59 protein-coding genes and 1 other annotated feature (2 of these 60 running past the window's edge) are annotated in these 57,671 nt (G+C 37.0%); of the genes, 21 read left to right on the top strand and 38 right to left on the bottom strand.

Annotated elements, in window-relative coordinates:
• Positions 1-182: the 3' end of a hypothetical protein gene (locus C8K15_RS03050; RefSeq protein ID WP_199224051.1), read on the top strand. 328 nt of this gene lie to the left of the window's left edge; only the last 182 of its 510 coding nucleotides appear in the window; the start codon falls outside the window, past its left edge; the stop codon is at positions 180-182.
• Here the strand turns inward: C8K15_RS03050 and C8K15_RS03045 are convergent.
• A complete protein-coding gene (locus tag C8K15_RS03045; RefSeq protein WP_108584953.1) occupies positions 171-866 on the bottom strand; it encodes a class I SAM-dependent methyltransferase in 696 nt (231 codons plus the stop codon). The two genes, C8K15_RS03050 and C8K15_RS03045, sit on opposite strands and share 12 nt — an antisense overlap.
• A gap of 144 nt (positions 867-1,010) precedes the next feature.
• Between C8K15_RS03045 and C8K15_RS03040 the strand changes: the two genes are divergently transcribed.
• From C8K15_RS03040 to C8K15_RS03015, 6 genes are all read left to right on the top strand, one after another.
• Positions 1,011-1,997, top strand: coding sequence for an aldo/keto reductase (locus tag C8K15_RS03040; protein ID WP_108584952.1), 987 nt, complete (start codon positions 1,011-1,013; stop codon positions 1,995-1,997).
• 231 nt (positions 1,998-2,228) lie between these two features.
• Positions 2,229-3,569 carry a sigma 54-interacting transcriptional regulator gene (locus tag C8K15_RS03035; RefSeq protein WP_108584951.1) on the top strand — a complete coding sequence of 447 codons (1,341 nt, stop codon included), beginning with the start codon at positions 2,229-2,231 and terminating at the stop codon, positions 3,567-3,569.
• 215 nt (positions 3,570-3,784) lie between these two features.
• Positions 3,785-4,780: an ABC transporter substrate-binding protein gene (locus C8K15_RS03030; protein WP_108584950.1), complete on the top strand. Its 996-nt coding sequence runs from the start codon at positions 3,785-3,787 to the stop codon at positions 4,778-4,780.
• 132 nt (positions 4,781-4,912) lie between these two features.
• Positions 4,913-5,710, top strand: a complete 798-nt coding sequence (locus tag C8K15_RS03025) for an ABC transporter permease (RefSeq protein WP_108584949.1) — start codon at positions 4,913-4,915, stop codon at positions 5,708-5,710.
• 1 nt (position 5,711) lies between these two features.
• Entirely contained in the window at positions 5,712-6,566 is an 855-nt protein-coding gene (locus C8K15_RS03020) for an ABC transporter ATP-binding protein (RefSeq protein ID WP_233260364.1), read from the top strand.
• A 62-nt stretch (positions 6,567-6,628) separates the two neighbouring features.
• The gene (locus C8K15_RS03015) at positions 6,629-7,954 is read left to right on the top strand and encodes an aspartate aminotransferase family protein (protein WP_108584948.1); all 1,326 of its coding nucleotides are present in this window, start codon (positions 6,629-6,631) and stop codon (positions 7,952-7,954) included.
• 84 nt (positions 7,955-8,038) lie between these two features.
• Here the strand turns inward: C8K15_RS03015 and C8K15_RS03010 are convergent, their stop codons facing one another.
• The 3 genes from C8K15_RS03010 to C8K15_RS03000 all read right to left on the bottom strand — a co-directional run bounded on the left by C8K15_RS03010 (position 8,039) and on the right by C8K15_RS03000 (position 9,637).
• Positions 8,039-8,713 carry a DUF1129 family protein gene (locus tag C8K15_RS03010; RefSeq protein ID WP_108584947.1) on the bottom strand — a complete coding sequence of 225 codons (675 nt, stop codon included), beginning with the start codon at positions 8,711-8,713 and terminating at the stop codon, positions 8,039-8,041.
• The gene (locus C8K15_RS03005; protein ID WP_108584946.1) at positions 8,703-9,044 is read right to left on the bottom strand and encodes a PadR family transcriptional regulator; all 342 of its coding nucleotides are present in this window, start codon (positions 9,042-9,044) and stop codon (positions 8,703-8,705) included. Before C8K15_RS03005 ends, C8K15_RS03010 begins: the two co-directional genes overlap by 11 nt.
• A gap of 200 nt (positions 9,045-9,244) precedes the next feature.
• Positions 9,245-9,637, bottom strand: coding sequence for a VOC family protein (locus tag C8K15_RS03000; RefSeq protein WP_108584945.1), 393 nt, complete (start codon positions 9,635-9,637; stop codon positions 9,245-9,247).
• 182 nt (positions 9,638-9,819) lie between these two features.
• Here C8K15_RS03000 and C8K15_RS02995 point away from each other — a divergent pair, with 182 nt between their 5' ends.
• Positions 9,820-10,359: an RNA polymerase sigma factor gene (locus C8K15_RS02995; protein ID WP_233260363.1), complete on the top strand. Its 540-nt coding sequence runs from the start codon at positions 9,820-9,822 to the stop codon at positions 10,357-10,359.
• Positions 10,352-11,104 carry a hypothetical protein gene (locus C8K15_RS02990; RefSeq protein ID WP_108584944.1) on the top strand — a complete coding sequence of 251 codons (753 nt, stop codon included), beginning with the start codon at positions 10,352-10,354 and terminating at the stop codon, positions 11,102-11,104. The genes C8K15_RS02995 and C8K15_RS02990 overlap by 8 nt, the downstream gene beginning before the upstream one ends.
• A 69-nt stretch (positions 11,105-11,173) precedes the next feature.
• Here the strand turns inward: C8K15_RS02990 and C8K15_RS02985 are convergent, their stop codons facing one another.
• From C8K15_RS02985 to C8K15_RS02950, 8 genes are all read right to left on the bottom strand, one after another.
• Positions 11,174-11,623: a GNAT family N-acetyltransferase gene (locus tag C8K15_RS02985; protein ID WP_108584943.1), complete on the bottom strand. Its 450-nt coding sequence runs from the start codon at positions 11,621-11,623 to the stop codon at positions 11,174-11,176.
• Positions 11,624-11,772: 149 nt separating this feature from the next.
• Complete coding sequence (locus C8K15_RS02980) at positions 11,773-12,813, bottom strand: P-loop NTPase family protein (protein WP_108584942.1); 1,041 nt, start codon at positions 12,811-12,813, stop codon at positions 11,773-11,775.
• Positions 12,814-12,981: 168 nt separating this feature from the next.
• Positions 12,982-13,356 (bottom strand): nucleotide excision repair endonuclease, encoded by a 375-nt coding sequence (locus C8K15_RS02975; protein ID WP_108584941.1) that lies wholly within the window; start codon positions 13,354-13,356, stop codon positions 12,982-12,984.
• A 93-nt stretch (positions 13,357-13,449) separates the two neighbouring features.
• Positions 13,450-13,962, bottom strand: coding sequence for a GNAT family N-acetyltransferase (locus C8K15_RS02970; RefSeq protein WP_108584940.1), 513 nt, complete (start codon positions 13,960-13,962; stop codon positions 13,450-13,452).
• Positions 13,963-13,980: 18 nt separating this feature from the next.
• Positions 13,981-14,796 (bottom strand): STAS domain-containing protein, encoded by an 816-nt coding sequence (locus C8K15_RS02965; protein ID WP_108584939.1) that lies wholly within the window; start codon positions 14,794-14,796, stop codon positions 13,981-13,983.
• 145 nt (positions 14,797-14,941) lie between these two features.
• Positions 14,942-15,280 (bottom strand): bacillithiol system redox-active protein YtxJ, encoded by a 339-nt coding sequence (gene ytxJ, locus C8K15_RS02960; RefSeq protein ID WP_108584938.1) that lies wholly within the window; start codon positions 15,278-15,280, stop codon positions 14,942-14,944.
• 212 nt (positions 15,281-15,492) lie between these two features.
• Positions 15,493-17,373, bottom strand: coding sequence for an alpha-E domain-containing protein (locus C8K15_RS02955; RefSeq protein ID WP_108584937.1), 1,881 nt, complete (start codon positions 17,371-17,373; stop codon positions 15,493-15,495).
• Entirely contained in the window at positions 17,373-18,818 is a 1,446-nt protein-coding gene (locus tag C8K15_RS02950) for a circularly permuted type 2 ATP-grasp protein (protein WP_108584936.1), read from the bottom strand. Before C8K15_RS02950 ends, C8K15_RS02955 begins: the two co-directional genes overlap by 1 nt.
• A 174-nt stretch (positions 18,819-18,992) precedes the next feature.
• On the opposite strand from C8K15_RS02950, the gene C8K15_RS02945 reads away from it, so the two are divergent.
• The 4 genes from C8K15_RS02945 to C8K15_RS02930 all read left to right on the top strand — a co-directional run bounded on the left by C8K15_RS02945 (position 18,993) and on the right by C8K15_RS02930 (position 21,093).
• Positions 18,993-19,760, top strand: a complete 768-nt coding sequence (locus C8K15_RS02945) for an ArsR/SmtB family transcription factor (RefSeq protein ID WP_108584935.1) — start codon at positions 18,993-18,995, stop codon at positions 19,758-19,760.
• Positions 19,757-20,245 carry an SRPBCC family protein gene (locus tag C8K15_RS02940; protein WP_108584934.1) on the top strand — a complete coding sequence of 163 codons (489 nt, stop codon included), beginning with the start codon at positions 19,757-19,759 and terminating at the stop codon, positions 20,243-20,245. Before C8K15_RS02945 ends, C8K15_RS02940 begins: the two co-directional genes overlap by 4 nt.
• A gap of 74 nt (positions 20,246-20,319) precedes the next feature.
• A complete protein-coding gene (locus C8K15_RS02935) occupies positions 20,320-20,682 on the top strand; it encodes a VOC family protein (protein WP_108584933.1) in 363 nt (120 codons plus the stop codon).
• A gap of 183 nt (positions 20,683-20,865) precedes the next feature.
• Positions 20,866-21,093: a VOC family protein gene (locus C8K15_RS02930; protein WP_369973701.1), complete on the top strand. Its 228-nt coding sequence runs from the start codon at positions 20,866-20,868 to the stop codon at positions 21,091-21,093.
• A 189-nt stretch (positions 21,094-21,282) separates the two neighbouring features.
• Here C8K15_RS02930 and C8K15_RS02925 read toward each other — a convergent pair whose 3' ends face one another.
• The 6 genes from C8K15_RS02925 to C8K15_RS02900 form a co-directional block, all read right to left on the bottom strand.
• Complete coding sequence (locus C8K15_RS02925) at positions 21,283-21,954, bottom strand: TerC family protein (protein WP_108584932.1); 672 nt, start codon at positions 21,952-21,954, stop codon at positions 21,283-21,285.
• Between the two features lie 197 nt (positions 21,955-22,151).
• Positions 22,152-23,225 carry an ABC transporter substrate-binding protein gene (locus tag C8K15_RS02920; protein ID WP_108584931.1) on the bottom strand — a complete coding sequence of 358 codons (1,074 nt, stop codon included), beginning with the start codon at positions 23,223-23,225 and terminating at the stop codon, positions 22,152-22,154.
• 13 nt (positions 23,226-23,238) lie between these two features.
• Complete coding sequence (locus C8K15_RS02915) at positions 23,239-24,018, bottom strand: ABC transporter ATP-binding protein (protein WP_108584930.1); 780 nt, start codon at positions 24,016-24,018, stop codon at positions 23,239-23,241.
• A gap of 4 nt (positions 24,019-24,022) precedes the next feature.
• A complete protein-coding gene (locus tag C8K15_RS02910; protein ID WP_108584929.1) occupies positions 24,023-24,829 on the bottom strand; it encodes an ABC transporter permease in 807 nt (268 codons plus the stop codon).
• 299 nt (positions 24,830-25,128) lie between these two features.
• Positions 25,129-25,284 carry a YpzG family protein gene (locus tag C8K15_RS02905; protein WP_108584928.1) on the bottom strand — a complete coding sequence of 52 codons (156 nt, stop codon included), beginning with the start codon at positions 25,282-25,284 and terminating at the stop codon, positions 25,129-25,131.
• Between the two features lie 133 nt (positions 25,285-25,417).
• The gene (locus C8K15_RS02900; protein ID WP_108584927.1) at positions 25,418-25,873 is read right to left on the bottom strand and encodes a YaiI/YqxD family protein; all 456 of its coding nucleotides are present in this window, start codon (positions 25,871-25,873) and stop codon (positions 25,418-25,420) included.
• Between the two features lie 915 nt (positions 25,874-26,788).
• Here C8K15_RS02900 and C8K15_RS02895 point away from each other — a divergent pair.
• The 3 genes from C8K15_RS02895 to C8K15_RS02885 all read left to right on the top strand — a co-directional run bounded on the left by C8K15_RS02895 (position 26,789) and on the right by C8K15_RS02885 (position 29,716).
• Positions 26,789-27,808 (top strand): potassium channel family protein, encoded by a 1,020-nt coding sequence (locus C8K15_RS02895; protein WP_108584926.1) that lies wholly within the window; start codon positions 26,789-26,791, stop codon positions 27,806-27,808.
• Positions 27,809-27,842: 34 nt separating this feature from the next.
• A complete protein-coding gene (locus C8K15_RS02890) occupies positions 27,843-28,685 on the top strand; it encodes a DUF1028 domain-containing protein (protein WP_108584925.1) in 843 nt (280 codons plus the stop codon).
• Between the two features lie 374 nt (positions 28,686-29,059).
• Complete coding sequence (locus C8K15_RS02885; protein ID WP_108584924.1) at positions 29,060-29,716, top strand: phosphatase PAP2 family protein; 657 nt, start codon at positions 29,060-29,062, stop codon at positions 29,714-29,716.
• A gap of 6 nt (positions 29,717-29,722) precedes the next feature.
• Here C8K15_RS02885 and C8K15_RS02880 read toward each other — a convergent pair whose 3' ends face one another.
• Positions 29,723-30,238 carry a GNAT family N-acetyltransferase gene (locus C8K15_RS02880; RefSeq protein WP_108584923.1) on the bottom strand — a complete coding sequence of 172 codons (516 nt, stop codon included), beginning with the start codon at positions 30,236-30,238 and terminating at the stop codon, positions 29,723-29,725.
• A 236-nt stretch (positions 30,239-30,474) separates the two neighbouring features.
• On the opposite strand from C8K15_RS02880, the gene C8K15_RS02875 reads away from it, so the two are divergent.
• Positions 30,475-31,596 carry an NADH-dependent flavin oxidoreductase gene (locus C8K15_RS02875; RefSeq protein ID WP_108584922.1) on the top strand — a complete coding sequence of 374 codons (1,122 nt, stop codon included), beginning with the start codon at positions 30,475-30,477 and terminating at the stop codon, positions 31,594-31,596.
• 41 nt (positions 31,597-31,637) lie between these two features.
• Here C8K15_RS02875 and C8K15_RS02870 read toward each other — a convergent pair whose 3' ends face one another.
• The 10 genes from C8K15_RS02870 to C8K15_RS02825 form a co-directional block, all read right to left on the bottom strand.
• A complete protein-coding gene (locus C8K15_RS02870; RefSeq protein WP_108584921.1) occupies positions 31,638-32,150 on the bottom strand; it encodes a GNAT family N-acetyltransferase in 513 nt (170 codons plus the stop codon).
• Between the two features lie 11 nt (positions 32,151-32,161).
• A complete protein-coding gene (locus C8K15_RS02865) occupies positions 32,162-33,190 on the bottom strand; it encodes an ABC transporter permease (RefSeq protein WP_108584920.1) in 1,029 nt (342 codons plus the stop codon).
• A complete protein-coding gene (locus tag C8K15_RS02860) occupies positions 33,168-33,908 on the bottom strand; it encodes an ABC transporter ATP-binding protein (protein ID WP_108584919.1) in 741 nt (246 codons plus the stop codon). Before C8K15_RS02860 ends, C8K15_RS02865 begins: the two co-directional genes overlap by 23 nt.
• A gap of 18 nt (positions 33,909-33,926) precedes the next feature.
• A complete protein-coding gene (locus C8K15_RS02855; RefSeq protein WP_108584918.1) occupies positions 33,927-34,601 on the bottom strand; it encodes an SOS response-associated peptidase in 675 nt (224 codons plus the stop codon).
• 303 nt (positions 34,602-34,904) lie between these two features.
• Entirely contained in the window at positions 34,905-35,519 is a 615-nt protein-coding gene (locus C8K15_RS02850; RefSeq protein ID WP_108584917.1) for a PH domain-containing protein, read from the bottom strand.
• Positions 35,520-35,616: 97 nt separating this feature from the next.
• Entirely contained in the window at positions 35,617-36,786 is a 1,170-nt protein-coding gene (locus C8K15_RS02845; protein WP_108584916.1) for an MFS transporter, read from the bottom strand.
• A complete protein-coding gene (locus C8K15_RS02840; RefSeq protein ID WP_108584915.1) occupies positions 36,779-37,198 on the bottom strand; it encodes a MarR family winged helix-turn-helix transcriptional regulator in 420 nt (139 codons plus the stop codon). Before C8K15_RS02840 ends, C8K15_RS02845 begins: the two co-directional genes overlap by 8 nt.
• A gap of 122 nt (positions 37,199-37,320) precedes the next feature.
• Positions 37,321-38,430 carry a Ger(x)C family spore germination protein gene (locus tag C8K15_RS02835; protein WP_108585062.1) on the bottom strand — a complete coding sequence of 370 codons (1,110 nt, stop codon included), beginning with the start codon at positions 38,428-38,430 and terminating at the stop codon, positions 37,321-37,323.
• A complete protein-coding gene (locus tag C8K15_RS02830; RefSeq protein WP_108584914.1) occupies positions 38,427-39,512 on the bottom strand; it encodes a GerAB/ArcD/ProY family transporter in 1,086 nt (361 codons plus the stop codon). The genes C8K15_RS02835 and C8K15_RS02830 overlap by 4 nt, the downstream gene beginning before the upstream one ends.
• Before the next feature lie 13 nt (positions 39,513-39,525).
• Positions 39,526-42,387, bottom strand: a complete 2,862-nt coding sequence (locus C8K15_RS02825) for a spore germination protein (protein ID WP_233260362.1) — start codon at positions 42,385-42,387, stop codon at positions 39,526-39,528.
• 171 nt (positions 42,388-42,558) lie between these two features.
• On the opposite strand from C8K15_RS02825, the gene C8K15_RS02820 reads away from it, so the two are divergent.
• Positions 42,559-43,413 (top strand): VOC family protein, encoded by an 855-nt coding sequence (locus C8K15_RS02820; protein WP_108584913.1) that lies wholly within the window; start codon positions 42,559-42,561, stop codon positions 43,411-43,413.
• 758 nt (positions 43,414-44,171) lie between these two features.
• On the opposite strand, the gene metG is transcribed toward C8K15_RS02820, so the two are convergent.
• Positions 44,172-45,803 carry a methionine--tRNA ligase gene (gene metG / locus C8K15_RS02815; RefSeq protein WP_108584912.1) on the bottom strand — a complete coding sequence of 544 codons (1,632 nt, stop codon included), beginning with the start codon at positions 45,801-45,803 and terminating at the stop codon, positions 44,172-44,174.
• A gap of 48 nt (positions 45,804-45,851) precedes the next feature.
• Positions 45,852-46,119 (bottom strand) — a binding site (T-box leader).
• Between the two features lie 120 nt (positions 46,120-46,239).
• Positions 46,240-46,746, bottom strand: a complete 507-nt coding sequence (locus C8K15_RS02810) for a GNAT family N-acetyltransferase (RefSeq protein WP_108584911.1) — start codon at positions 46,744-46,746, stop codon at positions 46,240-46,242.
• A 299-nt stretch (positions 46,747-47,045) separates the two neighbouring features.
• On the opposite strand from C8K15_RS02810, the gene C8K15_RS02805 reads away from it, so the two are divergent.
• Positions 47,046-48,545 (top strand): MDR family MFS transporter, encoded by a 1,500-nt coding sequence (locus C8K15_RS02805; RefSeq protein WP_108584910.1) that lies wholly within the window; start codon positions 47,046-47,048, stop codon positions 48,543-48,545.
• Positions 48,546-48,943: 398 nt separating this feature from the next.
• Here C8K15_RS02805 and recQ read toward each other — a convergent pair whose 3' ends face one another.
• Together recQ and C8K15_RS02795 are read right to left on the bottom strand one after the other, a co-directional pair.
• Positions 48,944-50,698 (bottom strand): DNA helicase RecQ, encoded by a 1,755-nt coding sequence (gene recQ / locus C8K15_RS02800; RefSeq protein ID WP_108584909.1) that lies wholly within the window; start codon positions 50,696-50,698, stop codon positions 48,944-48,946.
• A gap of 55 nt (positions 50,699-50,753) precedes the next feature.
• Complete coding sequence (locus C8K15_RS02795) at positions 50,754-51,362, bottom strand: DUF1836 domain-containing protein (RefSeq protein ID WP_108584908.1); 609 nt, start codon at positions 51,360-51,362, stop codon at positions 50,754-50,756.
• Between the two features lie 142 nt (positions 51,363-51,504).
• Between C8K15_RS02795 and trhA the strand changes: the two genes are divergently transcribed.
• Together trhA and C8K15_RS02785 are read left to right on the top strand one after the other, a co-directional pair.
• On the top strand, positions 51,505-52,152 hold the full coding sequence (gene trhA, locus C8K15_RS02790; RefSeq protein WP_108584907.1) for a PAQR family membrane homeostasis protein TrhA: 648 nt from the start codon (positions 51,505-51,507) through the stop codon (positions 52,150-52,152).
• Between the two features lie 447 nt (positions 52,153-52,599).
• Positions 52,600-53,079 (top strand): transporter, encoded by a 480-nt coding sequence (locus C8K15_RS02785; RefSeq protein ID WP_108584906.1) that lies wholly within the window; start codon positions 52,600-52,602, stop codon positions 53,077-53,079.
• 70 nt (positions 53,080-53,149) lie between these two features.
• On the opposite strand, the gene C8K15_RS02780 is transcribed toward C8K15_RS02785, so the two are convergent.
• From C8K15_RS02780 to C8K15_RS02760, 5 genes are all read right to left on the bottom strand, one after another.
• On the bottom strand, positions 53,150-53,524 hold the full coding sequence (locus C8K15_RS02780) for an ankyrin repeat domain-containing protein (RefSeq protein ID WP_233260361.1): 375 nt from the start codon (positions 53,522-53,524) through the stop codon (positions 53,150-53,152).
• Between the two features lie 75 nt (positions 53,525-53,599).
• On the bottom strand, positions 53,600-54,415 hold the full coding sequence (locus C8K15_RS02775) for an alpha/beta fold hydrolase (RefSeq protein WP_233260360.1): 816 nt from the start codon (positions 54,413-54,415) through the stop codon (positions 53,600-53,602).
• Positions 54,416-54,577: 162 nt separating this feature from the next.
• Positions 54,578-55,003 (bottom strand): hypothetical protein, encoded by a 426-nt coding sequence (locus C8K15_RS02770; RefSeq protein ID WP_108584905.1) that lies wholly within the window; start codon positions 55,001-55,003, stop codon positions 54,578-54,580.
• 411 nt (positions 55,004-55,414) lie between these two features.
• Entirely contained in the window at positions 55,415-55,837 is a 423-nt protein-coding gene (locus C8K15_RS02765; RefSeq protein ID WP_108584904.1) for a protein-tyrosine phosphatase family protein, read from the bottom strand.
• 12 nt (positions 55,838-55,849) lie between these two features.
• Positions 55,850-57,671 carry the 3' portion of a type IA DNA topoisomerase gene (locus C8K15_RS02760; RefSeq protein ID WP_108584903.1) on the bottom strand. The gene runs 296 nt beyond the window's last position, so only the last 1,822 of its 2,118 coding nucleotides appear in the window; its start codon lies off the right edge, out of view; its stop codon occupies positions 55,850-55,852.

The raw sequence follows: 57,671 nt of genomic DNA, 5'->3' as shown, positions 1-57,671 counted from the left end.
TAATCATCGAAACTCCGATTGAGGATTTAAACGGAAATCCAGATTATGATGGTGCCATATTCAATATGGTGTTTGAGCGAAAAAACTTAAATAACACTGATTTTCATGAGTTGAATTTATTTCCAAGCACCCTTCACAGAATAAAAAGACAAGGCTTAAGCCCTGTCTTTTTACTTTGTTGAATGTGCAATCCAGCCACCAAATAATGTGGTAGAAAAGAATTGTGTAACCCTCTCAAATCCTGCTAATTCTAAAAGGTCTTCAATTTGATCGGACGGAATAAAAGATAGTTCACGAACCGATTCCTCCATCCCTTCTACATCCTCTTGAGTTAAGTCAGTTAAATCTAACCAGATTGACTTCCATAAATTCATACGTTCATCAAATTCCGGTTTAGACTGATCTCCATACATTGACACTAGAACGAAAGGAGCCCCTGGCTCTAAATTTTCTTTTACCTTTTTTAATAGACTTAGTTTACCTTCAACTGTTTCTACAAAATGTAATACAAGTAAGCAGGTAGCGGCATCGAATGTTTCTTTAAAGTCCATTTGTTCAATCGTCCCCGTATAAACTGACACTCGTTCTTCAATGCCTTCATCTTTCGCTTTTTGCATCGCTACTTCAAGCATCGCTTCAGAAGGATCAACACCCGCGAAAGTCCATGATGGATTAGCTTTTCCAAACGTTACGATTTCATTTCCTCCACCAGCACCGACGACTAAGATGTTTGCTGCATCTTTTACATGAGCTCGTAGAAAGGACTGAACCATGCGAAACATTGCATCATAAGTAGGCAAAGCACGACGAATTCCTTTATCGTATTCTCTTGCCATTTCCATATCAAATTCTAAATCATTTTTCACCGTTTTTCCCCCTTATGAAGTAAACTTGCTAATTTTTATTATGTAGTAATTTCACGAAACTTTCAAACTGTTAGAGATTCGCTAACTTCAGAGAAAAAGTGTTACACTTACCCCAATATATGCTCTTTTGGAGGATTGAAATCTATGCAAAACAACATAAAGAAGCGACCTTTAGGACAAACAGAATTACTCTTGTCCCCCCTTGGGCTCGGAACATGGCAGTTTAGTAAAGGGACTGGTGTCGTAGGTAAGTTTTGGGGCGTTTTAGATGACCAAATGACGGAAGATATTATCAAAACCTCTTTAGATGGTGGTATCAATTGGTTCGATACTGCCGAAGTGTATGGTGGTGGAGAGTCCGAAAAGATATTAGCAAAAGCCCTTGAAAATATCGGAGCCTCACCAGACGATGCTAAAATTGCAACCAAATGGTGGCCGATGTTTCGAATGGCGAACTCTATTACAAAAACAATTGAGACTCGAAAACAAGCATTAAGTAACCGACCGATTGATTTGTATCAAATCCATCAACCGTATTCTCTTTCTTCTGTAGAAAACCAAATCAAAGCGATGGTTAGTCTTGTGGAAGACGGTCACATCAAGCATGTTGGTGTAAGTAATTTTAACGCTTCAGCCATGGGCAATTCACATCGAATTTTGAAGGATAACGGCCAAACTCTTGCCTCAAATCAAGTGAAATACAGTTTACTTGATCGAAGAATTGAAGAGAACGGAACATTAGAACGCGCACAGGAACTTGGTATTTCTATTATTGCCTATTCACCTCTTGAACAAGGATTGCTGACAGGGAAATTTCATGATAATCCTTCGTTAATTCAAGATGCTAAAGGTCCAAGAAGACATCAACGTAAGTTTAAAGAATCTGGGTTAGCAGAAACTAAACCCCTCATTTCTTTATTGGATGCGATTGGCGAAAAATACAATGTAAGTGCTAGCCAAGTTGCTTTAAACTGGACTATTCATTATCACGGAGAGACGGTTTTTGCAATTCCAGGTGCCACTAAAGTTCATCATGCACAAGACAATGTAGGTGCTTTAACATTCAAACTTGATGCTTCTGAACTCGAAGAAATATCAATGACTTCATGGAAAGTCATCCGGAAGAAATAATTGTAAAAACAGTGCAATAAGCCATTCATTCTGAGTGATTCATAACAAAAATCGCCTAAACTAGACGCCTTAATAGGGCGTCTTTTTGATTTTCAGGGAATTATCTCACACTTGCAATTCCCTATTAATTCTTTATAAAAAATAAATTATTAGAATTATTTAAATTGTACTTGTAATTAGATTATTCAGTATTGTATAGTCTTATACAAGAATGAATAAAGGAGTTCAATAATGAATTCAATGTTATTACTTCCAAATACCGATGAGGAAATCATAGATACACATGACGAAGATATTATTATCACTACGCGAGAAGGAAAAATTATTAAAGTAACGCAAATTAGTGGCGAACATTACGGCCTATCGCCAGGAGAGCTTTTAGGTAAGTCTGTTTATGACTTAGAAGCACAAGGGATTTTTTCACCTGCCATTACACCTGAAGTAGTTAAGCAAAAGAAAAAAGTAGTTACCGTACAAACGACTCCATCTGGTCGCAAAGTACTTATTACAGGGATTCCTCTTTTCAATGATCTTCGTGAAGTCGAGTTTGTTATTAGTTATTCCTATGAACTTTCTGAGTTGATTGTCATGAAAGAGTACTTGCAAGATTTAGAAACTGAAATGTCAAAAGTAAAAGAAGAATTAGCTCATTTAAGAGATCAACACATTCAAATAAATGGCTCTATTATGGTCAGTCAATCTTCAACCCGTGCGGTAAAGACAGCTCTTAAAATGGCAAGAATTGATGCGCCAATTGTTATTCAAGGTGAATGCGGAGTTGGTAAAACATCGTTAGCTAAATTTATTCATTCGCAAAGCAATCGAAGTGATGGACCTTTTATTGAAGTTAATTGTGGCTCGATACCCGATACAATTTTTAAAAGCGCTTTCACCGGTTATCCAGACTCTAAGTCACAAGGTTATTTAACCCTAGCAGATGGTGGTTCACTTGTACTAAAAGAAATTGATCACTTGACTCTTGCTTCCCAATCAGTTCTTTTTAATCTTCTTCATAAACAGTCATCTTTTAGGATTATTGCGATGAGTGAATTTCCGTTAGAAGAGTTAGTGAAACAAGGTAAATTACGAGAAGATCTATTCTATTTACTTCATATCGCTCCTATTCAGTTAAAGCCATTACGTGAAAGACCAGAAGATCTACAAAAAGCCATTTTTATTTATTTAAAAGAGTTAAATGGACAGTATAAATCCGAAAAAAACATAGCAGATGAACTCTTTATCCACCTCCTTCAACTCGAATGGAAAGGAAATTTTCGGGAGTTAAGAAATGTCTTTGAACGACTCTATATTGGAAGTGAATCAACTAAAATGAGTCTTCAAGACTTACCTTTACAGTACCAACCTTCCGAAGGAGAACATATCGGCATTGAGTTCGATGGACAAACCCTGCCTCATATTTTGGAGTTTGTTGAAAAGAAAGTATTATTGAATGCCCAAAAACGTTATAAAACAACAACAGAGATGGCACATGTATTAGGAATTAGCCAACCTTCTGTCGTTCGTAAGTTAAAAAAATATTCTAACCCTTCAATAATAGAAGAAAACGATTAAAGTAATTTCCCTAAAATGCCTTAATCCCGTTATGGCAATAGAAAATAGTAAAGGAGGTGTTTAGTAAACCCGGAGAGCATTGCTACAGAAACACATAAATAGCACGGGCTGCTTTATTGAACTACTTAACATTACTTATACATCATGGACCACTTACCATGGCCTACGCCATTAATGGAAGCTCACTTATGAATATGAAATAGGGGGAAATTGGGATGAAGAAATGGTTATTAATTTTATGTTCACTTATGTTACTACTTGCGTTGGGCGCTTGCGGAAAAGAAAAAGAAACTGAAGCAACTGAAAATGGAAAGTCATCAGAACCGTTAAAAGTAACGCTTCCTACTTGGACTGGATATGGACCACTGTTCTTGGCTAAAGAAAAAGGCTTTTTCGAAAAAAATGGTCTAGACGTTGAGCTATCAATTATTGAAGGACTTGCCGAACGTAAAGCAACTTTAGCTGGAGGGAAAATTGATGGAATGGCAACAGCATTGGATGTTCAAGTAACGTTGGCAGGTGCTGATATTCCAGTACAAGTTGTATGGTTATTGGATGATTCATACGGCGGGGATGGAATTCTTGTTAAAAAGGAAATTAAAGATGTTAAAGACTTAAAAGGGAAAAAAATTGCATTTGAAGTAGGTTCAACCAGCCAAATGCTTGCATTAACTGCATTAGAAAAAGGTGGATTAACAGAAGAAGATGTAACAGTCGTTCAAATGTCTGCTGGTGATGCTGGGGCAGCTTTTGCTGCTGGAAAAGTTGATGCCGCTGTTACTTGGGAACCTTGGTTAACTAAAGGAGCAGAAGCGAACGGTAAAGTATTATTATCAACAAAAGATTTACCTGGTATTATCATTGACTCGGTTGCGTTTAGAGAAGACGTTATTAATAAACGTCCTGAAGATGTAAAAGCATTTGTTAAAGCTATGGGTGAAGCAATGGATTACTGGAAAGAAAATGAAAAAGAAGCAAATGAAATTATGGCAAAAGGTCTTAAGATCGACGTAAAGGAATTTGAAGCAACAGTAACAGGATTGAAATTCTTTACACAAGAAGATAACGCGAAATTATTTGGTACTGAAAACGAAAAAGGTTCGATTTATCAATCAGCAGATAATGCAATTCAGTTTTACAAAGACCAAGATATGCTTGAAAAAGACTTGAAGGCTGACGATGTAATTAATGGCAGTTTTATTCAAGAATAGAGTAATGGACTACGTATAGTATCGTTTTTCTCTGAACCAATAACGATATTCCAGAGTTTAACTTAAGAGGCATCGTTTATGCCTCTTGTGTTCTACTTTATTCCAAATAGATACATAGATGGAGGGGTTTTAATGGCATCAAAATGGTTAACTCCAAATAAAGAAATACCAAAAAAGATTTATACATCAGCCGGATTTATAACGTTTATATTTGTTCTTGGAATATGGTCTCTACTTAGTTACAGCGAATTTGTAAATCCACTCTTTTTACCTACTCCTACAGCCGTTTTAGCAACTGCAACTGAGATGTTTGTAAGTGGAGAAATATTTGCTGATATTGGCATAAGTTTTTCAAGAGTATTTACTGGATTTATGATTGCTGCATTAATTGGGATTCCATTAGGGATACTGATGGGTTCATTACGCATAATGGAAGGAGCTTTTGAGCCTATCATTGGATTCATTCGATATATGCCCGCTTCAGCGTTTATTCCCTTATTAATTCTCTGGATTGGTCTTGGTGAAACAGAAAAAATGGCGGTCATATTTTTAGGTACGTTTTTCCAACTTACTCTTATGGTGATGGATGTTACAAAAAATGTACAAAACGATTTAATTGATGTCTCGTATACATTAGGAGCAAAAAATGCACAAATTTTCACGAAAGTCATTTTACCTGCTTCCCTACCTGGTATCGTTGACACACTTCGAATTACCTTTGGCTGGGCTTGGACTTATTTAGTAGTAGCAGAGATTGTTGGGGCATCTAGTGGTTTAGGTTATATGATCATGCAAGCTTCTCGTTTTCTACAACCCGAAAAAATTATTGTTGGTATATTAATTATCGGTTTACTTGGGCTTATTACGGATATCATGTTTAAATCCATCTACCGAGCTTCATTTTCTTGGATGAGAAAGGACGGTTTTTAACATGGTTGCACAAAAATCAGAATTCACTACAACAGGAAAATTCGCTTCAAAAAGTGAGGAGATTATTATTCCTCAAATCATTACACCTAAATTAGAAATTAGAGATGTAGGTAAAATATATAAAACGAAAGCTGGAGAAACCACGGCACTTGAAAAAACTTCCTTCACTGTGGCTGATGGTGAGTTTGTTACTATTTTAGGACCTTCTGGATGTGGAAAATCAACCATTTTGCGAATAGTCGCAGGCTTAGAAGAATCTAATTCAGGTCAAGTTCTTCTGGATGGTAAAGAAATTAATGGTCCTGGACCCGATCGTGGAATGGTCTTTCAATCTTATACCTTATTCCCTTGGTTAAATGTCAAAGATAATATCACATTCGGTTTGAAGTTAAATGGAGTTTCTCAAAAAGAACGCGATGATTTGGCGAGACATTACTTGCAACTAATCGGTTTAGAAGGATTTGAAAAGCATTACCCAATACAGTTATCAGGTGGCATGAAACAACGCGTAGCTATAGCACGTGCTTTGGCAAATGACCCTAAAATTTTATTAATGGATGAACCTTTTGGAGCATTAGATGCCCAAACAAGAACCATCATGCAGGAAGTATTACTAAAAGCTTGGGAAGAATCTAAAAAGACAATTTTGTTTATTACACACGATGTAGACGAGTCCATCTTCTTAGCAGATTCTGTTTATGTCATGACAGCAAGACCAGGACGATTAAAGAAGAAAATTCCGATTACACTTGAAAGACCAAGAGAGTTCAGTATGAAAAGTACACCAGAATTCGGGCATTATAAAGACGAATTATTATCTCTAATACGCGAAGAAAGTTTGAAATCCATCAAATAAAGACATTGTTCCCTGTTAGTAAACTTATAGAGTATGGCAATTAGATTATGGAGGTCAATTGTATGGAAAAGAAATGGGATCATCTTGTTAAAAATATGCCAAATCGCTTAGCACCAAGTATGGCGAAAGATCATCCAAATCTACCGGTTGTCAAAGAAGAAGGCTGTTATTACTTCGGAGTAGATGGAAAGAAATATCTTGATTTCACGTCTGGAATTGCTGTTACAAATGTTGGACACCGTCACCCAAAAGTGGTTCAAGCAATTAAAGATGCTGCAGACGGTTTGATGCATGGTCCTTCAGGCGTCATTATGTATGAATCTATTTTACGTTTAGCAGATGAGCTTGCCGAAATCATGCCCGGGGATCTTGATTGTTTCTTCTTCGCTAATAGTGGTACAGAAGCCGTTGAAGGTGCGCTTAAACTTGCTAAGTATGTAACAAAACGCCCTTATGCCGTGTCCTTCACAGGTGGTTTTCATGGACGTTCATTAGGAGCATTAAGTGTAACTACATCAAAAAGTAAATACCGTAAATTTATGCAACCATCTGGTCTAACATATCAAGTACCCTACGCAAATATTAAAGATTGCCCAGCCGGAACTGACCCTGAGGCTTACGCAATTGAGAAATTGGAAAAAGATTTCGCCTCTTTATTTAGCCATCAAGTAACACCTGAAGAAGTAGCTTGTGTAATTTTAGAACCTGTCCTTGGCGAAGGCGGCTATGTCGTTCCACCAAAAGGCTGGTTAAAGAAAGTTCGAGAAATTTGCGATCAACATCAAATTTTGCTTATCTTTGATGAAGTACAAACTGGATTTGGTCGAACAGGTGAATGGTTTGCAGCGCAAACATTTGATGTGACGCCGGACATTATGGCGATTGCTAAAGGTATTGCATCAGGCCTTCCACTTAGTGCAACGGTTGCGTCTAGTGAACTAATGAAACAATGGCCACTTGGCAGTCATGGTACAACGTTTGGTGGTAATCCAATCGCTTGTTCTGTAGCACTAGCAACATTAGAAGTGATGAAAGAAGAAAATCTTCTTGAAAACACAAAACAAATGGGTAATTATGCAGTCAAACTGCTTGAGAGTATGAAAGAACGACACAGTGTTATTGGAAGCATCCGCGCAGTAGGTTTAATGATCGGTATTGAGATTATTAATCCAGCAACAGGTGAACCAAATGGTGAAGGATTGTTAAAAATCCTTGATTCAGCGCTTACAAAAGGCGTTTTATTCTATCTATGCGGAAACCATGGAGAAGTCATTAGAATGATCCCTCCATTGGTTGTGACAAAAGAACAAATTGAAGAAGGATTGCAATTACTTGATGAAGCATTAGTTGAGTATGAAGCAACATTGATGAGTCTTGAAGGCGCTTAAGAGTAATAATTAACCAAAAGAGACTGACTCTGTCTGGAGTCAGTCTCTTTTTAAACAATGCAAGAATACTATCTTTACCCCGGCCTAAATCTTCGTTTTGAATTTCATTAACCAAGAAATTAATAAAAATACGGTACCCGCTCCAATTGATGCTGTCCAAGGAAATTCAAATGTTGGACCGAAACCACGGATGTAATAATTAGCTGCTAGTATAACCGCGAAACTCCCTCCCCCAAACAAACCTGCTTTGACCATATTCATCTTATCATTCGATTTTTCTTTAAAGAGTGAATGATGGATTAATCCAAAGATTACTTTTACACCTAGAAACACAATACAGGCAAGCAATCCAAAAATAATGAGGGTCGGAATCATATAGACAGTAGTGCTAACTTCTACAAAGGAAGAAAATAATAACAACACTATCCCACGCGCAACTAGAAACCAGCCCACTAAGCTAAAGGCAAGCTGTCCTACAAACTTGACCATGTCACGCTTCTCTTCTTCCGGCAATTGTTCAATGAGTTCATCCGCAAAAATTTGTGGATTTTCACCAAACACTTGATTAGCCGTCTTCCCTTCTTCTTGAGCATCTAATAAATGATCTAACATTTCTATTAATACTTCTTCTGACTGCTTCTCAGACAATGTTAACTTAGTGCGAATGTATAACATCAAATCTGTGTAGGTTTTTTTATTTTCCTCATTCAAGTCTTTTCGTTTTTCATTATTTTGTTCGATTAATTCTTTAACGTTCATGAAGATTCTCTCCTTTCATTAATAAAGCATTAATCGGCACCGATAGTTGTTGCCATTCTGAAGAAATTCTGTCAAGTGCTACAAAACCCTCTTGCGTCAACGAATAATATTTTCGGTTGGGACCAGATTCTGAAGGTTTCATTTCCCCCACTATTAGTGCATGTTTCTGTAAGCGTAATAAGACAGGATAAATGGTTCCTTCACTAACGTCACCTAATCCAAGATCTTGCAGTTTCTTTGAAAGTTCATAGCCATAAACCGGTGCTTTCGAAATTACAGCCAGTACACAACCATCTAATATTCCTTTTAGCAGCTGACTTCTAAGTGACATGTTCTATCCTCCTACACGGTACATGGTAAAACAAGATAGTATTCAAATAATTAACTACCTTGTTTTACAAAGTAGTTAAACTTAGTATAAATTGATTCACGCTTGATGTCAAACATGGATTTAATAAAATCAGAAAACCTAGTTGAAGTAGCACTTGGCTGTTTCAACTAGGTTTTTATTTATTCAACTTTGTTCTTGATTCAGCAATCTAACATGACTTCATCAACAGGCTCCCATAGTTCAATTTTATTTCCTTCCAAATCTAAAATGTGAGCAAACTTTCCATAACTCTCTTCTATAATTGGTGCTATAATTTCTACTCCTTTGGTTTGTAGCTCTCCAACTAATTCAATCAAATCATCAACTCGGAAATTTATCATGAACTGTTTCTGAGAAGGTTCAAAATAGGATGTCTGTTGTGTAAACGGTGCCCACACTGTACTTCCTACTTCTGATGGCTTTGTTGAATTCCAAAGAAATGTTTTACCGTACTCATCTGATTCAATACCTAATTTTTCTTTGTACCAATTACGTAAAGTTATAGGATTTTCACACTTAAAAAACACTCCACCAATACCTGTCACACTTGCCATTAAAATCACTCCATTTCAGATAAGAATGTGAAAAAGCACATCAAGGTAAGTGCACCTTTCACTTTGGTCGAATTAATTTACATTTACTATTTATTTTAAACGTCGAAAACTTCTTAGCCTTACTAAGGGTAAATATAGTAAGAATAACAGATTTCAGTTGTTCCGGAAGGAGTGAATAATAATTGAATATTGATGGATGGTATAAACAAATACTGGCCGGCGATAAAGACGCATTTCGTCACTTGTACGAAGCATATGCAGAATATGCAATTCGAACTGCCTCTGCGATTACACGGAATCGTGAAATGGCGAAGGATGCTGTACAGGAAACCTTCATTCGTGTGTACCGACAAATAGACAGTTATAATCAAAGCTCTCCTTTTGAACCGTGGTTCTACCGAATATTAACTAATGAATGTATGCGATTACTAAAGAAAAACTCATTTTACTCGAAGTTCGAACATCCTGACTTAGAAAATGAACCATCCATTGCAGAAGAATCTTTTGATAGTCTTTCTGATTTATATACTGTAATTCAGTCACTTGATGACGCGCATCGAATCCCACTCATTCTAAAATATTTAAAAGGGTTCACAGAAAAAGAGATTGCCGAAATTCTTGAACTTAATCACAACACAGCAAAGTCAAGATTGTTCAAAGGTAGGCAACGACTTAAAGACCAGCTGTTTCCTACTGAAAGGAGGTTGAATAATAGTGAGTAATCTTGACAAGAGAGCTACTGATGAATTGCATGCGCGAACAGATAAACATCTACAGGTTCTAAAGGATCAAATATGGGAGGAATTAGAACAAGAACTATTTAGTGAAGATCCATTAATAAGAAGTAGGGTGAAAAAATTGAAAAAGAAAAATTATGCAATATCACTTATCATTACTGTTGCTGCTGGATTGCTTATAGCATTGAGTTTGCAAACAGATACAGGTACTGCGTTTGTGAAAGAAATTAAAGAAATCTTTGTTCCCGAAAAACAAATAATACAAAACATAGAGGGCACCGACGAAGAGACTGAAGTTCAGTTAAATGAAGGAAAGGATTCCGAGTATATTATCTACGTCGATGAGACTCGCTACGAACTAACAAATGGTAAAAACTCAGACGTCATTTCTACCATCATCCCACTACCTGAAAAATATCCAGAAGTAACTATGGAAATTAGACAAGTTGCAGATGAAAAACCAGAAGATCTTGTAAATACCATCGAAGCAGCGCTGAAAAAAGACTTTCCTGAGTTAAGAGAAGTTGAAGAAGTAACCGAACCAGTCATAGGATTTAATTTACACGGTGCAGCTGGTAATGAAGCCGAAAGTAAAATCGTCAATGCTTACGTGATTAGTAACGGTCAAGAAGGAAGTTTTGTTATCACACAGTACTACTTCTTGGAAGCTGCAGAAGGACACGGTGCTAGGTTCCACCGCATGTTAGAAACCTTTAAAATCGTTAAATAACCTTATTGAGTTTTTTGTCTTATCAATAAATGAGGAAACGCTATACTCAAGCGTTTCCTCATTTTGCTTTTATCCTAACTTCAGTACATGAGTGGTATCAGGTGTATCATGGGTTTCTTCAAATCCATTTGCCCGATAAAAAGCATCTGCTTTTGCAGATTCTGTACGACACGTAATTTTCTTGAAGGTTCCTTTTGCGTGATTTACTAGTTCAGACAGTAATTGTGACCCAACACCTTGTCGGCGTGCATCACCAAGAGTGTAAAATCTCTTCAGACGGGCTTCGTCTTTATTTTCTGTGTAAGGGTTTTGATTAATTCCGCCGATAGCGATTAATTTTTCAGGACCCTCCCATACACCATAAAGTGCTTCACCATCTTTATTAAACGTATTAGATCCATCCTCATAATCATGTACTAAACGAGTTAAGAAACGGTAACCTTCTTCTTCACTTTCGGTTACCAACTGCGACACGTCGACTTTCTTCAAATCTTCTATTCGTTGAACTTTAAAAGTCATCAGAATTCCTCCTCTTTAGTTAATAAATTAAAAATTCATACTATATACTATTTCGATACATGTACACCTATTCCCTTTATTTTAAGATTAGATATCTACACGTTTTTCGACAAAAAAAGAGAGTGGAAAAATCTCCACTCTTAGTTACATCAAACTAAACTTCCACAATATTTCAACTCATCTACTGACAGTTGATCTGCCTTACCATCTAATATGGATTCAACATCTTGTAGAGTTTGTGACATCGGTACGGCTTTTCCTTGTTGCCCTGTAAAGTCTTCTGCAACAAAAAATGGCTGGGTAAAGTATGCTTCCAGTCGCTCGCCCCGCTGATATGTTCCCAGCTCCCCAGCAGGAATTTTCTCCATGCCATGCACAGTCATCACTGAACGTAACTCACGATATCTACGAAGTAGTTTTTGTGCACGTTGTCTTAAATTAAAGTGACGTTGATTCAAATCTGTTCCTTCCAGAATCGAAGAAGTAGAATAAATCGGATGAAGGGCTGGGAATTGCTGGCGTATTGCTAAATCGGCATCCAGATGCCACAGCGTTTCAAGTGGACCATAAGGCATGTCTTCATCAACCACTTCGCCAGATAGATCGACAAGTATCGTTGTGATATTTTGCACGCGTTCTGCAACCAATTTTTCTTGTAATTCCAGGAGTTCACCAGTCACAATGTAACTCTTGTCTGTAATGAAAACAACATCACCACTCTGTGATGTTAGGGTTGTGAATGTTTCATCGATTGATGATGTCACGATATCAGCTAATTCAGTTGTACCTTCGAGTTCGGGATGGTTGATCTTTGGAAGTAATAATACAGTTGTGAGGTCACTCTTTTTAAAACGATGCATTAATTCAGCTAAAATAACTACTTGACCCATACCAGGACGAGCCACTAATCCAGTCGTCCCTCCCTTTACTAAAGGTGCAAAGAAATCTAACGTTTTAATTTTCGTTTCAATCATATTCAACTTCTCCCCTCTAAGTATCAATTCGTCTAGTGAACAATTAGCAAGTGTTGCGAGTCCAACTAAAGTGCGAACTTCCGCTTTCCCCAAATCAATTTTACCTGTGCATAAATTTGAAACTGTGGCTGGTCGAATGCCTATTGATTTTGCTGCTGTTGTTAAGTTTGGTACTTTCCTTCTAAGTAATGCGACGTTCAATCGAATATCATCCATATTAAACCCCTTCCTTACTTTTTATAGTAATTTAAATTACGTTTAAATGCAATATTAATTTCTTTCAAACGTAAAAATTTTTAATTCGAGAGTAATAAATTCACTTAAAGCTGTCTTTCAAGCAATTTCCAAACAAAAAAGCCATCCTCTTTTGGATGGCTTTACTGATTAATGTGCGAATTTTTTTTCGATATTGTACTTCGCTACAAATTTATTAATGATGTATGTTTCGTAAATTTCACGTTCCATTGCATCATCAACGTAAAAAATCTTGATTTTAGTTACTTCATCACGATGATCTTTAATTGGCGATACATTATCTTCAAAATGTTTTTTAACACGTTGTCTTACTTTACGCGCTTTTCCGACAAACAAAAGCTCTTCTTCTTTGTTGAAGAACATAATAATTCCGCCTTTGTCACGCGCAATTTGATGAAAATCAATAAAGCCGTAAACTGAAGGAATCTCTGGTTCGTCATTTGAACGATCTTGTACTCTTTGAACAATCGTAATATCTGGTTTTGGCACTTCAATGTTAATCATATTCGATCACGTCCTCACTTCTTTAAAGTGTAATGCTATCACAAATCACATCAAAAATCTATGTTCACGATATGCAGTACCACATAGAAAGCTTTAGCCAATCCAATATCGTTTAATCACATTCCCATTGTCTTCAACAAAATCTATATCTGCCACGCCACCATTACTCCGTATGGTTTTATCTGAAGCAGTATTTACAGCGTCACAACACACTAATACCGGATTGATTCTAAGCTTTTTTGTTTCTTCTAAAGCTAATCTCAACATTTTTGTTGCATAGCCTTTTTGACGTTCGGATGGCCGTACACCGTACCCTATATGACCTCCTGCGTTTAATAAATACTCAGTTAATGAATGGCGAATGTTCACGGCACCGAGTATTCGGTATTCCGCATCCACTAGCCAATAGGTAGAATCTGGTACCCAATTTTCTCGTAGACCAATTCCTTTTTCGGCATCCAACAACGACCGGACCATGGCTGGAAAATCACTAGGATCTTTTTCAATTACCCAAGGTATCATGGGTTCTTCAGACGCTTTCCACTCTTCGTAGAAGGATAAATAAGCTGGCTGCAAATCAACAGTTGGTTTTATTAATTGAACCATTAAATTCACCTCAAGACATTATTTAATACTTTCAATTGCTTGTTTGACGCTCCCAAAAGTGTTGAACGCGGTAAAGTCTATGCCAGCTTGTACAACCGCCATTGATAAATTAGGGCGAATTCCTGTGAACATCACATGGATGCCTAACAATTTTAGTACATTATGGATGGTGAAAATATGTTGAGCAACTTCTGTATCAATTGTTAAAATACCTGAAAAATCGATAATTAAGTGTTCAGTATCAATCAGTGAAATACCTGGAAGAACGTTATTCAATAAATGTTGAACACGAGGATAATCGATGACCCCAATTAATGGTAAAACAGAAATTCCTTGTTGAATAGGTACAATAGGTGCTGATAATTCGTTGATTTCTCGTTGACGTTCCTTCATTAATTCATCGCGGTATGCCTCATATGCAAAGATTGTCTCTATCATACTGACATCCATTAGGTAGCTGACACGGTTATTAATCGCTACAACATTCTCAGTTGTTAAATTATGATCGATAGAAATCTGTGTAATACGTTTGATGAAAGTTAAGCGGTTATCAGCATAAGGTTTTATGAGAGCTGAAAGTTGTGAGAGCATAGATGCTTGCTGTTCTCCGTACTTTTTACCCCATTCTATTAATTTTTGTGCAGCATTCTCATCACTTTCATTGAAAGATTCTGCTAGTAATACTAAAAATTCTGCATTCGCTTTGACGGATTGATTTATAAGTTCTTCTGGAAATTCTAATTCTAATTTTTCTAAACTCAATTTCATCATTTCAAGTGAGATTGAATCCGCGTTATTAATTAAATATTGACCTACCTGCTTTATTGAATCCATTCATCCCACTTCCTCATATGTATTCATTAAATCTACTTAAGAAAATATTACTATAAAAATAGTGAAAATACATGACTATTCTAAGTTTTATATTAAATTAGTAAAACCCACTCCAATGATACAAGAGTGGGTTTTGTTTTCGTTATTATGCCTGATGATGTTGGATAGCATCAGTTATGTTTGATTGAGTAATATTCCAATGAGAAGTGTGCCATACTGGTTCCTCATTTGACACTAAAAAGAGTTGCGGTGATTTGTGTTGCACACTTAAGTTACCTTCAATTTCGTTGGAGACTGGACGACTTTCAATGACTTTTACTAAATACAAGTCAAGTTCCGTTTCAATTGATGTAAATTCTCTGTATGCAGCTGCACTGACCGGACAAGTTGTACTATGCTTTAAAAGCAAGAATGGTTTGTCTTTTGATTGTTGAAGAACGTTTTCCCATTGCGGAAGTGTAGTAATTTCTGTATATGTAGTCATGTGGAATCATCCTTTCAAAGCTATTTATTCTATTATGTCTAATTTCCGTGTATATCGCACGTAACTTGTCTTTTAAGATGTCAAGCAATGTTTATTCGGCTTTACGTTGCATTTAATTGACAACCTCTTACTACGCTACAACCAAGATTTATTCCGCTTTCACCTAATTTCCTCCAAAGAAGCCTCGACGTTAAAATTATCGAGGCTACATCTTATTGTTCAATTAGACTTACGGATACTTTGACATCTAATTTATGACTACCGCCACGGTAGACACCTTGTACTGGACTTACGTCACCATAATCACGTCCTACACCAACGCGGATATGATTTTCTAGAGCTTCCACATTATTGGTAGGATCGAGACCTACCCAGCCAATTCCCGGTACCATCACTTCAACCCAAGCATGGCTAGCCGCGTCCCCTACCAACGCGGAGTTTTCACCTACATATAAGTAACCACTTACATACCTTGCTGGGATGTGTTTAGTGCGTAAAATCCCAAGCATGACGTGTGAAATATCTTGGCAAACGCCTTTTTTCATATCAAACGATTCTAGTGCCTTCGTTGACACGGTAGTAGAAGATCCATCATACGCAAAGCGATTAAATAAATAGCCCATTACATCTATGGCATACTGCACAGGATTGACCATTGCTCCAATTTCGTTGTCTACCTGCTCTATCTGTTTAGGAGTTAAATACGTGTATGCCGTATTGCTTAAATAGGCTAAATAATGACTACTAAATAAATCAGAATGGAAAATGGCGTGCATTTCAGGTGAATAATCAATTCGATGAATCCACGGACTTTTTTGAATGCTTACCACAGAAGTGGCCTTTACCTCTAAATGCTTATGATGATCTGCAATAAAGAATGATTCTACACTGTTTCCCCAAATGTCTACATGTTCTTTCGTAAGAGCTACAGGCGTTATATCAGTACGATAAGAAAGCAAACGTTGACACTCATCCGTACGTGGTTTTAAACGTATGGAGTTCATACTTTGATCAACCCATGTGTCATAATCGAAAATATTCGTATGTTCAATTTTATATTTCATGGATGATGCTTTTTCCAAATTCAATTGTTCTGGGATGCTAACTATTTGAGTTTGTTCTTGCTTAGCAATCGGTTCAATCAAATAATAGGTTTTAGAGAAAATTTGACCGACTTCATTACATTTATTTTGGAATTGATTTAAAAAAGTGAGCATATCGTCTGAATTTAATTCTTGAATAGATATTTCATCAAAATCGTTCTTAAGATTTTCAAGAGCATAATATAATTCTGAAGAGTAATGGGCAATTTTCGCATTTTCTAAAATATCAACTGCTGCTCGAACATGATTCATATTATAGTGAATCGATCTTGGAAAAGACTCGTCTGTAATTAAAAAAGTTAAGATGGTTTTAGGATCCATTTTCGGACGATTTACTTTTAAATAAGCTTCGTAGCCATTTAACATTCTTAATGCAGCCAACCATGCATAATAATCGTCACCTTTATACAATAATTGCGTTTCACGTGTTTGTTCACAAACAACATTTAAAATACGGGCTGTCTTTTCTGCTCGCTCGAGCCATTTGCCGATCTTAATCATCCGATACGCTACACTACGAGACATCCCTGACTCAATAATTCCTTGGGCTGTTAACGATGCCATTTTCACTTTTTGCAAAAACGCTCGCAATTGATGAATTGAAAATTGCTCTTGTTCTGCTTGATGTGTATAAAGGTACAAATCATTCCAAACTTCAAAAAGTTCATTTGGTAAGTGGTCACGACTGATTCGTGCATTTTCTCTTGCCACACGTACACAGCTGAAGATAGAATTTTCATTATCTGTTTCAAACGCTAAATAACGAATATATTCTTCATCCTGTGTTTCAGCATTATTTTTCAGTTCCTCTAATTCCTCTTTTGTCGAACATACTTCAAACAAAATATTCCAGTGTTTTCCGTCTAATAGATCTTCACTCGAGGTTTCAACCATTTGTGTTAAATGAACGTCTAAAATGCGTGCGTTTAATTCAGTACGTTCAATATTGCGTGCCATCCAATAGAGTGAATCTGCTACACGACTTAACATTAGCTCATTCCTCCTGCTTTCATAACCCATGTATCTTTACCACCACCACCTTGCGATGAGTTTACGACCAGGGAACCTTTTTTCAGTGCCACACGAGATAGGCCACCAGGAAATACATGTGTTTCTTTTCCTCTCATTACAAAGACACGTAAGTCCACATGACAAGGATAAAACTCTTCCCCTTGATAGGAAGGGGCTCTTGATAATTTGATGGTTGGTTGTGCAATGTATTGATGAGGGTTTTCAAGAATTTTCTCTCGGAAAATCTCAATTTCTTGCGCAGTTGCATGCGGTCCAACAAGCATGTCATAGCCACCCGATGAACCTACGTTTTTGATAACTAATTCGTGTAAACGTTCGAGTACCCATTCCCTTTGACATGTATTATCTAAACGATATGTCGTCACGTTTTCAATAATTGGTTCTTCATTTAAGTAGTAACGAATCATATCTGGTACATATACATACATCGCTTTATCGTCAGCTACGCCATTACCTATGCCGTTTAATATTGCCACATTTCCTAGACGATACGCTTCTAATAATCCATTAACACCTAGTGTAGAATCCTCACGGAAAGCTTGGGGGTCCAAAAAATCATCGTCTATTCTACGATATATGATATCCACCTTTTCAAGTCCACGAATCGTTTTCATATAGACAATGTTATTTGAGACGATTAAGTCACGGCCTTCAACTAGCGGAAGTCCCATTTGTTGGGCTAAAAACACATGATCATAATAAGCGGAATTGTAGATACCTGGAGTAAGTAAAACGGCTCGAGGATTGTCCACTCCTTTTGGTGCATGATCCATGATAGCTTCATGTAAATAGGTCACTTGATGTTCTAACGTTTGGACAGAATGTTTGGCAAAAAACTCTGGATAAACTTGGCGCATTACATAGCGGTTTTGATATACATACGAAATACCTGACGGGTTACGCAAATTATCTTCTAGTACTAAGTATTTGCCATTTTCATCTCGAATTAAATCAATTCCAGCGAGAAATATATGATTATTTAATGGGATTTTTATCCCTTGCATTTGCTTGGTGTAATAATAGGGATTGTCTTCTACCAGATTTCGAGGAATGAGGCCGTCTTTAATAATTTGCTGCTCGTGATAAACATCATGCAAGAAGCAATTTAACGCTTCAGAGCGCTGCATCATGCCTTTTTCAATCGTTTCCCAGTCTTCTGGAGGAATGATAATTGGAACAAAATCAAAAGGCATTGTCCGTTCAGCACCTACATTATTATGATAGACCGTAAAGGTTATACCTTGTCTCAAAAAAGATAGTTGGGCTGTTTCATGTTTTTCTTTAAGTTCATCAACAGTAAAATTTTGAATCATATCATAAAACTTTTGATAATGATCTTTTGGTTTTCCACTTTCTTTTAACATCTCATCAAAAAATGGTTTTACTTTATACGAAGTAAACATGTCAACACCCTCTCTATATCTAAAGTAAGAATATTAAGAAAATACTAGTTTAAGTTTATCATATATTTCCTCTTTTCATCACCCTTTCTCCTATTGCATCAAGCTTGCTTTAAAAAAATAATACGTTACCTTTTAGTAACACATTATTTTGAAAGGGAGTGAGGAATCAAAATCATGGTTAACGAAGAAGTTACTCATCTATTTAAAGCTCTATCTCATCCAATTCGTGTAGATATTCTTGATTTATTAAAAAAAGGGCCTTTATCTACAGGTGAGGTAAGTGAACACTTTGATGTATCAAGATATGCAGTTATGAAGCATTTGAAGATATTGGAAGATGTCCATTTAATCGTTATTAGAAGACAAAGTCGTACACGATTAAACTTCTTGAATATCATCCCGTTACAAGAAATGTATAACCGTTGGGTCAGTAAATATGAATCGAAACTATCAACATCTTTAACTAGCTTAAAAACAAAATTAGAAGCAGGAGGAACAAAACGTATGAAACTGGATATTAGCTCTTTTCAAATTGAACAACAAATCGATATTAACGCACCACTAGAACGTGTTTTTCACTCCCTTGTTAACGATATAAATGACTGGTGGGAATTCCGTTTTGAAGAAAACAACTCTCATATAACATTTGATTCAAAAATTGGTGGATTGTTTATGGAGAATTGGGAAGATGGCCAAGGAGCGATTTGGGGAACTGTACTTTATTACAAAGAGAATGAAGAAATTCGTCTGCAAGGATTACTAGGTATGCAAGGCGCGGTTAATAGTCATTATGGTTACCGATTGGAAAGCAATGGCGAGTCAACGACTGTGAAATTATCACATAGTGCTGTTGGATTACTTGATCCTAATTGGGAAGAAGCACATTCAAACGGATGGTCATTGCTTTTAAATAATTTAAAAATACATGTTGAAAAACCATGAATAGCTATATAAAACAAGTTGAACTTTCGGCACCTATAGAAGAAGTGTACGAAGCCATTACAACTGAAAAAGGCATAAAAAGTTGGTGGACTGTCGATTGCGATGTGAGCACTGAGGTTGGAGGAGTTCACTCTTTTCGTTTCGAACGATTATTATTTAACTCAATGAAAATAGTGGATCTTGTCCCGAGTGAAAAGGTACATTGGACATGTATTGAGGGTTGGAATGAGTGGAAAGGAACGGATGTCGTTTTCAAGTTAAGGTCTATTGATGAAAGAAAAACGAGTGTTGAATTTCAACATATTGGTTTAACTCCATCATTGTCGTGCTATAAAATGTGTTCCAAAGGTTGGGATGATACCCTACTTCACCTCCAACAGTACGTGGAAAATGGAGAAACGAATGCCCATGTTCCACATACTGGGTTGAAAGGCGTTTTATCTCGGTCTGCTTTTAAGGTTTTCACAAGACAATATACAAAGTAACTCACTGCGGCTAGGACAAGTTTTCCCTATAATTTAGTTGTTAGAAAATTCTCATTCAAAAGGGTTTTTGATCCATGAATCGTGTGACACATTTTGAATTACAAGTTGCCAATCCACAAAAAGCTATCGAATTTTACACTTCTGTCTTTGGATGGAAGATTGAAAAATTCGGCGAACATGATTACTGGTTTGTTATGACGGGTGAAGATGGAAATGGAGTAAATGGCGGAATTATGCCTTCTCCAGATGCTCAACCGCGCACTTTCAATACAGTAGAAGTAGACAATGTAGATGACTCTTTAGCAAAAATAAGTGAGCACGGCGGCGAAATGGTCGTACCAAAAGCAGCAATCCCAGGAATGGGCTACGTTGCTTATTGTAAAGATCCTGAAGGCCTTATTTTCGGCGTTTTTCATGGTGATGAGAACGCTCAGTAATTAGAAAAGCGAAATGCTACGCTAGCTCGACACCGACGTTGGTGACCACTGAATTGAAAATCCGTTTTCGTATGAATCCAAAGGAGAGAATTTAATTGAAACAAGCTACGCCTTATTTAACATTTGATGGAAACGCACAAGATGCATTAACTTTTTACAAAGAAGTTTTCGAAGGTGTCCTTCATGGCATCTGATACATTCCCTAATCAAAACGTATCTATAGGAAATAATGTGTCAATAGTATTAGAATGTGAAAGTGAAGAAGAAATTCAGACTCACTATGACCGTTTAAGTAAAGGCGGTAATGTTTTTATGGAACTTCAAGATACATTTTGGGGTGCCAAATACGCGAAATTACAAGATCCATTTGGCGTGATTTGGGACTTGAATTTCGAAAAATCAAAATCATGAAAAATAGGGAAAGATTATTCTACATTTAGAATAACCTTTCCCTATTAATTTGTAGATTAAATAATTCAAATATGGATATTTGCTAATCATGTCCTTCTTTAACAGGATAGAATTTGAATACTATTAGGGGTTACGGATGTCCTTCTTTTAGAATCCAGTATTCTTAGTGGGTTTTATTACCAATCTTTTTCAAGAAGCTAAATCTCTTCTCCGCTTCTTTTGTATAAGACCTAAAGTTATTATTAACACAACACATAATATAGGCGACATATATTCAAGGCTTGGCCAAGTTCGTTCTACAAAAAGATGACCATATGGATCATCCACCATCATTTTGCCAGCTGTGTAAGCAATAATCCCAGCACCTGCCCAAACAAGAATCGGCATCTTATCCATTAAGCTCATAATTAACTGACTTCCAAAGATAATTAATGGAACACTTAGCGCAAGTCCGATAACGATAAGTACAATATTTCCTTGTGCAGTTCCTGCAATAGCTAATACATTATCTAAACTCATCACTAAGTCTGCGAAAATGATTGTACGGATAGCAGCACTAAGCGTAGTATGAGAGTGCAAATCTGGATCTTGTTGTGCACTTTTAATTAAATCAAAGGCAATATACAACAGTAACAATCCACCGATAATTTCAACAAAAGGAATTTTCAAAAGATACACAGCTGCAAATGTTAAAACTACACGCAAGCTTAGTGCACCGATTGTTCCTATAAGTATGGCTTTTTTTCGTTTTTCTTCCGGTAAATTCCGGCTCGCCAAAGCAATTACCACTGCATTATCGCCACTTAAGACAATATTTATCAAAATAATTTCAAGTAATAATCCCCAAAAATGTGCATCCATTTTTTCATCTTCTTTCTTACTGAACTTTAAACTCTTTTCTATTTTACTCTACCTATAGATTCTTTCAACCAACTTCTCTCGAACTAATCAAATTGAACGAAGAAATTATTTCTTTTTATAGGCACAAAGGCTAAAGTTCTCAAAAAAAATCTAAAAAGAGATGTAAAGAACATCTTTTCTTAGACTTTTTTTGTATTTTATTTTTGGTAATCCCCAATTATCTTAACTGCCTTTTCAGTAATAGACGTGTCTATTGCTTCGTCAAATTGGAATTCACCACGAATGGCTCCATTTTTCTTATACATTTCATATTGGTCACGTATATCACCGATGAACATTTTGCCATTTGGATCAAGACCTGTCACAAAAACATCTTCCCACACTGCCGCATCTTTTAATGCCGTGTATTCAGTCATAATATCAATAATTTCGTCTTTACCTTCGCCCTTAATGAAAGCATCATTGTAATCACGGACACCTTTTAAATAAGCAGCCATAAAGCGCAAGGATACATCTTGTTCATCGTTCATAAATTGTGGTGACCCAAGTACCATCGCAATTTGGGCTTCTGGTGCAAAGTCTGTTGCATCACCCAAGCGTGCGTGAATTCCTTGTGCAACTCCTTGAGTAATGAGAGGTTCAATATTTAATGCCGCATCAATCGAGCCGTTCTCTATGGCAGCTAACATTGTTCCAAAGTCAGGCATGAGCACAAATTCAACCTCGTCTTTCGCAAGACCTGCATGTTCGAGCATTAGTTGGTAGATGTAATCATCAACGCCATGCTCTCCTGATACTGCAATTTTTTTCCCTTTTAAATCACTATAGTCTTTAATTTCGTCTTGTTTGTCAGCACCAATTACAAAAGTAAAGTACGAACGTCCTTTGGCATTGTGTCCTTTATCTGCAACGATTTTTACGTCAATTCCTTGGGCAATCGCATTAAAGAACGCAGCTGATGAAATACCTCCAGCAATATCAACTTCTCCCGAAGCGAGTGCAGGCAACATATCGTCACTATTCGCAAATGTCACAAACTCAACTTCAATATTGTAATCATCAAAATACCCTTTTTCGTTAGCTATATAAAAACCTGCTCCGGAAGCTGAACCATCCTCCGCGATCACAACTTTTGTTTTCTCAGTTAATGGCGCTAAATCACCAGATGGATTATCTTTGCTTACGTCGTCGTTGACTTGAACAGACTCTTTTTCCGAACAGCCCCCAACCAATAAAATTAATACTCCTAATATCCCTAACCACTTTTTCATCTATACACTCCCTTCACAATCTGGACCCTTGCACTTCTACCTGTAAATGACGCCAAATTTCTAAAAATTTTGTAGCCATTTCAGGATTTGATCGAATTTCTTCTAATTTTCTTGGTCGAGGTAATTCTATTTTCATTTCACTAAGAATTTTGCCTGGTTGAGCACTCATTAGTAATACACGGTCACTCAAATACAATGCTTCATCAATGCTATGCGTGATAAATAACACTGTTTTTTTCGTCTCAGACCAAATTGATAATAATTCTTCTTGTAAAATGTATTTATTTTGTTCATCTAAAGCTCCGAACGGTTCATCCATTAATAAAATCTCAGAATCATTTGCAAATGCTCGGGCAATACTAACCCTTTGCTTCATTCCACCTGAAAGTTCTTTTGGGTACATTTGCGCAAACTTTGAAAGACCCACTTTATTTAAAAAATAAGTAGTACGTTCTTTAATAAGCGCTTTAGGTAAATGGCGCATTGAAAGCCCGAACGCTACATTCTCTTCGACCGTTAACCAAGGTAGGATACCTCGTTCTTGAAAAACCATGGATTGATTGGGACGATTTTGGTCACTTTTTTGAATTGTAAAGTTACCTGAACTTTGATTTTCAAGTCCTGCTAGTATCCGAAGTAATGTTGTTTTCCCACACCCGCTTGGTCCAACCAGACAAACAAATTCTCCATCTTTGATATCTAGAGAGATATTTTCGAGCGCGGTGACACTATTTTCTTTTTTATAAAACACTTTCGTCAGTTGCTCAATTGAAATTTTGGGCTTAGATTCCATATCGTCACCTCCAAGGTATTAGCTTTCGTTGCAACCAACGTAACAACAATGAAAAGACATAGCCAAAGAAAGAAATGAGAATCAATCCAACAAACATTTCCTTTAATAAAAACGCACTATAGGACGTCCATATTAAGTAACCTATTCCCGATCTTGCCCCCATCATTTCAGCTGCTACGATTGTAAGTAATGCTATTGCCTGCCCCATTTGGATTCCTTCTAACATGAAAGGTAGTGAGCCAGGTAAAGCAATTTTCATAAAGAAATCTTTCCTATTTGCCCCATAATTTTTCGCTACATCTAAATAAATAGAATCAATTGAAATAACACCTGCGACCGTATTAATGACAACCGGAAAAAAAACACTTCCCGCAATGGTGACAACCTTCGACACTTCTCCAATTCCAAAGATGATTAATATTATTGGCAGTAACGCAAGTGTAGGAATGGGCATTAACGCCATGATAAGAGGAGAAATAAAGTGGCGAACTGGTGCATATAAGCCCATGCACAGACCAATGATGATGCCAGGAATTACACCTAGTAAAAATCCAACTAAAATTCGAAACAACGAAATGCTGATGTGCTGAAATAACTCACCAGTTGTGAGCAACTCAATAAATGTAGAGACAATAGCAGTGGGTGGAGGGAAAAATCGGGCATCAATAAGCCCACTTTGAGATAAAAATTGCCAAATAAGCAGGAGGCATAGCGGTGAAAAAATGGTCAGCCACGTCTTCAATCGCTGTTGCATTTGTTGCTTACGCCATTCTTGCTGTTCCGTTTCTATTGGATTCTTTAACTCCGTCATTTTTCACCACCTCTTCATCCAAATAATATGTAGGTATATTCAGATATGTGCCGGAATCGCTTAGTTAAATTGATGGTCTGTTGAGGTTTTGACACCTGTTACGAGGCGTTTGCGACGTTATTCCCGTTCATATTGGGTTTATTCCCATTCATATTGGATTTATTCCCATTCAGTTACTGTTTATTCCCGTTGACGAGGTGTTTATTCCCATTCACGTTGCAGTTATTCCCATTCGCCCAATTTATTCCAAAATAAAAGACCCAGAAAAATCTCTGGGCCTGACTTTCTTCTTATTCAACTTATTTAAGCGAGTGGACTTTGGCGCTGGTTTTTAAAAGCTGAGTAGACTGTGATTCTTCGGTTTGGCCGTTGACTTGGGTTTTAGATTTTTTCGGTCTCGTCCAGTTGTGATGAATCTCCGCGGATTTTGCATCCAATGGTTGTTTCTTACTCATTACCTTTCACCTCTTTTTTTAAGAATGAAAAGAAGAAATCTTATTTAGTATGAGTAAAATCCATTGACCTATGCTTTTAATTCAATATCGTGCACTGATTGTGCAAATTAAACAATCTGACATTAATTAATTTTTACTCATTCAACTTATTTATTTGCTTCAAAATCAATGCATTAAAGGCAATTTCAAAGCTTTCATTATCTTCCTTCCGCCTCTTCTTCGGCCCTTTCATCCGTCCTCCTGCTTGTCGAATTTTTTTTGCAATATGACGACTATGTAAAAGTTGGTCTATATTTTCATTGGTATACTCTCGCCCATTTTGATCCATAACGAGACCTCGTTTAGCTAATACCATAGCTGCTAAACCATAATCCTGTGTAATCACAATATCGCCTGGTTTAACTCGATTGATGAGTTCAAAATCAACCGCATCCATGCCTTTTGAAACCATAATAGTCTTTGCACCTTCACGTTGCATATTGTGTGCAGTATCGCAAAATAACGTTACAGGCAGTTCATATTGTTTTGCAAATTGAATGGTTAAATCTACAACTGGACAACCATCTGCGTCGACTAAAATGTTTATCATAAGGTCTCTCCTTCATCATACAAAGTTTTATTATTTTTATGATTAGCTTTTATCTTCTATCTCATTACTCTTGTCTGACATGAAAAAAAAATTTTACTTGTATCTCACGTAACGTTAGGTATTATAATATTGGTAAGTATTGGAAACTAGGGATTCTGGTCAACTTGCAAAAGAAAGTCAACTAACCGTTCATAGCACCTTTGATTTAGCTCAAAATTTTCGGGTTAAGCACAAAGAGTACATTGGTAAGATCGGTATGTATCAGTTTGATGATTCGATTGGTCCTGTTATTAAACAAGCCATCGAATATTACATGTCGCGGAGGTCATCATGAAATGAAGTTTATTGGAATCGAAATCATTGTCTTTATGGCGCTTCCCTATTTCATCTGGAACTATGGCCGAAACTATACAAATTTACTGCAGTGTACTTATTATCCATGATATTTAAAAAACCACTTGCGCTTTATTTTGCAGTAGACTTTGCTTATTTACAAGGATTCCCCCGTGAAATAGTAAGCATCTTTATTGGATAAAAGAAAATATAAAGTGGTTTCAACTTATTACTGCGCTCTTTGTAATTCCAGGATTTGTCATGAATTCAGTGATGGCAATTTTAATTATGTCCCATGGTGTAGATGCCTTTATGCATCTTATTCTTTTGCGAAAAGCTTTAGGATTAATTTTCGGGATACTTATTTTTGTTGGATATCTATTTTCATGGAATAAGGTCACCGCTTATGCAAACACATGATATTGCCTGGCCTATTAAAGATTCCAATCATCCAAATGCTGGGCTTGAAGAGGCACATTAAGTTGTTTCATTTCACAACTTTGCTCTCGCTCATACCTAGTACATCAAACTAAAAAGCGGTACACTGAATTAAATGAAATTTTGATGCGTGGAGGTTCGTGAATGCATTTTTTCTTGAAAGTAGGACTCAGTCTGGTCCGTATGAAAAATTTATCACTATTAATTGCTACACTTATTTTCATTACTTTTTGTACGGTGACAATTTATTTATTGGAGCCGGAAACATTTGAAAGTTTATTAACATCATTTTACTTTGTCATGACAACTTTTTCTACAGTCGGATATGGAGATTATTCGCCTGCTACAGGAGCCGGAAGACTTTTCACAGTCCTTATGTATCTTCTAGGGATTGGGTTACTTGGTGTTATTATTGGTAAGATAGTAGATTCGTTTTCTATATTTAGAAAACGGAAGGAGGAAGGCAAGTTGGCGTTTACACATGAAAACCATATTATCATTGTTGGTTGGGGAAAGAAAACAGAAACCGCTGTAGAAGAAATCTTGTCTTCAGATTCATTTAGTGAAATTGTCATTATTGACACTTTACCAACTTCACCGATAGATGTTGCCATCGATCGTGTGCACTATGTCCAAGGTGATGCTTCAGAAGAAGAAACATTTACTCGAGCGAATATTAAAAAATCTAAATCCGTTATTATTTTTGCAGACGATACGATTCAAGTGCCTTCCTTGAGAGATGCTAAAACGTTGACGATTGCAATAACAGTTGAACGATTAGCTCCTCATGTTCACACCACTGTGGAACTTATGACAAAGAAACAAATCGCTAATTTTTCTCATGTAAAAGTTGATGAATTTATTTTATCTCAGGAAACGACTTCTCTTCTTGCGGTTCGTTCAGCAATGCATCAAAATGTGAGTACCATCGTTACACAGTTGATTAGTCGAAGTATCGGCGAAGATCTGTTTGAAGTAAAAAAAGATTCTAATTGGCAAACTTATGGGGACGCTTTCCATGATTTATTGGAAAAAGGAGCGACTCTAATTGCAGATCGTCAACAAATGGATATTAATCGACGATTGAATGAGGCTATCCCTCCAGATGCAGTGTTGTATGTGATTTGTAACGAAGAGACGCATCGTAAGTTGAGTTTCAATTAATTCTATTAATCATTTAAATAAGGGGGTATTTTTCATGACATTTTCAATCGTAGGCTTTGATCCAGAAACGAAAGAGTTAGGTGTTGCCGTTGCTTCTAAATTTTTAAGCGTCGGGGCTGTCGTACCGTTTGCAAAAGCAGGGGTTGGAGCAATTGCTACACAGTCCTGGGCGAACTTAAATTATGGGACACATGGGCTTGAGATGTTGGAAAATGGCTTTACCCCTCAAGAAGTATTAGAAGAATTGGTTCGTAAGGATACTAACTCTGTTTCTAGACAAGTAGGAATTGTTGATGCACAAGGACGTAGTGTTACGTTTACTGGAGATGACTGTTTTGACTGGGCAGGTGGTTCTGCAGGAAATAACTTTGCAGCACAAGGAAATATATTAGTGGATCAACATACTCTTGAATCAATGCAATCCACATTCTTACAGACAACAGGATCATTGGCTGAACGTTTACTTGCTAGTTTACTCGCCGGAGATACTGCAGGTGGAGATAGTCGTGGAAAACAGTCTGCTGCTTTGTTAATCGTTAAAGAAAACGGAAGTTACGGTGGCTATAATGATCGTTATATCGATCTTCGTGTGGATGATCATGAAAATCCGGTTCAAGAATTATCCCGCTTACTAAAATTACATAAACTTTATTTTGAACCTACTTTGCCTGAAGATATAGTGACAATTGAAGGAGCTCTCGCAGAAGAACTTCAAGAACTATTATATGAAAATGGACATTTACAACGTGAACTTTCAGAACATGACCATTTATTAGATGCTGTTAAGTTCTACCATTTAATCGAGAACTTTGATGAACGAGTGCAACCACGTGGTACGATTGATATAAAAGTCGTTAAATATATGAGAATTAAATAACTTAGTTAAACAGATAATACAAAGATAGAAGCTGGTTCGTGAGTTGACAAACTTTACTCATGGTTCAGCTTCTTTCCTATTCACATCGAAAAAGCTTGGTTGGCCTTGCCTTATGTATTTCTTCAGATTAACTATGTGGTAGTCCGGATTTACAGTTTCTAAAGATTTAAATCCCTTTGTTTCGAAAGGTATTTGCACGGACAGATTGACTTCATAAGATAATGCATCATCGCTACTTCAATAAATGGTGCACTTTAAAACTTGATGAATCCCTCCTCACCTTGTTGGGATTCACATAACTGAGATTCTTTGAATTAGGTTAATTAAACAAATATTCCTATCATCGTTCTTTATGAATCAAGGAGACGAAGAAAATGCACTCAAAGTTAAGATTTCTGCTCCTATTAATCACACTAGTTGGTTTCGGCTCGATGACACTTTTAATAAAAGAGAACGATATTGTGTATTTCGACAAAGCTATTATCTCTTTTATTCAAAGTTTTGAAACCCCATTTTTAACGTCAACTATGAAGTTTTTCTCTTTTATAGGGTCAGGATCATCTATTAATTTTATCGTTATTATTAGCATAATCGTCCTTTACTTCTTCTTTCATCATCGATCTGAACTCCTGCTCTTTATTTTGGTATTAATGGGTTCCCACTATCTTTTTCGATTGTTAAAAGAAATCTTTCATCGAGCTCGCCCTGATTTGCACCGTCTTATCGAGATTGGTGGATACAGTTTTCCAAGTGGTCATGCGACGAATGCCATTACTGTATATGGAATTCTTTCATTCCTGTTATGGCGTTATATTCCCACTCGATGGGGTCGCAGTCTATTAGTAATATTTAGTACTATCATGATTTTAACGATTGGATTTAGCCGTATTTACTTAGGCGTTCATTACCCTAGTGATGTAATTGCTGGCTATTTTGCTGGTGCCTTTTGGCTGATAACCTCCATTTGGGGTTTTCAGTTCCTCAAAGAAAAAATTCATGAAAGAACACACACGAAATATCCCTATATTTAAACTAATTCACTTGAAAAATGGGGAAGGATAGCGTAATTCTCCAATCGTTTGTTGAAGCTCCCCTTCTATTAATTCACAAACCATGAAAACATCGTCAGGCACTTTAAATTGAGTTAATTCTATACCATGCTGTCTAGCTGACTGAAAACCAAACTTCGGATAATAATTTGGATGCCCAATTAGTAATACAAGGCCATGACCGAGATTTGTTGCTCTTTTTAAGCCTTCCTCAATTAAGTTGCTGCCAATCCCTCTCTGTTGAACAGTAGGGTTTACAGCTACCGGAGCTAGAACCAGAACATCTGTCTCCGCATCTTCTCGAATAATCTTAGCCTTACTAAATAAGACATGGCCCACTATTTCTCCTTGTTCTTCAGCCACTAGTGATAATGCTGGTATAAAACCTTCTGAGAAACGTATGCTCTCTACCAATTTAGCCTCATCATCTCGATTTTTAAACGCTGAGAAATTGAGATTGAATACTTGTTTATAATCATTTTTAGTTTCAGTTCGAATTAGCATATTTTCCACCTTTTTCTCAATACTTCTTACATAAGTTATGTATTATAACTTCTAGCCCTTACTGCATAATTCCTCTTTCCCTTATGATTTTCCCATTAAGTTTACACATCGAATCTAATGTTATATAGGCATAATTTTTGACTATCGCAAACAAGAAGGCATAAAGTGACACTATGCTTTTTCATGTTTAAGCATGAATTAGTACAATACTTTATAAATTCTGGAGGTTATGACATATGGTAAATAAAAAATATGAACCACTACTTGAAACATTTGAATTACCTAACGGCACAGTACTTAAGAATCGTGTTGTTATGGCACCCATGACGAACTTCTCTTCTAATGCAGATGGCACGGTTTCAGATGCGGAAGTTTCCTATTACGTTCGCCGTTCAAAAGGGGTCAGTATGGTAATTACTGCTTGTACATACGTCACCGCAAATGGACAAGGTTTTCCAGGTGAATTCGGTGCACATACTGATGAGATGATTCCTAGTCTACGTCATTTAGCATCATCGATTAAAGAAGCAGGAGCAAAAGCCATTTTGCAAATCTTCCATGGTGGTCGTCAAGTACCAGCGGATATCGTGAATGGGGACGTAGTAAGCGCCAGTAATATTCCAGACGAAGCGGAAGGTAAACCGGTACCTCGTGCGCTTACAGAAGCAGAAGTTGAATCCATTATCCGTGACTTTGGGGAAGCAACTCGCCGTGCGATTGAAGCTGGTTACGATGGTGTCGAAATTCATGGTGCCAACACTTATTTAATACAACAATTCTTCTCCCCACATTCCAATCGGAGAACGGATCGATTTGGCGGATCATTACAAAAACGGCTTACTTTCCCGTTAGCTATTGTAGATGAAGTACAACGAGTAGTGAAAGAATATGCAAAAGTACCATTTATCGTTGGCTATCGCTTCTCACCTGAAGAACCAGAAACTCCGGGTATTACAATGTCTGATACGTTAGTATTAATTGATGAATTGGCGAATAAAAACTTAGATTATCTCCATGTTTCACTAATGGATTTCTGGTCAACTCCAAGACGTGGAGTTGATGATACTCGTTCTCGCATTGAAATCATTCAGGAAGCTGTCGGTGATCGTGTTCCAGTAATCGGAGTTGGTTCTATTTATTCTGCAGAAGATGCAAGAAAAGCCTTAACTTCAGGTATTCCAATGATTGGTCTTGCTCGTGAATTATTAATTGATCCTGATTGGGTACAGAAAATTGAACAAGGTCGCGAAGAAGAAATCGTGACAAAGCTAAATGTTGATAAGCAACAAGAGTTAGACATGCCAACCCCTCTTTGGCAGGCCATAGTAAATGCTCCTGGCTGGGTTCCTGGCGTATAAAATGAAAAAGATTGAAACGAGACAGTCTCGTTTCAATCTTTTTATTTATATTTTATAGCAAACAATCTAACGTCTTCGGATGTTGAACCAAATTTAATATTCCCTTCTTCTGCCATTCCTAATTTAAGCAGTAGGTTTATGGATTTTTCATTATCTAGTGAAGTAAACCCTGCAATACGATTAAACCCTAATACTTCATGTCCAAACGTTAATGTCGCGCGCGCTGCTTCATATGCATAGCCTTTTCCCCAAAACTCTGAAAGAATTGCAAACCCCAGATCCACATCTTTTAAGAAATCTCGTTGAATTAGACCACATATTCCAATTGGGATCTTACTTTCTTTTAGTTCGACTAAGTACAAACCAAAACCTTCTTCTTCATACATGGCCATCGGTCCGTCTACAATATATTTTCTAGCTTCTTCTACTGTCCGAATACCTCGATCTCCAATATATTTAATCCAATCAGGTTCATTTAAAAGTTCTAGCATAAACTGTGCATCTTCAGTCTTCATATATCGAATATGAAGTCGTTCTGTTTCTATAATTTTCATATAAATCACCTCTAAATTTCCCGATACTTTTTAAGAGCCACAATATTAAGAGCAATAAATACAGTGGCAAAACCAATAAGCACAAGTAAGTCCGTAAGTACTTCACTTAACCCGGTTCCTTTATACATAATGCTTTTTAATGCATTTGCCCCATACGAAATGGGCATGACCTTAGAGAAAATTTGCAACCACTCTGGCATTCCCGCAATCGGAATAATTCCTGTGAAGAACACTTGAGGGACAATTACTAAAGGGATAAATTGAATCATTTGAAATTCTGATGCCGCAAAGGAGGAAAGTAAAATACCCAAACTTAGAGCTACGAGCGCAATTAATACATTTGTAACGAGTACATGCCAAATGGAGCCAACCAATACCATATCTAAAACATTAACAGCGTAAACAACAACGATGATTGTTTGAATGATAGCAAACAACCCATACCCTATTAGATAGCCTACGACAATTTCCCATCTTCGTATAGGGGTTGACAATAACCTTTCGAGTGTTCCTGTCATGCGTTCACGTAACAACCCAATCCCTGAAATTAAAAACACAAAGAAAAACACAAAAAAACCAACCAATATTGGACTTAACACGTCAAAGAAAGACGTATGTTCGCTTCCATATATATAATTTGTTTTAAATCCGCTCTCCACTAATTCAGAAGGACCACTACTAATGGCTTGTTGAATTTTTGCCTGTAGCAAATTCGATCGAGATGGATCCGTATTTTCTACCGTTAAACTCAATGTTTCGCCTTCGGAAACAAGGTAGCCATCTAATTCATTGTCAATAATGGTGTCCTCTATATCACTAGTTTCTTGAAAAGAGACAACATCAATTTCAAGTTTTTCTAGTCGCTCAACCATTTCACTGGACAGACCTTCAATACCTATTTTAGAAGGCACTCCATTACTAGTAAATAGAAAATGCATAAGCGTCAAAATCAGCAGAGGGGCAATGAACAACAAGGCAAGTGTTCGTTTGTCGCGTACAAGCTGCAAAACAATTCGCCTAACTAATGCTCTGATGCGCATGAGCTTCCCCTCCCGCTTTTAAGAAAACCTCTTCTAAGGTAGTCACTTGATAGTCATCTTTCAGTTTTTGAGGAGAGCCAGTTGTAATCACACGACCTTCTCTTATCATCACAAGGTCATCACATTTTTCTGCTTCGTCCATAACGTGAGTTGTCACAATAATGGTCTTTTGTTCTTCATTCTTCAATCTAGTAAGCTCTTGCCAAATTGATTTCCTAAGCTCAGGATCAATCCCAACGGTCGGTTCGTCAAGAATTAACAAGGGTGGATTTTGAATAAGGGCTACCGCTAGTGACAACCGACGTTTCATACCACCCGAATAAGTGGCAACTCTTTTCTTTATTGCACTTTCTAATTGAACAAGGTTAACGACATACGAGATTCGTTCTTGCTGTTCCTTTTTACTCATCAAAAACATCGAAGCAAAGAATGTTAAATTTTCATAACCTGTTAAGTCTTGATATAGTGCATCCGATTGTGCCATATACCCAATCTGCTTCAGCAAACGTAGATCCGGCACTTGTTTTTGCAAAACTTCCACATTCCCAGCAGATGGGTGATCCATTCCCATAACGATTTTAATAATAGTTGTTTTGCCAGATCCAGAAGGTCCAATAAGACCGACGATTTGACCTTGCTGTGCTGAAAATTGTACATTGCAAAGGATTTGGTGTTTCCCGTAAGATTTGCTTACATTATTGACATGTAAAACTGACATTCACTCGCACCTCTCCTTTTATTCCCCCACTTTTACAATCAAATCAGAATCATTATTTTTAGGTGAGTTCACTTTGTCAGACACTTCGTACGCTTCTAGTAAACCGTTTTCTAAAGGAATCAAAAATGGTTTTAAGTCATCAATAGTTTTCACTGCAGGATTCAACCATGATTGTTCATCTGCTTGTTTGAGAATAACTGGCATTCGATCGTGAATGGTCGACATTAAATCATTTGGTTCAGTAGTCAGGATGGTGCATGTATGAACAAGCTCTCCACTTGGAGACTTCCAAGATTCCCATAGACCAGCCATTGCAAAAAGTTCATTATTCTTCATTTTAATGCGCATCGGAACTTTCTGATCTTCCGTTCGCTTCCATTCATAAAATGAATCGGCAACGATTAGGCATCGTTTCTTCTTAAAAGCTTCACGAAAACTTGGTTTCTCATGGACGGTTTCTGCTCTAGCATTTATCATTTTAAATCCTACTTTTGAATCTTTAGCCCACGATGGCACTAGTCCCCACTTCAAATAGCCTAAACGGTTTTTCACTCCATCATTTATAACCGAGAGGACCATTTGTGAAGGTGCGATATTGTAGCTTTCTTCATACTCATCTTCTTCAAAAGTAGCTTCACCAAATCGTTCTTCAATTTCTCGAAAATCTGCGAACAAGCTATAACGTCCACACATATTCAACCCTCCACTCTTCTCTAAAGAACTAATTCGCTATATTTGACAGATTTCCTTTACCTAGCACACGGAATTCAACATGCATCTATTAATATTCGGATTTTGTACAACATGTAGCGGCATTCCGTCAACCTGGAACGCTACTTCGTCAACCTGGAGCGACACTTCGTCAACCTGGAACGCTACTTCGTCAACCTGGAGCGACACTAACCTAGAGCAGCACACATTTACCCCAAACAGACCTAACTTATCTAAAAATAGCCGCCCCTCTATTATAAGAAGGACGGCCAGGATAAATTCCGATTATTGATTAATATATAGGTCAAAAATATCTTTGAAATCTTTTTTTGCATATTTTGAACGATTTTCATGCATCCAATCATGAGCGAATCGAGTTATATCTTCGAATGATTGAGCTGGCGTTACTTCGTTGTTACCATTACGCCCTATTGATTGCGACGCATACGATAAGCTATTCTCAGCAATCGCATATTTTTTCTCATTTTCTTTCACTTCAACAGAAATCGCAAATAATACTTTATATAAGTCCTTAATTTCAGCTAAAAATCGTTTGTGAATATCAACAGTTAGTGGCATATTACCCATGGTAAACTTAATCTCAACATCTAAGTCGATGGTTCCTGCCGTTTCAAGTGCAACATTCGTGATCGGGTAATAGGCATATTCATAACGTTTAAGTATGCGTTTCTTACTTATCGCATTTGCTCCATCTACATGAATTAAAGCTTTGTTTGTAAAGCAATATTCATCGGCTTTAGTTTTAATCAGGAAGAAGATTTCTTCACCCGATTCATGCATGACAAAATCGTCGGACTCCGTTTTATCAAAATCTGCTTTTGGAACAACAATGCCAATATCGGATAGACCCAGTGCATCTGCTGCTAACTTTTTAAACATCTGTTTTCCTCCTTAAAATTCAAGCTCCACTATAGGTACGATAAAACAAACGAAAAGTTTCGTATTTTTCGAATATGTGGATAATTATGTGGATAACTTAACCATTTCCATTTCTTAAGTTCATTATCCATTTATAATAAAAGACGATTAGGACTACAAATCCACTTAATGCTAAATACATATGGGCATTGCCTAAATAGAATGCTGCAATACCTAGAATAAAGGAACCTGCTGCAATTCCGGTATCATAGAGTGTGAAGAAGGTAGCTGTCGCATAAGCGCTTCTATGTTTAGGTGAAGCTTGAATGGCCAGAGTTTGGAAACATGGTAAAAGTGTACCGTACCCTACACCAATTAATCCGCCAGCGACTAACAACATCGATGCAGAAGTTGTCACACTAAGCAAAAACAAACCTGTCGCAAAAATGAGGATCGCCGGTATAATTACGACATTTGGTCCCTTTTCATCAAATAATCTTCCGGTAAATGGACGTGAAATGAGCATAGCAACTGCAAATACAAGGAAAAAGTAACTCGCCGTTTCAATCAATCCTAATGATTGTGCGTAAATTGAAATGAAAGACATAATGCTTGCATAGGAAAATGAAATGAATAAACCAACAGTTGAAATAGCGAGGGATTTTCTTTCAAATAAATCCGACCAAGTTAATTTCTTTTTAATTCTAGGTGGAATAACCTCAATAGTATTTTTCACTAACAAACTACACAGCCATCCTATAACCATAAACCCACCGAATATATTGAAAATATTATGATACGAAATAAATGGCTGAAGAGTTAGTGCAAGAAATGGACCAACTACCATAGCCAAGTTCATCGACATTCCAAAATAACCGAGTCCAGCTCCTCTTCTTTCTGGGGGAACAATAACAGCGGCAATAGACAATGTCACTGTAGTAGCGATACTAAATGAAATACCGTGGATAAACCGTAAAATGAGCAACACGGTGATGTCTTCCGTTAATGTGTATAAAAATGTGGATAACGCAAACGCTAGCATACTCGTAACTAACATTCTTTTTTTACCCAGTTTCTCTATGATGATTCCAGAGAATGGGCGAACTAGAATGACTGATAATAGAAAAATGGTCGTGACGAGTCCAGCTTGACCCAACGTACCACCAGGCATATCCAATACATAAATTGGCATCAATGTTAACAACCCATAAAACACAGCAAAAATGAAAAAGTTACTCACAGAAATGCTAATAAAATTCTTTGTCCAAATCGGTTTATTGTTAGACATTTTGTCCACCACCGATACCTATTTGCTTAAGTAATTTGGTTAATTGATTTACTTCGTCCAGAGATAAAGACAGCAGTAATTGTAGTTCGACTTCGGCAATTCTCGCTTCGATTTTGGGAATTAAGGTTAGCGCTTCTTCTGTCAGCTGGACGATTCGTTCTCTCTTATCTTTGCCTTCGTTACGAGTAATAAGTTTTCGATGTTCCAACTTTACTAATGTTCTCGTCACAGTGGGTGCCTCGACATTTAGATATTGCCAAATCTCGGTTTGTGTCATTGCACCAAATTTTTTCAGACTATATAAAATTGACCACTGCGCACTATATAAATCATATTCTTTTAAGGCTTCGTTAACTACTTTAATCGACAAACGAGCTTTCTGATGCAACTCGTGAAATACTAATTTATACATTTTCATCTCTTCCTTCAATGTTTACCTAGGTAAATAATTTATTAAATTAGTATACGTCTAAATCAAAATAGAGTAAAGAAAAAAACCTGCAATTCGCAGGTTTTTGAGAATAAGAAACTCTTTTATTTTAATGTACCTGTACTCAAAACTTCCGTTTCTGCCACAATTTCAAACTCTGCTTTAGCCAATAATTGATCGGTCAAATCACTTGGCCAATCTCCTTTGTATTGCATACGATAAGATTCAAAAAGCCCCACAGGATCTATCGATAATTCCTGACATTTTTGGAGAAATCCCCGAACATCGTCTTCGATGTTTTTACTTATCTCTTTTTCAAGAGAAGCCAATTCAGTTTTATTGGCCAAATCTTTTTCGCCTTCATATTCGCTTAATGTTCCTTCAAATTTCAGAGAAATCTTTATCTTAGGCGATGCTAAATCATGATTGGACTTAATTTTAGCTTTGGATCTAATAAATTCCAAAACCACTTTTTCCTTATCGGAAGAATCTTTATCAAGCGTAACGGCTAAAACTGATAAATTATTTTGTCCACGCAGTATCTGTATGCTCTTCCCTTCTTGTTGGGTAAAGACATAACTCAAGTCTCCATCTTTGAATGCAGCAATTCCCTCAATATTGATTAATCCATTTTTCAATTCAACATATGGTGTTATTGCGTCCAATAGTGGATTGGTTTGATCGTAAATAAATTCATGAACCGTTGTGAATGGACTGAAGTATGTGTACATTCTGGGTTGGAATAGATTGTTGATGTAAACGCTAGTATTCTGTTTATCCGGATACTCGCTTGTCAGTAGTTCTTCAGCTGAGTCTTTTACAACTGCCACAAATGTGTTCGATCTCACTTCAGTATCTTTATATAAATAATCCACTACTTCTTTCATTTTTCCTTTTTTTGCGAATTCTTCACTGAACATGACGACTCGTAGCTGCCTTAATGTGACGGTTTTATCTGCTTTTGCTGAAATTTCAACTATCCCTTTATGAATCATATCTGTTTCGATTGAAAAAACTTGTGTATGTTTCATGGCTTCAACGGCAGGCTGAGGCATAATGACCGTCATTTTCATTGTGTCATCGTCAACATAATCGACAGCAATGACACTAATCATTCCCAATTTTTCCAAAGAAGGTTGATTCATCATTTGTTGTGTACATCCACAAAGTACAATAATAGAACAAATCCCAAGGATAATCACTTTCGTTTTCATTTGATCACCTCTATTTTCTTCTTTCTTAAGAAATGAATGAAACATAAAATAATAGGCCATAAAATTACCCCATAACTGACATAAAAAACGTTCTCATATAATGTGGTTTGAAATACTTTAGAAACAGGAAGATTGAGGACGATAAAAGCAAATACAGCCATGCCATAAATATGATACTGACTATTTTTATTACGTACAGAGTCTATCCCTTTCTTCGCCATCCATAAATAACCTCCAGCTGTGGTTAAAATTAAAAACACCCAAATGGTTATACCGAGCGTATCGATTCGCTCTACAAAGGAGAGATCTACTGCTTGAAATAATTTAAGGACTGGATAAAACAAATGTTTAAGTTGCCATTCTGAAAAGTACATGACTCCAACAATTGCTGTGCACAAATAAAAAAAGACTGTCAACCAAATGCCCAATGATGCATGCTTAAATGCTTTTTTCGGATGAATAATATATGGGAAGAAAACCATAAGAATTTCATATCCGACCATTGAGGTATACCCTTTTTTTGTGGCGTCCAAAAATTCCGAAGCTGTGAAATTAAAGAGAGGTAATAGGTGACTGATTTCACCTTGCGCGATGCCCCATCTTAAAAAATAGATGAGCCACCCCGTTAAAAAAAAAGTTAGGATGCAGAATCTGGCAATTGACTTGATCCCACCTTTTACAATAAATACTGCTAACAGTATAATCAAAATTAAATGACCTATCCTCGTCCGATCCTGGAGCGCCGATATTTGAACAAGGTCCAGATAGGTATTAATAACTGCAGCGAATAGCACAATCGCGTAGATAATTAATAAACTATTTAACAATTTCCCAATCCATTTCCCAAACAATTTCTCGTGAATATCAAACAAATCATCGTCTTTATATTGTAAGGCAATCCAAACCATCGGAATGAGTGTAATATTTGCAATTATGCCAAAAAGTATGGGGAACCACCATTGACTATATCCGACAGGGCTTAAAGTGTTATTCAATGATAATAAGGCCATGCCAATCATTATATTCTGAACCAGAAAAACCACATGATAACCATTTAACACTTTCTTTTTAGTTACATCCACTTCCGATCACCCCCTATTTGGAATCCTTTTTCACTTGTTTTGCTCTAGACAAACCTTTCCTCTTTTGAATAAATGCTAGTGGAAAACGAATAACACTGTCTTTTAAGTCCGACCATGATCTTGGAATGACTGGTGTCATATAAGGTGTACCTAATGATGTTAAATTCAATAGATGATTAAATAACCAAGCTAAAGCAAGCATTTGACCAAGCAATCCAAATAATCCAGCTGCAAGGATAAAAATATATCGAACTACACGACTGGCATTGCTCATCAGGAAATTCGGTAATAAGAACGACAATAAAGCAGAAACAGCAACAAGAACAATAAGTGTATTACTGACCAAGCCAGCTTCGACCGCTGCTGTTCCGATTACAATCCCCCCTACAATACCAATCGTTTGACCAATTTTCGAAGGCATTCGGGATCCAGCCTCTCTTAAGATTTCAATGACGAGTTCGATAAACAGCACTTCAATCATAGGTGGAAATGGCACCTTACTCCTTGATTCTTGTATCATGATTAATAATTCAAAAGGTAGAATTCCGGGATGATAAGAAAGTGCAGAAATATACGTCGGTGTCAGCATGATGGTAATAAAAAATCCTGCAAATCGTAATACTCTTAAAAGAGTTGCTGTTGACCACCTGTTATAAAAGTCTTCTGGAGAATTGAACATTTCAAGAAATGAGTAAGGACAAATCATCACGCTTTGACTATTTTCCATAGCGATGACAATGCGCCCATCTAATAATGAATTCACTGCACTATCTGGTCTAGATGTTGCGCCAAATTGAGGAAAAGGAGAAAACGGATTATCTTCAACTAATTGTTTTAGGACCGTGATATCTAAAAACCCGTCATAATCAAGTTCCTTTATACGTTGTTCAATTCTTTGAAGGTTTTCATTATTGACGAGATGTTTGATATAAAGAACAGATATTTTTGTATTCGTTTCTTTCCCGATGATAAAACCTTTACTTTTTAATCCGGGTTGTTGAATTCTTCTTTTGATTAACGATATATTGGTTTTCAAAGACTCTGTAAATGAATCCTGTGGACCGATTACACTCGATTCCATTTCTGAAGGAGAGATGGCTCGTTGTGGTGGACTAAATGTTTGTGCTTTGAAATATTGTTGATTTTCATGGAGATAAAGAATTGTGTCTCCGTTTGCAATAGCCAAAAGAATTGTGTGATTGTTCAATCCCTCGACTTTTTCAATGGACTTTAATAATTGATCACTGTCAGTAACTAATGGTGACACAACAGTTTTATGTATTGTCAACGCATCAATTAGAGAACTCAAATAAATGACGGTTATTACTCCTTCTTTAGTCTGATAATCTTTGAAAACTGCATCATCAATATCGTTTAGTTCCTGTTTAATAAACTCTAGCGATACTGATTCTGGAGTATTTTGTGCAATAGATTTAGTTTTAGATTGATTTTCTGGCTTAGGTTGATTTGTTGGCTTAGCCTTTGTTTCAGCTGGTTCTGGCTTTGATTCATCTTTTGGTTTTGACAGAGTTTTACCTACTGATTCAAGCTTAGATTCATCTGTTGGCTTTGGCTTGGTTTGATTTGTTGTTTTAGTCTCAGTTTCATCTGTTGGTTTAGACTTTGTTTGAGCTGCTGATTTAGTCTCTGATTCATCTTTTGGCTCAGCCTTGGTTTCAGTTGGAGATTCAGGCTTTGATTCATCTGTTGACTTAGGCTTGGTTTCATCTTTGGGTTTTAACAGAGTTTGACCTGCTGATTCAGGCTTAGTTTGATATTTAGATCTAGTCTCTGATTCATCTTTTGGCTTAGTCCTTTTTTGAGCTGCTGATTTAGTCCAAGTTCCCCCTTCTGGCTTAGGCTTGGTTTGATCTGCTGTTTTAGTCTCAGTTTTATCTGTTGGCTTAGGCCTTGTTTGAGCTGCTGATTTAGTCCAAGTTTCTCCTGTTGGCTCTGGCTTCGTTCGTTTAGTCTCAGATTCATCTTCTGGCTTAGGCTTAGTTTGATCTGCTGTTTTAGTCTCAGTATCATCTGTTGGCTTTGGCTTTGTTTGAGCTGCTGATTTAGTCCAAGTTTCTCCTGTTGGCTCAGGCTTCTTTCGTTCAGTCTCAGATTCATCTTCTGGCTTAGTTTGAGCTGCTGTTTTATTCTCAGTTTCATCTTTTGGCTTAGTACTTGTTTGAGCTGCTGATTTAGTCCAAGTTCCCCCTGTTTCCTCAGGCTTCGTTCGTTTAGTTTCAGATTCATCTTCTGGCTTAGGCTTAGTTTGAGCTGCTGATTTAGTCCAAGTTCCCTCTGTTGACTCAGGCTTCGTTTGTTTAGTCTCAGATTCATCTTCTGGCTTAGGCTTGGTTTGAGTTGCTGATTTAGTCCAAGTTCCCTCTGTTGACTCAGGCTTCGTTTGTTTAGTCTCAGATTCATCTTCTGGCTTAGGCTTGGTTTGAGCTGCTGATTTAGTCCAAGTTCCCTCTGTTGACTCAGGCTTCGTTTGTTTAGTCTCAGATTCATCTTCTGGCTTAGGCTTGGTTTGAGCTGCTGATTTAGTCCAAGTTCCCTCTGTTGACTCAGGCTTCGTTTGTTTAGTCTCAGATTCATCTTCTGGCTTAGGCTTGGTTTGAGCTGCTGATTTAGTCTCAGATTCATCTGTTGGCTTGGCCTTTGTTTGAGCTGCTGATTTAGTCTCAGGTTGATCTGTTGGCATAACCTTTGTTTCAGCATTAGATTCTGGCTTAGATTGATTTTTTGGCTCGACCTTTGATTGATCTGTTGGCTTAGACTTTGTTTGAGCTGTGGATTGAGCTTTAGATTGAGCATAATCCAGTGTTTTTTTGTTACTATCTACGATCAATTTTCGCGCACGTTTCCATATGTTCATTTGGCCACTTCCCTTCGCGTTGAAGGCTTTTCTATTTGAAACGAGTCTTACCCAATATAGAAAAATTCATACGCGTAAACGTAAGTGTTGACATATGTTGCAACCTATCATAAAATTACTTACATAAAGTAAGTTACTTTAAAAACGTAACTAAAAAAGGAGATAACTCACATGACATTTCATCAACATCCAACCACTTATACAAAGCATGTCCATTTAAATGTGGAAGACCTTTCTCGCTCGGCCATTTTTTACGAAAATATTTTAGGACTTCGTATTCTGGACCAAACACCTACAATGGTAAATTTCACGGCTAATGGACAAGATGCAATATTAACAATAGAAAAATCTACGGCTAAAAATAATGTCGTTTCAAATGCGGCAGGACTATACCATATGGCATTCTTAGTACCTACAAAGAAAGAACTAGGTACTATTTTCAAGCATATTCACAGCTCTGGTTATCCGTTCAGTGGTGCTTCCGATCACAAAGTAAGTGAAGCCCTTTATTTAAATGATGTGGAAGGAAACGGGATCGAAATCTATTATGACCGCAGTCCCGACCAATGGAATTGGCAAAATGGTGACGTAGAGATGACTGTTGATCCGCTTGATATTGAGAGTCTTGTGGCAAGTGCAATAGATACAACTTGGAGTGGGATGCCTACAGGCACTGTGATGGGCCACATCCACCTTCGAGTAGCTAATCTTGCTGAAGCAGAAACATTTTATGTGCAAGGACTTGGGTTTGAAGTCGTCAATCGTTATGGGGCGCAAGCAATGTTTATTTCTTCAAATAGCTATCATCACCACATCGCATTGAATGTTTGGGGACGTCCAAATCCGATTGAACGCGATGATTCTACACTTGGACTGAAAAGTTATTCAATCGTTTATCCAAGTGAAGAATCAAGACAAAAAGTTGTTGCGCAATTAAAAGAAATTGGTGCCTCTGTTTTAGAAAAAAAAGATTTTGTAAGTGCTATTGATCCATCGGGGATTGAAGTTCAATTGTTTATCGCTTAATTAGAGTCCAAATTTGTATCAAGTGTAGAGATCTTAAATTAATTCGTTAGGTATTGGTTATCCTCGCTTCATTCCCAAATTGATAGTGGTGGATTACATTTTTCTTAAGTAGCAAAAGGTTTCGAAATTTTGACTTCAGGCGTAGCTCCCGTTGTGCATACAGAAACAAGTCGATAAGATATAACAAAAAAGCCAAACAGACACGGAAAATATCCGAGTATGTTTGGCTTTTTGCCTATCATCGATTTACGTGAAACTTATACTGTTCTTCTCCATAAACAATTTATATGCATACTGAAAAATTCAAACAGCTTCTCATTTTGATAAGACAATAAATTCAATTTTTTTAGTCAATGAATCGTACTGACATTCCATAACCTATACATTCAATTCAAATTTGCATAAAATAGAGAGATTTTACAATGAGGAGTGTTTTTGAATGGTTATGCCATACGGAGGAAGATTTGATGACAGACGACGTTCGCGACGCCGTAGATCCCCAAGGTATCCGTATTTTCCTTTTTATCCGATTTATCCTTATTACCCGTATTACCCGTATTACCCGTATTACCCGTATTATCCAGGGTATGGTTATCCATATTAAGTGTTCATGAGTTGCACTTGATATTTTTAAAGAATTCTTCAACTCTCTATGTCACAAAGTTTGTACTCAAATTAGTAATTGATTAAAGAAATGAATATCGTAAAATTTAAAAGAGATGGTGATTCCATTGTGTGGAATTTACCATCTCTTTTACTCATTTCGCGTTTAGTTTAAGCTTCTCTAACTCTTCTCCAATCCGATTTATATCAATTCGTTCGAATAACGGGCTAACCTGAGTAATTTGATAACTCACTCTTTCTATTGATTTCCAATGGTAAGTATCCAAATGTAACATTCCCTTCATTTTCTCACTCGAGAAAGGCAGAAATGGAGATAAGAGTTGGGCACAATTTGCAATAATATGCACACATGTAAGTAAGATATTCTTACACTCTACTCGGTTCTCGTGAATTTCTCTCCAAGGTTGCTTTGCATCAAAGTATTTATTACCGAAGCGAATCGTCTCAAAGATTGTTTCAATCGCTTGTTTGAAATGACCTTGTTCTATCAAGATACCAACTTCGGCATATCTAGATTGGATCTTCGGTGTAACTTCCACATCGACAGCACCAGAAATATGCCCATCAAATGACTTATCAATAAACTTTAATGTTCGATTTACTAAATTTCCATAAGCACCGAGGAGTTCCGAATTATGACTTAGAATAAATTCACGCCATGAAAAGTCAGCGTCTCTGTTTTCGGGTGCATTTACTGTTAAAAAGTACCTGACTGAGTCTGGATTATAGGATTCCAAAATAGATGGTACCCAGACTGCCCAGTTTTTACTAGTTGATAACTTTTTCTTTTCTAAAGTTAAATATTCATTAGAAATGATATGAGTGGGAAACGCTTTTTTATTAATCCCCATTAAAATAGATGGCCAAATGATCGAATGGAAAGGAATATTGTCCTTGCCGTGAATATAGTAAGAAACTGTTTCTTCACTCCAAAAGGCTGCATCACATTGGTTTGTCTCAATCGCCCACTTCTGACTTGCTGAAAAATAGCCTGAAACTGCTTCAATCCATACATATATTTTTTTATCCTCATAACCCTTCACAGGAACACTTACTCCATTTGCTAAGTCTCTAGACACAGCGCGGTCATGCAGCCCTTCTTTTAAATATCTTTCAGTCAAATGGATTGCATTATTTCGCCAAGCCTTACTTTGTTTTGCCCTTCCAACTCTCTTCTCTAATTCATCTTGAAATGAACTTAATGTGAAGTAAAAGTGTTCAGTTGCTTTTGTGACTGGCTCATTTCCACAAATTTTGCATGTGCGGTCAATTAAATCAAGAGGGTCTAGAATGGACGAGCAATTGTCACACTGATCCCCTCGAGATGGTTGCCCACAGTTTGGACAAACCCCCTCTACATAACGATCAGGTAAAAACTGTTTGTCGAACTCACAATACGTTTGTTCAATCTCCTTTTTATAAATGTATCCATTATCAAGAAGCTGCAAAAAAATCTGCTGTACAATTTGATGATGTTGTTGATCGTCTGTTCTGGAATAAGCATCATAACTGAAACCAAGTTTCGAAAAACTGTCCACAAACTCGTGATGATATCGATCCGCGATATCTTGTATAGATACTCCCTCTTGATTGGCCCTAATTGAAATTGGTGTGCCATTACAATCACTACCTGAGACATACAAAACGGATTCACCCTTTAATCGGTAATACCTTGCTAAAATATCTCCAGGTAATAACGCTGCGATATGCCCTAGATGCAATGAACCATTAGCATATGGCCATGCTCCTCCAATAAAAACGCTCATCATATTCCTCCTTTTTTGGCATACAAAAAACCCCGCCCTTATCTGATTGATAAGGACGAGGTTTATATATCACTCGTGGTTCCACCCTAATTCACAAATAGCTCACACTATTTGTCTTAATAAGTACGAAGCTATAATTTAAGCCTTTATACTGTGACATTTGTAACGAGCGTCTATCTCGTTGCAGCCTACTCATCCTCCGATTTTCAGTGCAAAGCTCAGAGATCATGTTCAAAAGACTGGTTTGCTTCATTTCCACCAACAGAAGCTCTCTATATAACATCGTCCATTTACTTTTCCTCTTCATTGCTTTTAGTTATAAGGTTGAATTAATTATAGATAATATGGAAATAAAATGCAATCGTCATAGTTTCATTTGAATAAGTTGGGCTTATTTTTCATTTATATGTGATGACTCTCGTTATTTTCCAGTGTCTTATTCGATAGATAATCGATATGCTTTTACAATGATTCCGTCATTTGCAGGTTGAAAATCAAACTTCGGCATACGCGCAAAACCCATACGTTCATACAATCGCATGGCAGTTTCCATAAAATCTGCTGTATGTAAGCCAATATGTTCTAAGCCTTTTGTTTTTGTTCGGTAAATACATTCTTTAATTAATGCTTCAGCCACACCTTTGCCTCGTGACTCATGATTAACTGCAAGCATTCTTATCTCAGGGTAATCTAACATATCGACTAGCCCACTGTAGGCATCAGATTTCGCTGGGAACAACGCAACACTACCTACTATTTCTCCATCTAACTTAACAACTAAAAGTTCTACACCAATTTGTTGATCAGCATCTGACATGATGGCTTTATTTAATGCATCCCAGTGATCTTGTGGGATAACTTTTGCATGATCTTCGTATGCCTTCCCTCTTTGATTACGAATCATTTCTATTTCATCACTTAGTGCCTCACGTATTTTCAACATCTAATCAACACCTTCTTTTTATAATTTTTCTAATTGTACCTCTATTTGTTAATTGCTCAATCAAAAAAATTGGAAATCAGTTATTTCCTTAAAGAAAAACGCTCATAATGGAATTTTTGCAACTCTTCTAACTTATTTTATATAAAGTGTGGATATTCCATTTGGGAAACATATAAACTCTCTAACAATTTGATACAGCTAATTAAATTAGATATTTTGAAATTTCTCTTTCAAGAACTCTATTGCTATACTATTTTTATCGATAGTATTCACATTTTTTACATTAGAGGAGAAATTACATGGTAGAAAAATCAAAATTACGACTTGTAGTGACGGGCTTGTTGTTAGCGATTCTGATGGCCGCTATGGACAATACGATTGTTGCGACAGCACTCGGATCGATATTAGCAGATTTAGGTGGCGTGGAGAGTTATGTGTGGATTACTTCGGCTTACGCTGTAGCTGTGTTGGCAGGGATGCCGATTTTCGGCAAATTATCCGATATGTATGGTCGCAAGCGTTTCTTCGTATTTGGAATAACTATATTTTTAATTGGTTCAGCTTTATGTGGTATTGCACAGTCTGTACCTCAATTGGCCATATTCAGAGCCATTCAAGGTATCGGTGGAGGAGCATTGATGCCGATAGCTTTTACGATTGTCTTTGATATCTTCCCACCTGAAAAACGAGGAAAAATGACAGGATTATTGGGAGCTGTTTTCGGTGCTTCAAGTGTTCTCGGCCCATTACTTGGAGCCTTTATTACGGACACTATCAGTTGGCACTGGGTGTTTTATGTGAACGTTCCAATCGGAATCGTGTCGCTTTTCTTGATATTAAAATTTTACAAAGAGACCAAGCAAAGTACGAAACTCAAAATTGATTGGCTTGGTGCAATTACGTTGATAACGGCTGTCGTAAGTCTGATGTTTGGATTGGAGCTTGGTGGCAAGGAATTCGCATGGAATTCATGGCAAAGTTTCACGTTATTTGGCATTTTCGTTGTATTCTCCATTGTATTTTTATGGGCAGAAACAAAAGCATCAGAGCCAATCATTTCATTTTGGATGTTTAAAAATCGCCTGTTCGCCTCATCGCAAGTGTTGGCATTTTTATATGGAGCCACGTTTGTTGGATTGACCATTTTCATTCCTATTTTTGTTCAAGCTGTGTATGGCGGATCTGCTACAAATGCAGGTATTATCTTAATGCCGATGTTACTGGGATCTGTTGCTGGCAGTGCCTTTGCAGGGATTACACAAACCAAAATTTCTTACCAAAAAATCATGGCTATTTCGGTAGTTTTCTACACAATCGGAATGGCTTTAATGTCAACGATTTCTCCTGATACAAGTCGGGTTCTACTTACTCTGTATATGATGTTGGTTGGTTTGGGTGTAGGATTCTCATTCTCATTATTACCTTCAGCAAGTATGCATAAGATGGACTATCGTCATCGCGGTTCTGCCAATTCCACCAACTCCTTCTTCCGTTCACTTGGCTTGGCACTCGGAATCACGATATTCGGTTCATTACAAACCAAATTATTAACAAGTGAAATTCAAGACAAGCTGGGGAGTTCTAATCAAGGTGCATCGCAGACCATAGACAATTTACAGACCGTTTTTCAACCAGAACAACGGGAGTTAATACCACCGAATATTTTGGATGTCATCATCAACGCAATGGCAAATTCCATTTCAGCTACATTCTTGTGGTCACTCATCCCGATTACCATCGCGATTGTCGCTGTCTATTTCATGGGCAATGAGAAGTTAGAAGTGTCAAAAGAAAAATAAGAACAACAGTCAAAAGGGCTTTCCCTACGCGTCATGAATGATGACGGTAGGAAAAGCCCCTTTTGTTTATTTAGCATCAATAAAAACTCGAAGGAAAGTATACACTGCGGAGGAATCCGGCTGAAGCGATCCCTACGAAAAAAGAAAGTACTGCCAATACTATTTTCAGCCATGTTGGAATGTCCTTGAACCTTTTAAACAGAAAGAAGGCAATTCTCAAATGAGTCAAACTAATGATTGAACGAATAATTGCACTCGCCATTCTCATGTAATCGAAATGAATATATCGCTGAAGAGTATCCATATCAGCAATAAATATGCCCGTAAAAGCAATTGCGTTCAGGAGAAAAAAGTATATGAAAAACCTTATATAATTCGAAATCCCTTTACCCTTTTGTTCATTGATTTATGGCAATCAAAAATGACTCGCCATATTTTTCGAGTTTATTTGCACCTACTCCACTGACTTCAAGGAACTCTTCTTCATTTTTCGGCCGCTTAGCACACATATCTTTGAGTGTTTTATCCGAAAAAATAACAAATGGTGGAACATTTGATTCATCAGCCAATTGCTTTCTAAGTACACGGAGTTCTTCAAATAATGGATCATTGTCTGCAACCTGTTGCGTAACGATGGCACCTTTCCGTAATACTTTGCGATTGCCTTTTAGCACTTCTTTACTTTGCTCAGTCACATAGATTGTAGGAAATGAACCTTGATCTACAGCTAATAAGTCCTGAGATATCATAAACTCCATTAAATTCGCTACATCTTTAGCATTATAGTGTTTTAAAATGCCATAAGTTGATAGTTTGTCGAATCTAAATTCTAATACTTTTTTATTTCGAGACCCTGTTAATACTTGGGCTATCAGCGTTTTACCGAATTTTTGACCCATTCGAATAACACATGAAAGAACCATTTGGACGTCTTGTGTGACATCTTGACTTTCACGTTGGTCGGTACAATTGCTACATTGTCCACAAGTGTCTGGATATGTGTCGCCAAAATATTGAATGATAAATTGTTGCAAACAATTTTCTGTATGACAATAGTCAACCATTCCTTGCAATTTAATGAGTTCTGCAGGAATGCGACTAGGATCTTGAGCTTGATCAATTAAAAATCTCTGAGTTTGGACGTCTTGAGATGCATATAACACTGTACACGCACTCGGTAGTCCATCTCGCCCTGCACGTCCAGCTTCTTGGTAATAACTCTCCATGTTTTTCGGCAATTGATAATGAATGACATAACGAATGTTTGATTTATCGATTCCCATTCCAAATGCATTCGTCGCTACCATCACTTGAACTTCGTCTTTTAAAAACCGGTCTTGCTCGTAACTACGGTCTTCATCGAACATGCCACCATGATATTTCGCCACACTAATCCCACGTTTTTGAAGCATCTCATAAATATGATTTACTGTTTTTCGCGTCGCTGCGTAAATAATTCCTGATTCGTTTTCATTTTTCATTACATAGTCTTTTACAAACTTTTCTCGGTCTTGTCCTCGGATAACAGAGAATGTTAAGTTAGAGCGTTCAAATCCTGTCATTACTGTATTTTCTTCAGTAATTTGGAGAATGCGGCAAATATCTTCGCGAACTTGGGGTGTCGCAGTTGCAGTTAATGCGAGAACGGTAGGCGTATTTGGAAATAACTCCGTCATTCTGCTAATCAAGCGGTAGCTTGGTCTAAAATCATGACCCCATTGCGAAATACAATGCGCTTCGTCAACGGCAATAAGTGGTACTGGAATTTCACGTAATTCATTCAAAAACGATTGTGAATCTAAACGTTCTGGAGCGATATACAAAAGTTTAACCGCACCTCGTTTAACATCATACATCACTTCTCGTACTTCTTCGTGACTCAGTGAGCTATTGATATAAGCAGCATAAATGCCCGCCTCTATTAATGTATCAACTTGATCTTTCATTAAAGAGATAAGTGGTGACACGACAATGGTTGTTCCTTCTAAAACAAGCGCAGGAATTTGATAACAAATGGATTTCCCTCCACCAGTAGGCATCACACAAATGGAATTCTCTCCATTCAGCACCTGGTTAATCACCTGTTCTTGTCCGGTTCTAAATGTCTCATATCCAAAGTACGTTTGTAGATACTTTCTTGCTTGGTCTAACAAAGTGGTCACTCCTTCTATATTGCAGGTTGAAAGTGCCAGGCACTTTTTTGAGTAGCTAAGCTTTTTTGTTATTTGAAGTGCCAGGTTGCTTTATCTTGGTTTCTTTCAATTCGTCGATTAACAGTTCTGCCGCTTTGCGGTAAGAGTTACTAATATTGACGAGAGATAAGATTAAAAGGATTTTCTCAAGATTATCTCTATCGCTTTCTTCCATTTTAGCCACTTCGCTGTGTGCGTCGTTTACTCTTTGTTGGAATTCATGTTCGAAGTCTACCGCATTCCTTTGTTGAATGGATAGAAAACTTTTATAGAACTTTTCCAGTTCGAAGTCTTCATTGGTCAATTTATCATTAATTACGCCAAGAGTAGATTTGATGTCATTGATGGATAAAGATCCTTTTAGTTGATAAACCAAACTAATTAAGATGAGATGCTTCTTCGAATACTTTTTATTTTTAATGGGAATAAAAAGTTTCCCTTTTGCATAGTTGTTGATCATTGTTTTCGTTAAAACCTTTTCATCGTCATTTCGTTTTGTCATTTTAAAGGTGTGATCAAATAATTGAATCACTTGGTCCATATATAAATCAATATCAGGCATTTCTTGAAGTGAAATATTGTTTTCTAAAGAAAGCTTATTGAGTATGTCTTTTGTGTTTTCCATTTAACATCCCTCTGTTTTCATTGGCATTTACTCGTGTAATTGTAACGTAAAAAAGAGCAATCGTAAATGTTGACCAGATGATGATATGCGTATATTGTGATAAGTAGTATTAATAACTACATATAATTATGGAGGTGTTGATTTGCACACTTATATACGCGAACCCTTTAATTCATTGTCACATTTAGCCGGTGCGGTTCTTTCAGTTGTTGCGTTAATAGTAATGATTGTCAAAGTATCTATAACGGATGCTCCTACCCTACATGTTGTTGCTGTCACGATATTCGGAGTTAGCATGATTTTATTGTATTCCGCCTCAGCCATCTACCATATGGTGCTTGCAAAAGACCGAATCATAGCTATTTTAAGAAGGCTTGACCACTCGATGATATTTTTATTAATTGCAGGCTCATATGCCCCTTTTTGTTTAATCGCATTAAATGGTTCAACTGGTTTTGTGTTATTCGCGGTTGTTACATGCATAGCAATCGCTGGAATTTTATTTAAAATGGTGTGGTTCAACTGCCCAAGATGGCTTTCTACTGGGCTCTACATTGGAATGGGATGGATTATCGTTTTCTTAGCTTCACCTCTTGCTGAGACATTAAGCTCTATTGGTTTTTGGTTACTCGTTTTAGGTGGCTTAATGTATACGATTGGCGGTATTATATACGGTGCAAAACCAACATTTTTACAATCCAAATACTTTGGCTTCCATGAAATATTTCACATCTTTATACTTTTAGGATCTATATTCCACTTCTTATGTGTTTATATGTATGTTTTATAGAGGGGTGCCAACGAGCTGGCGTTTGGTTTTTCTTTAGTAGGGAAAATTTGCAAAGAAATTAGTGTCCTACTGGAGAGGATCGGTATCCTTGTCCAAGCGAATGGTCGGAAACTTTACGTGAGTGGTCGGAAACCCCTGTTGAACGGTCGGAAACAAAGCTTAGTTGGTCGGAAACTTAAATTTAGTAGTCGAAAACACACGTTTATTGGTCGAAAACCAATCTCCAAGTTCGATGGTGTAGCTCTAATAACCTTATACTTTCTCATTTTCAGAAAAGTGCCAGACACTTCACGTTTTGTTGGACGTTTTTTATCCACTTACATCGGAGTCTGGCACTTTTTTCTTCCTTTCGATTTTCTCCATTTTCAAACCTATAAACAGAACCCAGTCTATTATTTATTTAAGCCATATACTAACTCGAATACAGATTAAAGGAGGTACCCATTTTTGGTTAATCAATTTTCCCCATTTCAACCAGGTGATGAATCACCAGGCTTTGGAGGCCCAAACTTTCCTGGACAAGGAGGGCCAGGCTTTGGATTCCCAAATCCCCCTGGACAAATGAGACCACCCGGATTTCCTGGTCAAGGACCTGGTTTCCCTGGTCAAGGAGGTTTTCCTGGACAGGGAGGATTCCCAGGAGGAGGCCAACCGTCTTCTAGTGCACCGACTGGACCACCACCATCATTCGTTCCCCAACAACCAGCTGGAGCTCGAGGCGGGGCACAAGCATTTGCAGTAGATCCTGGTGCGATTCGTGGATGTTTGTTCCGTTTTACCTATATATGGTTAAGAAACGGTCGTGCTTTTTGGTTTTTCCCAACATTCGTAGGTAGAGAATCTGTTGCCGGATTTAGATGGAATGGTCGTAGATGGAGTTACTACGGAACGGATCTACAAAGAATTTCATCTTTCCAATGTTTTTAAGTAAATCCAATTTCAATTAAACAAGAGGACGTTATGAAAGTCAGCAATCCTGACTTTCGCAACGTCCTCTTTATTTGATGATGATTATTCTTCTATTGCCAGAAAAAATCTTCTTCATTATCGACACTAAATAAGTAAAAGCAGACTCCCCTGACGGATCTTGTAGTGCTAGGTCCGCTCCATACTCATAAAGCATAGATGCCAATTCATAATTATCATTGTATAACGGACCCACTAGTACATTTGAATAATCATCTTGAGCATTCGGGTCTGAACCTGCTTCTAATAAAACTTGTGCGATTTCATTTTCTCCAGAAAATTCAGCATAGGATAAAGCTGTATAGCCTTCTGCATCTCTTGCTTCTAAATCAGTATCTTCTTCAATCAAAGCTTTCACTTCTTCTAAGCGAAAATGAATAAATTCACACATATAATATTGGAGCAACAAGAGTAAAAAATTTAATCAATAAAACGAAAAGACCATTGCTCAGGAGAACAAAGGTCTTTACGTAAATTTACATTATGATTTTAAAAAGTGCTGAATTTCGGATATGAGGATTTCAGGCTTTTCCATCATACTCATATGGCCTGCACCCTTAATTAATGCTTGTGAAATCGTATCTTTATGAACTGAGAATGTTTTTTCGGGAGGAATTACTTGATCTTTTTCACCTGCAATCAGAAGTGCAGGAAGATTGCTGCTTTTTAATACATGATTTCGATCCGGCCGATTTTTCATTGCCTTCAACATGCCGATTGCGCCCTCTTTAGTTGTCTCACAACCAATGTTTTTCACTTTTTCCACATCTCTTGCATGTGAACCTACGTTATCAGGAGAAAATAACTTTGGAACTAGACCTTCTATTAGTGCTGAAACACCTTCTGATTCTACTTTATCTATCGCCGAATCTCGACCTTCTTTTGCTTCCTCTGTATCCGGAAATGCTGATGAATGGATTAATGAATATCCGTGAAGTCGTTCTTCGTATTTTTCCGCAAATGCCAGTGTTATGTATCCGCCCAAAGAATGGCCAAATAACGTTACCTTATCTAAATTCAAACCATCTAATAACTCTTTTAACGTATCCGCCATATATTCCATCTCATAATTCCCTTTAGGAAAAGTTGAATCTCCATGCCCTGGTAAGTCTGGTACAATTACTCGATTCTTTTCGGATAAGGTGGGGATTATTTTATCAAAATAGGCATGGCTACCGCAAAAACCATGAAGCAAAACCACTGCTTTTCCTTCTCCAGTATCTTGATAAGCTAATGTCAGATTAGATAATTCTATTTGATGATGATCCCTCATAAACATACCTATAACAACTCCCATTTTAAGGTTTTGTCATATGAATACCCGTATTTCAAAAAAAGTAAGCAGGAATTTGAATTTATTGTATAAATCACGACAAAAAAATACATAGTAATTTTACAAAATTATTCTTTTTCAATCAAAAAAAGCATACGTATAATGAATACGCATGCTTTCCTTTACTTATTGAAAAAATTTAATTAATTGATTACTTGATGGCTCTTGTAGGGGATACGTTTCATCACTGTCAGTTTGACAAACGACATGTAATGTAGGAGATTCCTTAACAATAAACTTCCAATGAGACGTTTTTGAAGTACTAGTTGCTTTAAGTTCTTCACGCATCATTTTTTTTCTGAAATTAGCAAGCTTAGCAATTAAGAAACGTTCTTTGTAACGAATAAGTAAATATCCATTATGAGCGATTCGATTGTACTTGTTTAAACTAACTTCTCTTAAATCAAATCCATTAGACTTGTTTTGAACTGACGGTGACAATACAAAAAAATCTCTTTTCTTAAATATGGTTGTATTTAAGTGTTGAATTAATCCTAATTCATTTGTCAAGAAGTCCTTGTTGACTGCACTTGGAATTTGATCTTTCTCCATACTTCACCTCTTCTAAAAGTTCTCTTAGTACAAGTATACACCTTTTTTAATGCAATTTCACTCACTAAATAGGTAATATGCTCCCTAACGTTCAATTTGCAAAATTTGTCGAAGCATACAAACCTTGCTGTACAAGGGATTCAAGTTGTTCTTCAAAATTAATAATAATTTTTTAATCCATTCGTATGAAGACTAAATTGACATTAATCCCTTAATAACCTTAAACAAATGATCCACTAAAATAGACTGTTTCGGGAATAAAGTTTGATGAAAAAACCAGTTAAATTCAATCAAAATCGTCTAATGTTTTCGTATTTGGCAAAATAAAAAGTAAACCAACTAACTTTCACAGCACTAAAAAAAAGTAAGCACTCTTCACTATCAGAAGATTGCTTACTTATTCTATGCTTATCATGCCCCATATATTCGTTTTAAAGCTTCTTTGAATTGAGGTTTCACGTCAACTTCAGGTCGAACCATCTTCACTCTTGCTTCAGCTTCTTCAATTGAATCTGCTAAACGAAGTTCCATTAACGTAGCAACTGCCATTGTTCCTGCACGGCCACGTCCAGAATTACAATGGAAGAAAATTTTCTTTCCATCTTGGTAATCTTGAACAATTTGCTTTACTCCCGTTCGGATAGACTCGTCTTGAAATTCACCATCATCTACAATTGGTTGATGTTTACTGATTTCGCTTGATGATGCTGCAACTTCTGCACGTAAATCGTACACGACATCGATTTTTTCATCTTCTATTGCTCTTTGTACATCAGCTACTCCACCAACAAAAATACGATCATCGATTAACGCTTGGTATTGTTTATCATTCATTCTGTAATCCTCCTAAAGGAAATCTAATTTAAGTTGACCATTCGTTAAGACGAGTTTTGCATTGAAATTTTTACCAGCTTTTGAAACAAAACCTGTAATCCCTTCAGTTTTGCCGTGTGTACATAAATCTTCAATATGTTTTGCTGATAAACGCTTTTTTAAATAAATAGCTGGAAACGTCTGCTTGCAGCCTTCTTTATAAGCAGAACAACCATAAAAATTCTTTCTAGAAATGATGGTTCCTTTTTGACAAGTTGGACAAGTCGCAATTTCTTTTCTCGTTACAAAGGTTTCAGTCGTCATTTGAAACACTTTATCGTGAAGTTGCGCTGGGACTTCTTGAATTAAATGATTCAAGAATTTCGCGATGCTTCCTAAAAACAGCTCTGAAGAACCTGTACCAGTTCCTATTTTTTTCAAATACGCTTCCCACTTTGCTGTCATTGCCGGGCTAGCAAGTAAATTCCCTTCGATGGCTTCACAAAGGACTCGTCCTTTTTCAGTAATGGCCACGATGTTTTTATTTACTTCAATATACCCATGTCGCTTTATAGTTTCAATAATTCCGCTTCGAGTCGCTTCTGTCCCAAGGCCTTCCACTTCTTTGAGTATTTCAGTTTCACTAGCATCTTCGACAAATTTTCCACATGTTTTCATCATCGCTATTAATTGACCTTCAGTATATGGCTTAGGCGGCGAAGTTTGGCCTTCTTTGATAGCTACTTTACTTTTCACTTGTTCATGAAGAGAAAGCTTTGGCAAGGTTGGCTCTTTTGATGCTTTAGGATCTTTGTCATTCGAAAATAACTCTTTCCAACCTTTATCGATTTCCGTTTTGCCACTCGATAAAAAAGCAAGTCTATTAACTTCTGTCGTCACAGTCGTTTCTTGATACAAATAATTTGAATGGAACATGGCAAGTGTAGTACGGAGGACCTCTTCATATAAATTGCGTTCCTCACGCGACAAACCCGCTAAAACTCTCTCACTTGGGATTTTTTTTGTAGGAATGATGGCATAGTGCTCCTGCACTTTTGAACTGTCAACATACCGTTTACTTGGCCTTCTTGAAGCGATGTTGAAAGGTTGCTGAATTAATTGTTGATATGCTTCGACTTGGCTTTCTAAGTATGAAAATTCATTTGGTGTTATGAATTGAGTATCTGTTCTCGGATATGTGACCAGTTTCTTTTCATATAAACTCTGCATCGTAGACAATACTTTAGCAGGGCTGTATTTCCACTTGCGATTTGCAGTAGCTTGTATGGTCGATAATGCATGCAACTTTGGTGGAAGTATTTTTTTATCTTCCTTCTTTAATTGCTGAACCGTACCTGGTAGAGTCCCATTGATTTGATGCTTCTGTAACAGCTCTTGAACTTCTTCTATCTTCTTCATCTTGCCTTTTACTTTCCCTTTATAAGAACCGTGTTCTGCTTGGAACGTTCCTTCTAATTCAAAAAAGGCTTCCGGCACAAAACGTTCAATTTCAAGAGCACGTTGATAAATTAGATAAACAGTAGGTGATTGCACTCGGCCAATGGAAAACACTTCTCGAATTCCTTTTTGTTGAATAAGGAGTGTGTAAAGTCGGGAGCCATTCATCCCAACTAGCCAATCACTCATTTGACGGGCTTTTGCTTCTTCATACATTAATAAATCTTTACGATTATCTTGTAACTGAAGAAACCCTTTTCGCACTTCATCTACTTCAAGTGAATTAATCCATAACCGCTTAATTGTTTTATTGCGCGCACGTGTGTAATCAAAAATACTATAAAAAATATTAGACCCTTCGCGATCCACGTCACACGCATTTATTATGGTATCTGCT

The organism is Paenisporosarcina sp. OV554, from assembly GCF_003058165.1.
In the GTDB taxonomy this organism is placed as follows: domain Bacteria; phylum Bacillota; class Bacilli; order Bacillales_A; family Planococcaceae; genus Paenisporosarcina.
This window is presented reverse-complemented; position numbering and strand designations above follow the sequence as displayed.

Coding starts and splice junctions, on each gene's coding strand:
- C8K15_RS03025 (WP_108584949.1), top strand. CDS start 4,913: ATGGCATCAAAATGGTTAACTCCAAATAAAGAAATACCAAAAAAGATT.
- C8K15_RS02820 (WP_108584913.1), top strand. CDS start 42,559: ATGACATTTCATCAACATCCAACCACTTATACAAAGCATGTCCATTTA.
- C8K15_RS02845 (WP_108584916.1), bottom strand. CDS start 36,786: ATGTCTAACAATAAACCGATTTGGACAAAGAATTTTATTAGCATTTCT.
- C8K15_RS02950 (WP_108584936.1), bottom strand. CDS start 18,818: ATGTTTACTTCGTATAAAGTAAAACCATTTTTTGATGAGATGTTAAAA.
- C8K15_RS02965 (WP_108584939.1), bottom strand. CDS start 14,796: ATGGATTCAATAAAGCAGGTAGGTCAATATTTAATTAATAACGCGGAT.
- C8K15_RS02935 (WP_108584933.1), top strand. CDS start 20,320: ATGAATCGTGTGACACATTTTGAATTACAAGTTGCCAATCCACAAAAA.
- C8K15_RS02900 (WP_108584927.1), bottom strand. CDS start 25,873: ATGATAAACATTTTAGTCGACGCAGATGGTTGTCCAGTTGTAGATTTA.
- metG (WP_108584912.1), bottom strand. CDS start 45,803: ATGAGCGTTTTTATTGGAGGAGCATGGCCATATGCTAATGGTTCATTG.
- C8K15_RS02910 (WP_108584929.1), bottom strand. CDS start 24,829: ATGACGGAGTTAAAGAATCCAATAGAAACGGAACAGCAAGAATGGCGT.
- C8K15_RS02890 (WP_108584925.1), top strand. CDS start 27,843: ATGACATTTTCAATCGTAGGCTTTGATCCAGAAACGAAAGAGTTAGGT.
- C8K15_RS02885 (WP_108584924.1), top strand. CDS start 29,060: ATGCACTCAAAGTTAAGATTTCTGCTCCTATTAATCACACTAGTTGGT.
- C8K15_RS03020 (WP_233260364.1), top strand. CDS start 5,712: ATGGTTGCACAAAAATCAGAATTCACTACAACAGGAAAATTCGCTTCA.
- C8K15_RS03005 (WP_108584946.1), bottom strand. CDS start 9,044: ATGTCACTTAGAAGTCAGCTGCTAAAAGGAATATTAGATGGTTGTGTA.
- C8K15_RS02940 (WP_108584934.1), top strand. CDS start 19,757: ATGAATAGCTATATAAAACAAGTTGAACTTTCGGCACCTATAGAAGAA.
- C8K15_RS02795 (WP_108584908.1), bottom strand. CDS start 51,362: ATGGAAAACACAAAAGACATACTCAATAAGCTTTCTTTAGAAAACAAT.
- C8K15_RS02945 (WP_108584935.1), top strand. CDS start 18,993: ATGGTTAACGAAGAAGTTACTCATCTATTTAAAGCTCTATCTCATCCA.
- C8K15_RS03035 (WP_108584951.1), top strand. CDS start 2,229: ATGAATTCAATGTTATTACTTCCAAATACCGATGAGGAAATCATAGAT.
- C8K15_RS02775 (WP_233260360.1), bottom strand. CDS start 54,415: ATGGGAGTTGTTATAGGTATGTTTATGAGGGATCATCATCAAATAGAA.
- C8K15_RS02975 (WP_108584941.1), bottom strand. CDS start 13,356: ATGATTAACATTGAAGTGCCAAAACCAGATATTACGATTGTTCAAAGA.
- C8K15_RS02905 (WP_108584928.1), bottom strand. CDS start 25,284: ATGAGTAAGAAACAACCATTGGATGCAAAATCCGCGGAGATTCATCAC.
- C8K15_RS02920 (WP_108584931.1), bottom strand. CDS start 23,225: ATGAAAAAGTGGTTAGGGATATTAGGAGTATTAATTTTATTGGTTGGG.
- C8K15_RS02880 (WP_108584923.1), bottom strand. CDS start 30,238: ATGCTAATTCGAACTGAAACTAAAAATGATTATAAACAAGTATTCAAT.
- C8K15_RS02930 (WP_369973701.1), top strand. CDS start 20,866: ATGGCATCTGATACATTCCCTAATCAAAACGTATCTATAGGAAATAAT.
- C8K15_RS02865 (WP_108584920.1), bottom strand. CDS start 33,190: ATGCGCATCAGAGCATTAGTTAGGCGAATTGTTTTGCAGCTTGTACGC.
- C8K15_RS03000 (WP_108584945.1), bottom strand. CDS start 9,637: ATGGCAAGTGTGACAGGTATTGGTGGAGTGTTTTTTAAGTGTGAAAAT.
- C8K15_RS02805 (WP_108584910.1), top strand. CDS start 47,046: ATGGTAGAAAAATCAAAATTACGACTTGTAGTGACGGGCTTGTTGTTA.
- C8K15_RS02925 (WP_108584932.1), bottom strand. CDS start 21,954: ATGGATGCACATTTTTGGGGATTATTACTTGAAATTATTTTGATAAAT.
- C8K15_RS02875 (WP_108584922.1), top strand. CDS start 30,475: ATGGTAAATAAAAAATATGAACCACTACTTGAAACATTTGAATTACCT.
- C8K15_RS02955 (WP_108584937.1), bottom strand. CDS start 17,373: ATGTTAAGTCGTGTAGCAGATTCACTCTATTGGATGGCACGCAATATT.
- C8K15_RS02860 (WP_108584919.1), bottom strand. CDS start 33,908: ATGTCAGTTTTACATGTCAATAATGTAAGCAAATCTTACGGGAAACAC.
- C8K15_RS02985 (WP_108584943.1), bottom strand. CDS start 11,623: ATGACTTTTAAAGTTCAACGAATAGAAGATTTGAAGAAAGTCGACGTG.
- C8K15_RS03010 (WP_108584947.1), bottom strand. CDS start 8,713: ATGAACGTTAAAGAATTAATCGAACAAAATAATGAAAAACGAAAAGAC.
- C8K15_RS02850 (WP_108584917.1), bottom strand. CDS start 35,519: ATGTTTAAAAAGTTAGCAGCAGATGCACTGGGTCTATCCGATATTGGC.
- C8K15_RS02855 (WP_108584918.1), bottom strand. CDS start 34,601: ATGTGTGGACGTTATAGCTTGTTCGCAGATTTTCGAGAAATTGAAGAA.
- C8K15_RS02980 (WP_108584942.1), bottom strand. CDS start 12,813: ATGGATGATATTCGATTGAACGTCGCATTACTTAGAAGGAAAGTACCA.
- C8K15_RS02765 (WP_108584904.1), bottom strand. CDS start 55,837: ATGAATGATAAACAATACCAAGCGTTAATCGATGATCGTATTTTTGTT.
- C8K15_RS02970 (WP_108584940.1), bottom strand. CDS start 13,962: ATGGTTCAATTAATAAAACCAACTGTTGATTTGCAGCCAGCTTATTTA.
- C8K15_RS02835 (WP_108585062.1), bottom strand. CDS start 38,430: ATGAAAACGAAAGTGATTATCCTTGGGATTTGTTCTATTATTGTACTT.
- C8K15_RS02840 (WP_108584915.1), bottom strand. CDS start 37,198: ATGTATAAATTAGTATTTCACGAGTTGCATCAGAAAGCTCGTTTGTCG.
- C8K15_RS02895 (WP_108584926.1), top strand. CDS start 26,789: ATGCATTTTTTCTTGAAAGTAGGACTCAGTCTGGTCCGTATGAAAAAT.
- C8K15_RS03030 (WP_108584950.1), top strand. CDS start 3,785: ATGAAGAAATGGTTATTAATTTTATGTTCACTTATGTTACTACTTGCG.
- ytxJ (WP_108584938.1), bottom strand. CDS start 15,280: ATGACTACATATACAGAAATTACTACACTTCCGCAATGGGAAAACGTT.
- C8K15_RS02915 (WP_108584930.1), bottom strand. CDS start 24,018: ATGGAATCTAAGCCCAAAATTTCAATTGAGCAACTGACGAAAGTGTTT.
- C8K15_RS02870 (WP_108584921.1), bottom strand. CDS start 32,150: ATGAAAATTATAGAAACAGAACGACTTCATATTCGATATATGAAGACT.
- C8K15_RS02770 (WP_108584905.1), bottom strand. CDS start 55,003: ATGGAGAAAGATCAAATTCCAAGTGCAGTCAACAAGGACTTCTTGACA.
- C8K15_RS02810 (WP_108584911.1), bottom strand. CDS start 46,746: ATGTTGAAAATACGTGAGGCACTAAGTGATGAAATAGAAATGATTCGT.
- C8K15_RS02825 (WP_233260362.1), bottom strand. CDS start 42,387: ATGAACATATGGAAACGTGCGCGAAAATTGATCGTAGATAGTAACAAA.
- C8K15_RS03040 (WP_108584952.1), top strand. CDS start 1,011: ATGCAAAACAACATAAAGAAGCGACCTTTAGGACAAACAGAATTACTC.
- C8K15_RS03015 (WP_108584948.1), top strand. CDS start 6,629: ATGGAAAAGAAATGGGATCATCTTGTTAAAAATATGCCAAATCGCTTA.